Source organism: Enterobacter sp. ECC-219 (assembly GCF_043966805.1).
Classification (GTDB): domain Bacteria; phylum Pseudomonadota; class Gammaproteobacteria; order Enterobacterales; family Enterobacteriaceae; genus Enterobacter; species Enterobacter cloacae_N.
Genome location: NZ_CP143680.1, coordinates 2,632,045 through 2,687,980, shown reverse-complemented (window position 1 = coordinate 2,687,980; position 55,936 = coordinate 2,632,045). Strand labels below are relative to the sequence as shown.

The window sequence follows — 55,936 nt, the reverse complement described above, 5'->3', positions numbered from 1 at the left end:
GCAACGCGGTATACGCGTGAACGCGCACCGTAGTAGCCTTTAGCTTGTTTCAAAATTTTCTTGTGACGTGCACGTGCAATTACACCACGTTTTACGCGAGCCATATGTGCTCTCCTGTATCTATATTCTTAGTAAAAAATTAAACGTTAACGGCTTATGCGTACGGCAGGCACGCGATAACCAGACCCAGATCGCCTTTAGAAACAAGGCCTTTTGGACGCAGGTGACGTTTACGCTTAGTAGATTTTTTGGTCAGAATATGACGCAGGTTTGCGTGCTTACGCTTAAATCCACCACCACCGGTTTTTTTGAAGCGCTTAGCAGCACCGCGTACGGTCTTAATTTTTGGCATCTTAATAACTTCCACTTCGCATTGTTAAATAAACGAAACATAGGCGAACAAAACCTATGAAACCCGAAGGCTCCACAGATTTTGCTGCTTGAAGGCCTTACTGTTTCTTCTTAGGAGCGAGCACCATGATCATCTGGCGGCCTTCGATCTTCGTAGGGAAGGATTCGACTACTGCCAGTTCACTCAGATCGTCACGGACGCGGTTAAGCACTTCCATACCAATCTGTTGGTGGGCCATCTCACGACCGCGGAAACGCAGCGTGATCTTGGCCTTATCGCCATCTTCCAGAAAGCGAATCAGGCTGCGGAGTTTTACCTGATAATCGCCATCGTCGGTACCAGGACGGAATTTGATTTCCTTAACCTGGATAACTTTTTGCTTCTTCTTCTGTTCCTTAGAAGACTTACTCTTTTCATAAAGGAACTTGCCGTAGTCCATGATACGACAAACTGGCGGTTCGGCGTTAGGGCTGATTTCAACTAAATCTACTCCAGCTTCTTCAGCCTTTTCGATCGCTTCTCTCAGACTCACAATCCCCAGCTGCTCGCCTTCCAGACCTGTTAAGCGAACTTCCTGGGCGCGAATCTCGCCATTGATACGATTCGGACGTGCCGTTTGAACTCGTTTTCCGCCTTTAATACCTTATTCCTCCAGTTGTTGAAGACTGCGGCTGCGAATCTCTTGTTGCAGCTTCTCAATCACTTCACTTACGTCCAGGCTGCCCAGGTCTTTACCACGGCGGGTGCGAACGGCAACTTTGCCTGCTTCCACCTCTTTATCACCACAGACCAACATATACGGGACACGACGTAAAGTGTGCTCGCGGATTTTAAAGCCAATCTTCTCATTTCTCAAGTCTGCTTTTACGCGAATGCCCGCATTTTGTAGTTTCTGCGTCAATTCTTTAACGTAATCTGCCTGAGAATCGGTAATGTTCATCACCACGACCTGCACTGGCGCAAGCCAGGTTGGGAAGAAGCCCGCGAACTCTTCGGTCAGGATGCCAATGAAGCGCTCCAGAGAACCGAGAATGGCACGGTGAATCATGACCGGCACCTGACGCTCGTTGTCTTCGCCAACATAAGAGGCGCTTAAACGCTGCGGCAGGGAGAAGTCCAGCTGTACCGTTCCGCACTGCCATGCGCGATCGAGGCAGTCATACAGGGTAAATTCAATTTTCGGACCGTAGAACGCGCCCTCGCCAAGCTGGTATTCGAACGGAATGCCGTTCTCTTCCAGCGCTACGGCGAGATCCGCTTCTGCGCGATCCCAGGTCTCATCGCTACCGATACGTTTTTCCGGACGCGTTGAGAGTTTGACCACGATCTTCTCGAAGCCAAAGGTGCTGTACATATCGTAGACCATACGAATACAGGCGTTAACTTCATCACGGACCTGATCTTCAGTACAGAAAATATGCGCATCATCCTGCGTAAAGCCACGAACGCGCATCAGACCGTGCAGCGCGCCTGATGGCTCGTTACGGTGGCAGCTACCGAACTCCGCCATACGCAGCGGCAGGTCGCGGTAGGATTTCAGACCCTGGTTGAAGATCTGTACGTGACCCGGGCAGTTCATTGGCTTGATGCAGTATTCACGGTTCTCAGACGAGGTGGTGAACATCGCATCTTTGTAGTTGTCCCAGTGGCCGGTTTTTTCCCACAGCACACGGTCCATCATGAACGGGCCTTTCACTTCCTGATACTGATACTCTTTCAGCTTGGAGCGTACGAACGTTTCCAGTTCACGGAAGATAGTCCAGCCATCGTTATGCCAGAACACCATGCCCGGCGCTTCTTCCTGCATATGGTACAGGTCGAGCTGCTTACCGATTTTACGGTGGTCACGCTTCGCGGCCTCTTCCAGGCGCTGCAGATACGCGTTCAGGGCTTTCTTATCAGCCCACGCGGTACCATAGATACGCTGCAACATCTTGTTGTTGCTGTCGCCACGCCAGTAGGCGCCGGCGATCTTCATCAGCTTGAAATGATGACAGAAGCGCATGTTCGGCACGTGCGGTCCACGGCACATGTCGACGTATTCTTCGTGATGGTACAAGCCAGGCTTGTCATCATGAGCGATGTTTTCATCGAGAATAGAGACTTTGTAGCTCTCGCCACGCTTGACGAAGGTTTCACGCGCTTCGTGCCAGCTGACTTTCTTCTTGATGACGTCATAGTTGGTTTCGGCGAGCTCGTGCATACGTTTTTCGAGCGCGTCGATATCTTCCTGGGTCAGGGTGTGGTCAAGATCAACGTCATAGTAGAAACCGTTGTCGATAACCGGACCGATCGCCATTTTGGTGTTTGGCCACAGCTGCTTGATAGCATGACCCAACAGGTGCGCGCAGGAGTGACGAATGATCTCAAGACCTTCTTCGTCTTTCGCGGTGATGATTGCAAGCGTCGCATCGTTTTCAATCAGATCGGACGCATCAACCAGCTCACCGTTCACACGGCCGGCGATGGTCGCTTTCGCGAGGCCAGGACCGATGTCCAGGGCAACATCCATAGGGCTAACAGCGTGGTCGAAATGGCGTTGGCTGCCATCAGGAAGAGTAATTACAGGCATTTTATATCCTTATTTGCAGTGATGCCCCACACATAAGAGCATATACAAAGAAAATAATCGTGATTTGACAATAGATTACGACACCATCTGACCAACAATCGTCAAATTGGTTCGTCATCATGCACCTGCCGAATTCAGATTAATGCGGATTTACGGCAAGCGACGTAATGTTAACACTATCAGCAAGGAGATTGCACCCTCTGCAGCCAGATTGATAGGCTGGCATTTCGCGCGAATTTGCAGGCTGCATCTCTCCGGCGCTCGCATTTCAGACATGCTGGGCTACTCTTGAACATGCCTTTAAATCAACAGGTGCATACCATGAATGTATCCAGTAGAACGGTTGTGATTTTGAACGTCATTTCCGCAACAGGTTTATTGTTGATCCTCGCCGAACGATTCCACTGGTTCTGAGCCGAACCCTCGTTGGCATAACCCGATCGCTCCCGGGAAGGCGCATCTTTTAGCCCCGTTTGATAGACTATGCGTATCAACGAACAAGGATTAGGTTATGCCAACAAAACGATTTGCCGTAAAACACTGGAAAATGGTGCTGGTGCTGGTTGCCATCTGCGGCGCAATGCTGTTATTTCGGTGGGCGGCAATGATTTGGGGCTAAATACAACTTTAGCTGTCCAAATAAAATAAATGCCGTTGCGCGTGAAGAGAATTTATTGGCGCGGGTTAACCATAATAATGAAAACGGGCCGACACCATCATCGGCCCGCTATGATTACATTTTATAGCCCAGAGAAATCGTGGTTCTGCGATCGGTATGATCCGGTGCCGTTTCTGGCGGCGAAGAGTTCCAGGTCACGTTGTAGGCCAATTTCAAACCAAAGTGTTCATTGATAGCCACGTTCAAAGCACTTTCGGAGTTCAGCGTCGTATCCTCGGCACCAAACACAGAAACACCCTGCGTAAATTTGGTGTTGTCGGTCATCTGCCAGGCATACGTGCCAGAAGCATAGCCCAGCGGCTGGGTTTCATTCTCGCCATTGGTGTACTCGTCATAGCGGACACCAGGACCGAATTCGAAACGGAGGCTGTGTACCGGTCCATTCAGGAACTGACGACCATAACCGGCGGTGAATACATCGCGCTGGCGATAGCCGTTGAAGCGGTCGGTTAACCAACTAGCCTGACCAAAGATGTAGTCATAGTCGGTCATGTTGTAACGGCTACGTCCACCTACCGCATATTTCTCGGATGAGCGTTCATCGTTAGCGGACGTGTTGCTGGCATTTCCCCACAGCGACCATGCAGTGGTATTGCCGTACCAGGTCAGGGTGCTGTCCGCCGTCAGAGAAGAGCTTTTCGTATTACCCGATTGGGCGAGATACCCGGCGTTCAGGTTACCTTCAAACGGTTTTTTGGCAGTGGAGGGATCGTCCATGACAGTAAAAACGGTGTCATCGGCGGCTGCATTCAGTGATGCAAAAACGCCACCCGCCAGCATCAGTGCTGCGGGTACTGTCTTCAAAAGCTTCATTTTATTTAAGGAGTCCGTACAACAAAAAAAGAGACCACCACGGTCTCGGAAACTTTCTTGAGGATCAATGACAAGGCGTCCAGAGAAAGGTAACAAATTATAAAAAGGCGCAAATAACATAGCAATATTTTCTTATTTCATTTTTTGAATAAGAACGATCTCAAAACGCGTTTTATTTTATATATCCCTCATCGCATTTATGTCAGCATTCATTTTTAAAATCATACTGTTATTTACATTGCCTTCCTGTCGATCGGTGCCAGGCTTAAAAGAACCCATGCTAAAAGGAGGTTATGATGGCTTCAATTTATACGCTGACGCTCTCCCCTTCCCTCGACTCCGCGACCATAACGCCGCAAATTTACCCGGAAGGTAAACTACGCTGTAGCGCACCCGTACTTGAGCCGGGCGGTGGCGGGATTAACGTGGCGCGCGCGATTACTCACCTCGGCGGTAAAGCAACGGCCATATTCCCGGCCGGTGGCGCCACGGGGGAGCATCTTGTTACCTTGCTGGCCGATGAACAGGTTGCTGTGGATACCGTCGACGCCAAAGACTGGACCCGGCAGAACCTGCATGTCCACGTTGAGTCCAGCGGTGAACAGTATCGCTTCGTTATGCCGGGCGCCAGGCTGAGCGATGATGAGTTTCGTCAACTGGAAGAGAAGGTGTTGACTATTGAAAGCGGCTCGCTGCTGGTCATCAGCGGTAGCCTGCCGCCGGGCGTCAGAACAGAAAAGCTGACAGCGCTGGTTGAGGCCGTACTTCAGCGCGGCATCCGCTGCATTGTCGACAGCTCAGGCGAAGCCCTGCAGGCAGCATTGGAACCCGGACAGCTTGAGCTCGTTAAGCCTAACCAGAAAGAGCTCAGTGCGCTTGTTAATCGCGAACTTAGCCAGCCGGATGACGTGCGTACTGCCGCAGAAGAGCTGGTTCGCAGCGGCAAAGCGCACCGCGTTGTCGTCTCTCTCGGTCCTCAGGGTGCGCTGGCCGTCGACAAGACGGGATTTGTGCAGGTTGTGCCGCCCCCAATGAAGAGCCAGAGCACCGTCGGCGCAGGTGACAGTATGGTGGGCGCGATGGCGCTGAAGCTGGCACAGGGCGCGTCACTTCTGGAGATGACCCGTTATGGCGTCGCAGCGGGGAGCGCCGCCACCATCAATCAGGGAACGCGCCTGTGTTCGCTTGCCGATACGCAGAAAATCGTCGATTACCTGTCACGAAGCTGACCGCTATTCCCCTTCCTGACGGAGGGGGACACACGTCGAAGTCGCCAAATATAGCGTATCGACTATGCTAAAAAAACTTTCAGGATAACAACGAGGTGAATTATGAGCAGTGGTGATATCACCCGCTACGTCGTGACCATCAGCCTTCATGAAGCATCGCTGACCGAGCTTAATGAGCTCAACAACGCCTTTACACGGGCGAATTTCCTGCTCACGCTGACGGATGACGAAGGTCATATTCATGATTTAGGCACCCTGGCGTTTGGACTGATCGCTGCCCTGAGTGAAGAAGAGGTGCATGCGCTGGCCGTCAGTCTGGTGGAAAGTGTGACCGACAAGCCTGCCGACATTACCGTGGAAACGTGGGAGCGCTGGCAGAAAAAAGAACAATAAGTGCCCTGCATGAAATTAAACCGCTCAGGTGTGCGTTAGTTCGTATTTTTTTACCGCAATTATGCGCTAACTTTATGATCTGGCAGACAACATGGGAGAGTCAACATGTGGCAGGCTATCAGTCATCTTTTACATGAGCAATTGGGTGAAGGTGAAATTGAACTGCGTAACGAGCTGCCGGGCGGTGAAATTCACGCCGCGTGGCATTTACGCTACGCAGGACGCGATCTGTTCGTTAAATGCGACGAGCGAGAGCTGCTCCCGATCTTTACCGCTGAAGCCGATCAGCTTGAACTGTTGTCCCGCAGTAAAACGGTGACGGTACCTGAGGTACTGGCCGTGGGTAGCGACCGGGACTACAGCTTTCTGGTGATGGACTATCTCCCTGCCCGTCCGTTGGATGCCCATAATGCCTTTATTCTCGGGCAACAGTTAGCGCGTCTGCACCAGTGGAGCGACCAGCCCCAGTTTGGCCTCGACTTTGACAACGACCTTTCCACCACGCCGCAGCCCAATGCCTGGCAGCGCCGCTGGGCAACATTCTTTGCCGAGCAGCGCATCGGATGGCAGCTTGAGCTGGCCGCTGAGAAAGGGCTGGAATTTGGCAACATTGATGCCATCGTCGAGCATGTGCAACAGCGCCTGGCCTCCCACCAGCCTCAGGCTTCTCTGCTGCACGGCGATCTATGGTCCGATAACTGCGCGCTGGGCCCCAACGGCCCGTATATCTTTGACCCGGCCTGCTACTGGGGCGACAGAGAGTGCGATCTGGCCATGTTGCCCCTGCATCCCGAACAGCCTCCGCAAATATACGATGGCTATCAGTCTGTCTCCCCCCTGCCGCCGGACTTCCTTGAGCGCCAGCCCGTGTACCAGCTCTATACGCTGATGAACCGAGCCATTCTTTTTGGCGGGCAACATCTGGTCAACGCCCAGCGTGCGCTTGAACGCGTGCTTGCGGTATAAAGACAAAACGGGTGGCCTTGCCGCCACCCTTATCTGTTATAGAAAACCGAGCAGTGAGAAGAAGAAGTATCCCGCCACGATGATAATAACCGGCAGGATATAGAGCGGGAAAATTTGCAGGAAAATGGTGTGACGAGGTACCACAATGCGGGATTCAATCTGCTCCCGGCTCATTCCTTCAGGGCCTTTCGCCTTCTCAAGGATAAGCTGATCTTCCACCCCTTCGCGTAAAAAACGGGTCTGGCGGCTCATTCGTGCACCTGATGCCTGTAGCGCCATGGCAATAAAAATCAGCGCATAGATAATCCAGAAACCAACATTCAGCTGCTGGTGAAAGTCCGGCGTTGGTGAGTTGAACCAGAAGACGTTCAGGAACGGGGTGTTAAACCGCACCATCTCAATCATGACATGTGCAAAATCAAGCATTACCGCATTAATGCCCGGCTGTTTTTCGCTGTGATCGTACATAAACTTCAGCACGGAGATCAGCGTAGAAATGACGGCGGGAATAAAAATCACCCAGCCTGCAATACGTTTTAAGACAGCAATGCGTCCAGCTTGTTGATACGTCATCAGTTCCTCTTCATAAAGACGCGTTATGTGTGCCTAAGTCTACCTGCTGGACATCAATTTCGCCCGCTCTTTGAAAGCAATATGCTAAATTGCAGACTGTGCTTAGCACTTATCGTCTGTCGAACACCCTGGATAAGGAGACGTTGTGATGTCGACACCGCGCCAGATACTTGCCGCTATTTTTGACATGGATGGATTACTGATTGATTCCGAGCCGTTGTGGGATCGCGCCGAGCTGGACGTGATGGCCAGCCTGGGCGTTGATATCAGCCGCCGTAATGAACTTCCCGACACGCTGGGCCTGCGTATTGATATGGTCGTTGACCTGTGGTACGCCCAACAGCCGTGGGTTGGGCCCAATCGCGACGAAGTCACCGCACGCATTATCAGCCGCGCCATCGCGCTGGTGGAGGAGACCAAGCCGCTCTTGCCCGGCGTACGTGACGCTGTCGCGCTGTGCAAGTCTCAGGGGCTGAAGGTTGGCCTGGCTTCTGCTTCACCGCTGCATATGCTGGAAAAAGTGCTGATCATGTTTGAGCTGCGCGACAGTTTTGACGCCCTGGCGTCTGCGGAAAAACTGCCCTACAGCAAGCCGCATCCGCAGGTCTATATGGACTGCGCCGCGAAGCTGGGTCTTGATCCGCTTACCTGCGTCGCGCTGGAAGATTCCGTTAACGGCATGGTGGCCTCCAAAGCCGCGCGTATGCGCTCCATTGTGGTACCTGCTGAAGAAAACCGCCACGATCCCCGGTTTGCTCTTGCCGACGTTAAACTCAATTCGCTGGCTGAACTGACGGTGCAACACCTGCGCGGCGAGTAACGCCCCCCTTCAGGCAGCATCATGCTGCCTGAAAAAACAAAACACCGTTTCATTTTATTTGCTTTTCTCATTCCTGCCTCCTATCTTTAACGTCAGAACGACGATAACCAGCTTCTGAGGCGCGTATGATACTGGACACCTTTACTCTTTCAGGCAAAGTGGCCCTCATCACCGGGTGCGATACCGGGCTGGGACAAGGCATGGCCATTGCGCTGGCGCAGGCAGGCTGCGATATCGTTGGGGTAAATCGCAAAGATCCAGAGAAAACGGACAGCTCCGTCACCGCCCTGGGAAGACGTTTTTTGGCTATTCGGGCCGATCTGAGCCAGCAGGAAAGCCTTCAGCACGTCGTGGATACCGCCGTGGCGGAGATGGGGCGGGTCGATATTCTGGTGAACAATGCCGGGACGATTCGCCGGGAGGATGCTCTGGCGTTCAGTGAAAAGGACTGGGATGACGTGATGAATCTGAATCTCAAATCGCTCTTTTTCCTCTCGCAGGCGGTCGCTAAACAGTTTATCGCCCAGGGCCAGGGCGGCAAAATTATCAATATCGCCTCTATGCTCTCGTTCCAGGGCGGCATTCGCGTACCGTCGTATACCGCCTCGAAAAGCGGCGCACTGGGGATAACGCGCCTGCTGGCGAATGAGTGGGCGGTACATGGCATCAACGTGAATGCCATCGCGCCGGGCTACATGGCGACGAACAACACGCAGCAGCTGCGCGCGGACGAACAACGCAATGCCGAGATCCTTGCGCGCATTCCGGCGGGTCGCTGGGGAACACCGGACGACCTTCAGGGACCGGTCGTCTTTTTAGCCTCTTCCGCCTCGGATTACGTAAATGGCCACACCTTAGCCGTCGACGGCGGCTGGCTGGCGCGCTGACGCGCGTTTTGTGACAAACAGTTACACCGTCACCTCTTTCGCCCACTGTATAAAAACCCTATACTGTATAAATTGACAGTTTCGTGGGTTTTATCATGACGGCGGAAGGCCACCTGCTTTTTTCAATTGCGTGCGCAGTATTTGCCAAAAACGCAGAGCTCACTCCCGTGCTTGCACAGGGAGACTGGTGGCATATTGTCCCTTCCGCCGTATTAACCTGCCTGCTGCCCGATATTGACCACCCGAAATCCTTCCTTGGGCAGCGGCTGAAGTGGGTGTCTAAGCCCATCGCCCGCGCGTTCGGTCACCGCGGGTTTACCCACAGTCTGCTGGCCGTGTTTGGCCTGCTAACGCTTTTCTATTTAAAAGTCCCAGAAAGCTGGATAGTGCCGGGCGATGCCATCCAGGGGATGGTGCTGGGTTATTTAAGCCATATCCTCGCCGATATGCTGACGCCTGCGGGCGTGCCGCTGCTGTGGCCCTGCCGCTGGCGTTTTCGTTTTCCGATCCTTGCGCCGCAGAAAGGGAACCAGCTTGAACGCGTGCTGTGCATGGCGCTGTTCGCGTACGCCGTCTGGATGCCGCAAACCTTGCCCGAAAACAGTGCAGTGCGCTGGTCTTCCCAGATGATCAATTCGCTGCAATTTCAGTTCAATCGTTTTATTCATCATCAGATTGAACAGTAAACCAACAAAATCATTCCATTTGTCATAAACCATTCCATTTGGATATAAGCGCCACATCACACTTCTGCTAACCTTCCGCCAACAGGATCGGGAAAAACCGATCCCACATAATAAATCAGGAGAACGGGGATGAATTTTCCACTCATCGCGAACATAGTCGTGTTCGTCGTATTACTATTGCTTCTCGCGCAGGCGCGCCACAAACAGTGGAGCCTGGCGAAAAAAGTGCTGGTGGGCCTGGTCATGGGTGTGGCATTTGGTCTGGCCTTACACGCCGTCTACGGCCCCGATAGCCCGGTACTGAAAGAGTCCATCCAGTGGTTCAACATTGTCGGTAACGGCTACGTCCAGCTGCTGCAGATGATCGTTATGCCGCTGGTGTTCGCCTCTATTCTGAGCGCCGTTGCCCGCCTGCACAACGCGACCCAGCTGGGTAAAATCAGCTTTCTGACGATTGGTACGCTGCTCTTTACCACGCTGATTGCCGCGCTGGTGGGGGTGCTGGTTACCAACCTGTTTGGCCTGACCGCCGAAGGTCTGGTTCAGGGTACCGCTGAAACGGCGCGTCTGACCGCCATTCAAACCAACTACGTGGGTAAAGTGGCTGACCTGACGGTTCCGCAGATGGTGCTCTCCTTCATTCCGAAGAACCCGTTTGCTGACCTGACCGGTGCAAGCCCAACCTCTATTATCAGCGTGGTGATCTTCGCGGCTTTCCTGGGCGTGGCGGCGCTTAAGCTGCTGAAAGACGATGCGCCGAAAGGCGAACGCGTGCTGACCGCTATTGATACCCTGCAAAGCTGGGTGATGAAGCTGGTCCGTCTGGTCATGCAGCTGACGCCATACGGCGTTCTGGCGCTGATGACCAAAGTGGTAGCCGGCTCTAACCTGCAGGACATCATTAAACTGGGCAGCTTCGTTGTCGCCTCTTATCTGGGTCTGGGCATTATGTTCGTGGTGCACGGTATCCTGCTCGGCGTAAACGGCGTCAGCCCGCTGAAATACTTCCGCAAAGTCTGGCCAGTACTGACCTTCGCCTTCACCAGCCGTTCCAGCGCCGCGTCTATTCCGCTGAACGTTGAAGCGCAGACCCGTCGTCTGGGCGTGCCGGAATCCATCGCCAGCTTCTCTGCCTCCTTTGGTGCCACAATTGGTCAAAACGGCTGTGCGGGGCTCTACCCGGCGATGCTGGCAGTGATGGTTGCCCCGACCGTGGGTATCAACCCGCTTGATCCGGTCTGGATCGCCACGCTGGTCGGGATTGTTACCATCAGCTCCGCAGGCGTTGCAGGTGTTGGCGGTGGCGCAACCTTCGCCGCGCTGATTGTGCTGCCCGCGCTGGGCCTGCCCGTGACGCTGGTCGCCCTGCTGATCTCCGTTGAACCGCTGATCGACATGGGCCGTACCGCGCTGAACGTGAGCGGTTCCATGACTGCCGGTACGCTGACCAGCCAGTGGCTGAAGCAGACCGACAAAGCCATTCTGGAAAGTGAAGACGACGCCGAGCTGGCGCACCGTTAATCACGGTAGAAATAAAAAAACCGCCTGATGGCGGTTTTTTTATGGCTGTTATTCTTCAACCTCTTCATCCTGGCGGATTTGCGTCGCCCATCGCTGGGCTGACTCCGGCACGGAAAACGCCGGCGACCGGCGGAAATGTTCACCCATCAGGACAAAAGCCACATATTTACCGCGAAGCAGCCAGACATCACGAAAACCATCCACTTTCAGGGCATGGTCAGGCGGCGCGGGCTCAACGCGGGGCACATAGCTAATAACCTGGCGGTTTTGTTGACGAAGAGGTTTCATAAGCGATGGATTCACTAAAGCAAATTCTTGGAGCAGGAAAATTCTATGATAGCCGATCCTGCTACCTTACGTCGCGCTCCGAGTGGGTGAGATGGCTCCTTTCGTTAATGGCGTGATGTGAAAACTCTTAGTTCGCGAGCCATTTCACGACATTGTTCTATCCTTAATAGGGTTTTTAGCAATGGATAAAGGAGAAGCGTGCAATGTCGAACAAAGATAAAACACATCAATCACCGATTCATGGCACTGAAGAATCTCAACCGGGTATGGACTCTCTCGCCCCTGCTGACGGCTCTCACCGCCCCTCGCCTGGCCCTTCAGCCCCTGGCGAACAGCCAACCGCGCCGGGAAGCATGAAATCGCCGGATACTGGAAACGAGAAGCTGAAATCACTTGAGCCGCACCGCAAAGGCAGCGAAGGTTTTGCGCTCACCACCAATCAGGGCGTGCGGATTGCTGACGATCAAAACTCCCTTCGCGCAGGCGCGCGCGGGCCGACCCTGCTGGAAGATTTCATCCTGCGGGAAAAAATTACCCATTTTGACCACGAGCGCATTCCAGAACGCATCGTTCACGCGCGCGGCTCGGCTGCACACGGCTACTTCCAGCCCTATAAGAGCCTGAAAGCGATCACCAAAGCGGATTTCCTTTCCGACCCGGATAAAATCACCCCGGTATTTGTGCGTTTCTCCACAGTGCAGGGCGGCGCAGGTTCGGCAGACACGGTCCGTGATATCCGCGGCTTTGCCACTAAGTTTTATACCGAAGAGGGTATTTTCGATCTGGTGGGCAACAATACTCCGGTGTTTTTCATTCAGGATGCGCATAAATTTCCTGACTTTGTCCATGCGGTAAAACCGGAGCCCCACTGGGCCATACCCCAGGGCCAAAGCGCGCACGATACCTTCTGGGACTATGTCTCCCTGCAGCCTGAAACCTTACACAACGTGATGTGGGCGATGTCCGACCGGGGCATTCCGCGCAGCTATCGCACGATGGAAGGGTTCGGTATTCATACTTTCCGCATGATCAATGCGGAAGGTAAAGCCACGTTTGTACGCTTCCACTGGAAGCCGGTAGCGGGCAAAGCCTCGCTGGTGTGGGATGAAGCGCAGAAGCTCACCGGGCGCGATCCGGACTTCCATCGTCGCGAGCTGTGGGAATCGATTGAAGCCGGCGACTTCCCGGAGTACGAACTGGGCCTGCAGCTTATTCCGGAAGAGGACGAGTTTAAGTTCGATTTCGACCTGCTTGACCCGACCAAACTCATTCCTGAGGAGCTGGTGCCGGTACAGCTGGTGGGGAAAATGGTGCTCAACCGCAACCCGGATAATTTCTTTGCCGAAAACGAGCAGGCCGCGTTCCACCCGGGCCATATCGTACCGGGGCTGGATTTCACCAACGATCCGCTGTTACAGGGCCGTCTGTTCTCTTATACCGATACGCAGATTAGCCGTCTTGGCGGGCCGAACTTCCACGAGATCCCGATTAACCGCCCAACCTGCCCGTACCATAACTTCCAGCGCGACGGGATGCACCGTCAGGATATTGATACCAACCCGGCGAACTATGAGCCGAACTCCATCAACGATAACTGGCCGCGAGAAACCCCGCCGGGGCCGAAACGCGGCGGATTCGAATCTTATCAGGAACGTATCGACGGCAACAAAATTCGCGAGCGTAGCCCTTCGTTCGGCGAGTATTACGCCCACCCTCGCCTGTTCTGGAACAGCCAGACGCCGATTGAGCAACAGCACATCATCGGCGGCTTTAGCTTCGAACTGAGCAAAGTGGTGCGCACCTATATCCGCGAGCGGGTGGTCGATCAGCTGGCACATATTGATATTCAGCTTGCCCAGAGCGTGGCGGATAACCTGGGCATTACGCTAACGGACGAGCAGCGCAACCTTGCTCCGCCGAAAGAGGTTAACGGCGTGAAGAAAGATCCGTCGTTGAGCCTGTATGCGGTGCCTGGAGGCTCGATTAAAGGCCGCGTGGTCGCCATCCTGCTGAACGATAAAACCCGCGCCAGCGACGTGCTGGGGATCATGCAGGCGCTGAAAACCCAGGGCGTGCATGCGAAACTGCTTTATTCCCGCATGGGGGAAGTGACCGCCGATGACGGCTCCGTGCTGCCGGTGGCGGCGACCTTTGCCGGGGCACCATCGCTGACCGTCGATGCAGTGATTGTGCCGTGCGGGGATATTGACAGTCTGCTGAACAACGGTGACGCCGTGTATTATCTGCTGGAAGCCTATAAGCACCTGAAACCGATCGCGCTGTCCGGTTACGCGCGACAGTTTAAGGCGCAGCTGAAGGTTGCCGATCAAGGTGAGGATGGCATTGTCGAGGGCGATAACGTGGACGATGCCTTTATGACGAAGCTGTTTGACCTGCTCGCCGCGCACCGCGTCTGGTCGCGCAGCAGTAAGATTGACCAGATACCGGCGTAAAAACCATTCCCGGTTGTGCGGCCTGATGCCCTCACCCCGCCCCTCTCCCACGGGAGAGGGAGAAAACAATAAAAACGGTAACCCAGGTTACCGTTTTGCTTTTACCTCGCCGCCGGGCTTTATCTCACAGATCCCCAAACGTCCCCAGACGATACCCACGCTCGGCAATCGCATACTTCAGCGACGCCGACGTTAGCACGTCCAGCTCAGCGAGGCGCGGCCAGCAGTAGGCGCTTTTCCGCACTGTGTTATCGACAAAAGCAGGATGCGCCATAACTTCCAGCGACCGTTCCCCCCTGGCGGCGGAATCTTCCAGCACCTTCAGGAACAGCCCTTCGTCGATCTCGTCGCCGTAAAAGGCACTGCTGAACCCCTCTGTGGTTGCCACGGCACAGTCCGGCACGCCCTGCACCTCACGATCCACGCGCATCGCCACGCCTTTGCGTTGGGCAAACGCCGCAACGATCGGGAAAATCGCCGGGATCATGTGCACATGATGGTGGCTGTCAATATGCGTCGGCGCCTTGCCAAACAGATCAACAAAGCGGTTGTACTGGCAGTCCAGCTCACGGGCAACCTCTTCGAGCGGCAGAGCGTCCTGCTCCGCCAACTCCCAAATCCATTTGCCCAGCAGGCCGTCGCGCGTCAGGCCCGGCATTGGCGAAAGCGGCATCCCGAGCGTCAGCACAAAATGCATGCCGACGCCCAACTCCGGCACCTCGCGGCTCAGCTGCGCCGCGTGTTCAACCGCCTCACCATTCACCAGTGCCGTGGTAGAGGTTACAACCCCCCGACGACAGGCTTCAATAATGCCGTAGTTCTGACCTTTAGAGAGGCCAAAGTCATCAGCATTAACGATCAGCAGGTTTTCCATTGTGCGTCCTCTCAGTGATGTTTGAACTTCAGCTTCTCGATCGTGGCGGCAAAGTTCGGCAACCATTTTTCATGCGCCAGGATCATCTCGCTGGCCAGCTGCTCCGCATCGCGGTCGGAATGCACCAGCGGGCTAAGGTTCAGCGCCAGAAGCACGTCATTGAGCTCGCCGCTCAGCGCCGCATTGCTTGCCGCCACTTCAAAGCCTTTGATGGTGTGGATCAGGCCCATGACCTTATCATCGAAGTGGGTGATGCGTGGATGCGGTTTAGCGCCATCGCGTCCCAGGATGCAGGTCATCTCAACCGCCCAGTCAGCCGGGATATTGTCGATATGACCGTGATGCGGCACGTTGACATAGTGCTCCGCCTGCTTGTCGTTGTAGATGGCGTTGATCACTTCACACGCCGCATCAGAGTAATAGGCCCCGCCCCGCTGCTCCAGCGCTTTCGGTTTAACGTTCAGGTTCGGATCTTTATACAAATCGAACAGCTGCTTCTCAACTTTCTGAACGATCTGCGCGCGCGCGCCGCCCTTATAGTACTCGCCCATTTCGATGGCCAGCATCTCTTTCTGCTTGAAGTAGTAAAGCAGGTACGAGCACGGCAGCAGATTCAGCGAGCGGATAAGCCCTTCGCTGAACGGCAGGTCAAAGATGTTCTTCACGGAGGCCGCGGTCAGGCGACCGGAAGCCACGCCGTCGAGCAGCTCGGCAAAGCGCGATTTTCCGTTCACGATGACGTCCTTAATGAACACCAAGTGGTTCAGGCCGAACAGGTCGATAGAGAGATCGTCACTGTCGGTCAGCTCCAGCACGTCGCGGATAAACATCTTCATGCCGATCGGGATATTGCAGACACCGATAAAGCGTTTGAAACTGGTATGACGATAAACCGCCTCGGTCACCATTCCGGCCGGGTTAGTGAAGTTAATCACCCACGCGTTCGGGCAGACCTCTTGCACATCTTTTACGATGTCGAAAATCACCGGAATGGTACGCAGGCCTTTGAACAGGCCGCCCGCGCCGTTGGTCTCCTGCCCCAGGTAGCCGTGGCTCAGCGGAATACGCTCGTCCAGCTCGCGCGCTTTCAGCTGGCCGACGCGCAGCTGGGTAGTGACGAAATCCGCATCCTTCAGCGCCAGGCGACGATCGACGGATTTATGCACGGTCATAGGCACGCCCGCTTTCTCAACCATGCGCTTGCACAGGTCGAAAATAATATCCAGCTTCTCCTGACCTTCCTCAACATCCACCAGCCATAATTCGCTGACCGGTAATTCGTGATAGCGTTTTAAAAAGCCTTCAAGTAATTCCGGGGTATAGCTGCTGCCGCCGCCAATGGTTACGACTTTTAATTTCTTTTGCATAATATCTCCCTTAGCGTATCAGGTTAATCGCCTGCAAGGTATAGCGTACTCTTCCCGCTATTTGGGCAAGCCATTAAAGCAATATTTGTGGCGGGTAACCCGCCGAAAGTTAATTAATTACCGTTAAATTCTTCCGGTAGCTGTTCGGTGTGAATGACGTCAATTTCTTAAAAGTTTTAATAAACAGACTGGGACTGCTGTATCCTGACTCATACGCAATATCGGTGACAGAATAGTTGGTAATTTCCAGCTGTTTTTTGGCAAAGTTAATGCGGATTTCATTAATAATTTGCACCGGCGTTTTACGATAATAACGCTGCGTCGCGCGGGTCAGATATTCCTGGGATTTCCCCGAGAGGGATACCATATTTTCCAGCGCATTTTCGCTGAACTGGCCTTTATCGTGCATCAGTTCCACGGTGCTGCGCAGCCACTGTGGAACATCATCCGTCACCTGCTGCTCTTCACGGTGATGCCGCAACCGGTTCATCACGTAGAAGGTCACCGTTTCAATAAACTCATCAAATTCATTGTCGCGGAAGTTAAGCGAGGCGATGACCGTTTCAATCCAGGTCATGAACTCGTTTTTCACACGGTATACCTGGGACGCCACAAAGCAGAACGGCACCAGCGGCAGATAGTGCTTCTCAAAGAAGCGTCTGCTGACGCCCACGTTCAGAATGCGGGTCGCGCCAAATTCGTAAAAGCTCTGGTGATAGGAACCCATCGGCAGGAAGACAAAATCCCCTCGCTCAAGCAGGACACGCTTACCGTTGATCTCCTGGTAGTAGCGGCCGGTCAGAACAATCGTGAACTCATAGTAGTCATGCTGGTGCAGACCGCTGGCGCTCTCCGTCTTGTTGTAGATAACCACGTGAAAATTTTTGCCATTAAACAGTTGCTGTTCAAATGCGGTTTTGATTTCCATCGTGCTGACCTCCTGCTGCTCAATCCGACTTAGTGCATTTTCTCGTGAAGCTCAATCAACTCCGCCACCAACTCGCGCGCCAGCATGGACGTCATCAGGTGATCCTGAGCGTGTACCAGCACCAGACTGACCTTCATCTTCCCTTCGCCCTGGTCGCTTTCAATCAGCTTTGTCTGCACCAGGTGCGCTTCGTTCAGCGCCGTGCGGGACTGCTCCATCATGGTTTTCGCGACGGCGAAATCGCCCTGCTTGGCCTGCTTCAGTGCGGCATACGCCAGGCTGCGCGCCTGACCGGAGTTGATGATGAGGCCCATCACCACTTCTTCGAGATCGTTCTCTGCGGCTTCGTCTGCGACGATACTATCCAAATCTAACATGTTTAAGCTCCTTGTGGCTGGCGCGGGCTTCCCCGCGCCGGTCAATCTTAGAATTTCAGTGAGAGGGCAATTTCCTCTTCGCTCTCTTCTTCATCAATGATGGTGGCGGCTTTGTTCGCAATCGCCACGAATGGCATGTACAGCAGGGTGGCAATCCCGAGGTTGAATATCGCCAGCAGGAAGGCCGCGACGCTACCGTTGGTGTTAAAGAACGCGCCCAGACCTGCCGGCATGGTCCACGGTGCAATGTTGGTGATCGGTGGAATAATACCCATGTAATAGGCCGTCAGGGTGATCGCTGCCAGCAGCGGCTGCACCAGAATGAACGGGATAAACATTACCGGGTTCATGATGATTGGCAGACCGAACAGAATCGGCTCGTTAATTTGGAAGATGCCCGATGGCAGCGCCAGTTTCGCCACCTGACGATAATCAGCGCGACGAGAGACAATAAAGACCGCGATGATCAGACCCAGGGTCGCCCCGGTACCACCCAGGAAGATATAGGAGTCAAGCATCGGCTTCGCCCACACATGGAAGGTTTTACCTGCCGCCAGCGCCGCATCAACGGAGCCGTACTGCTGGTAAAGCGCAACGTTTTCCAGTGCCCATGGGGTCATAATTCCGCTGTCCAGCGCGGCCAGTGCCAGTGAACCATGCACGCCGAAGAACCACAGCAGAGAGGTGAAAATCACATACGCCCAACCGACCACGCCACCCATCGACGCCAGCGGCGTAGAGATAGAGTCCATGATGATCTGGTGGAAGTTCGTGCCCCAGTGAGAGAGCGCCCAGGCGATAATCCCCATGATGGAGAGAATAATGAAGCCTGGGATCAACGCGGAAAATGAACGAGAAACGGAGGCCGGTACGCTATCCGGCAGACGGATGACCCAGTTGCGACGGATAATAAAGGTGAACATTTCTGCCACCACCAGGCCGATAACAATACCGGAGATAATGTTGGCACCACCCAGCCAGTTCGCGCCGACGGCATACGCCTCCCCCACGCTGTATGGCGTGACGGTCATAAACGCGGCAACGGATAATAACCCGGCGGCCAGCGGATCCACTTTCCGCTCTTCAGCCAGCGCCATCCCGATAAAGAAAGGCGCCATCAGCGACATAATACCCAACGTACCGTTATAGACGTTGCCGCCGATGGCTTTAAAACCATTAAGGGTTTCAATAGTGGAAGCGTCTAACCGAATTCCTAATGAATAAAAGAAGGAACCTTCACCAAAGCTAAGAAAAACGTTGTTAATTAAAACGAACATGGCCCCGGCCAGCGTCAACGGCATTAATTTAATAAAACCGTTTTTGATGGCATTAACGTGAGGCTGCTTTCCTATTTTAACAGCAAAAGGAAGGAGTACCTTTTCAAGTGAAGCGATGACTTTACTCATAGGAAAATACCCTTAAATGCCGTAACGCATGTTACGGCGTAATTGTGTGTGAAATAACTCTTTGACGGGAAAAATAAAAATTAATTAGCAGCTTTTTTAATGGCTGCCACAGCAGCTTTTAGTACACCTAAACCATCAATCTTGCCGTACAGCCCCGAGTCGATCACCTCGACCGGTTTATTCGGTAACAGTCGTTGAATTTCGGGCAGCATGTAGGCAATTTGCGGCCCCAGTAAAACAACATCGGCTTTCTGGCCTTTTTCGCCCGCCAGCGTCTCTGGAAACGCTTCAATCACCACAGGGACTTCATACTTTTCAGCCTGCGCGCGCATCTTTGACACCAGAAGCGAGGTTGACATGCCGGCTGAGCAGAACAGGTAGATATGTTTCTTTTCCATCGTAATTTCCCTCTTGTAGGACTACCTGCCGTCGCGCTATCACTCGACTCGCTGTCCCGGCAGACAGGTAGCTTGCATACTGTTGTTTATCGTTGGAGTGAGTATACGCAATGGTACAGACAGGGGATAATTCTGGATAGGCTCAAATTGTCTCTCATTGACCTGGCTTGTTGACTCCCTTCACATTTCAGGCAAATAATTCGCGCAAAGAAATAAGATTTACGTATGCATAAAAAAACCGGCCCATGGGCCGGCTTATTAACATCGTCAGGCAAGCAGGGTTACTGCGCCTTAGGTGCCTGCGGATCGGTGTCGTATTCAGCACAGGTCTGATAGCCGGAGTTAATCACATGTCCGGTATCATCCAGCGCGACGAAGTAGGTCTCTGCCTTACCATCACGTTGACCCAGGATATAGGTCTGACACGTACCGCGCGCGTGAATCATGGTGACTTCAGAAGAAGGCTTGCCGGCGATTGCAGCCACCTGCGAACGGGTCATCCCTTTTTTAACGTCTTTAACCACGGGCTGGGTAAACTGATCCTTGGTGCGATCGTAAGCTGTACACCCTGCCAGCATCGTCAGTACCGCCGCTGCGCTAAGAATTCCTGCTACGTTCTTGTTCATATTCCGTCCTCTTGTTTATCAGCGTGTTATCTAAGCATGGAATAAAAAGTACTATTGTTCAACTTTGTGATTTATGCCAGACGAATTTCGGAAAATTCTAATAAAACAACGATAACCTGCTAAATCGCCGCAAATTAACGCACTCGAAACTGTGATCCTTGTCGTTTTCCGCCCAAAGGTTTAGTTTTAACAGTTAACACATTCTGTTTATGTTCTGCATATGGAGGGCATGATGGCTCTGCAACAAGAGATTATTCAGGCGCTGGGCGCAAAGCCTGCGATAGATGCACATGAAGAGATCCGCCGCAGCGTGGATTTTTTAAAGTCGTACTTAAAAAAGAACGCTTTCCTGAAATCCCTGGTGCTGGGCATCAGCGGCGGGCAGGACTCAACCCTGACCGGTAAACTCTGTCAAATGGCGATTTCAGAGCTTCGCGAAGAGACGGGCGATGACGCGCTGCAGTTTATCGCCGTGCGTTTGCCTTATGGCGTACAGGCGGACGAACAGGACTGCCAGGATGCCATCGCCTTCATCCAGCCTGACCGCGTGCTCACTGTCAATATTAAAGGCTCGGTGCTGGCAAGCGAGCAGGCGCTTCGCGAAGCGGGTATTGAGTTGAGCGATTTTGTGCGCGGCAACGAGAAAGCGCGCGAGCGCATGAAAGCGCAGTACAGCATCGCCGGGATGACCAAAGGCGTTGTGGTAGGCACCGACCATGCGGCAGAAGCGATCACCGGTTTCTTCACCAAATACGGCGATGGCGGCACCGACATAAACCCGATTTTCCGTCTCAACAAGCGACAGGGCAAGCAGCTGCTCGCCGCGCTGGGCTGCCCTGAGCACCTGTACAAGAAAGCACCGACAGCGGATCTGGAAGACGATCGCCCTTCCCTGCCGGATGAAGCTGCCCTTGGCGTCACCTATGACAACATTGATGACTATCTGGAAGGCAAAACGCTGGATGAAGGTACCGCGAAAATTATCGAAGGCTGGTATCTGAAAACCGAGCACAAGCGCCACACGCCAATTACGGTGTTTGACGACTTCTGGAAAAAATAAAGCAAAGCGGTAACCAGGTTACCGCTTTTAATGTTTGCGCCCTCTCCCGTGGGAGAGGGTTGGGGTGAGGGCATCAGGCCGCACGTCCTGGCCGGGTAAGGCGTAGCCGCCACCCGGCTCTTTTTTAACCACAGCACACCTGCTACACTGTATACCTGAACAGTATATGGAGCAGTATGTGAGCAGGCGTCAATCCGCCCCGCGTCTTGAGTTTGAAGCGGCGGCTATCTATGAATATCCCGAACATCTCCGCCCCTGGCTTGAGGCGTTGCCCAAACAGCCGGGCGTGTACATCTTTCACGGTGAAAGCGAGACCCTGCCGCTCTACATCGGCAAAAGCGTTAACATTCGCAGCCGGGTGTTATCCCACCTGCGCACCCCGGACGAGGCCGCCATGCTGCGCCAGTCGCGCCGCATTACCTGGTTCCAGACGGCGGGAGAAATGGGCGCGCTGTTGCTGGAAGCCCGGCTGATAAAAGAGCAGCAGCCGCTCTTTAATAAGCGCCTGCGACGCAACCGCCAGCTCTGCTCCCTGCAGATCGCCGACGGCAAGCCGCAGGTGGTGTACGCCCGCGAAGTCGATTTTTCACATGCCCCTAATCTCTTTGGATTATTCGCAAACAAGCGTGCGGCCCTGCAGTCTCTCCAGGCGCTCGCCGACGAGCTGCAGCTATGCTACAGCCTTTTAGGGTTAGAGGGCACCACGCGGGGCCGCGCCTGTTTTCGCTCCGCGCTGAAGCGCTGCGCAGGCGCCTGCTGCGGGAAAGAGAGCCTTGAGGCGCATCACGCCCGCCTACTCGCAGGCCTGGCGGGGATCAGCGTCAACTGCTGGCCGTGGGACGGCGCCGTTGCGCTAAAAGAGGTGGGTGAAACCATGACGCAGTATCACATCGTCAATAACTGGCTCTGGCTGGGGGCTGTCGATGATTTAAGCGACGCGGCAACCCTGTTGCGCACCCCCGCCGGATTCGACCACGACGGCTACAAAATCCTCTGCAAGCCCGTCTTAGCGGGCAAGTTCGAGGTCATCGCGCTCAGTGACCCGGCAGCCAGTTAATTTCACTGAACAGCAGGGTACCCTGTGACTCCAGCAGACGCAGAGTATGGGTCCCCTCCTGCCAGCTGGCGCCCTGATCGGCCGTCAGCAATTTATCACCCAGCTGCCACGCCCCGCTTAATACAAACACCACGCCTCCGCGCGAGCCAAAGGTGGTAAAGGTACGATCGGCAACCCGTACCTTCGCCTGACAGCAGTCGCGCCGGGTCATGATGTTGAAGTCCATCGCCATCCTGCCATCGGAAAGCAGCGCCTTCACCGGCAAATCGCCGGCAAAACTGTAAGGCTGATGCTGTTTAAGGGTATGGCAGAACGCCTGACCGGCATCCAGCGTCACCTCCCCGCCTTCCAGCAGCGTAATTACCCGGTCGACACCGGGAAACGAGGAGAATTCGCCGTTGCTGGCGATGGTCGCGATACTGGCACGCCAGAAAAAATCGCGCGTCGCGGGAGGAATACAGCAAATTTCTCGCGTTTCGCCGGCACCATTGCGCCAGAGGCTGACCGGCATCTTACGAATATCAAAGAACTCCATCACCACTCCTGAATGGCACAACCCGTGCCAGGGCAAGGATATCGCTACCCTTGCAGTCTTGTTTGTTATCGTTAGAGATTCACAGACACAGTATCGGCAGCAGAGCGGGCAGGCCTTAGAGGAGCGTTAGTAAAAAAAGCTAACGCCATGACTCTACAAACATTCTCTGAAGCGACTACAGGAGAATACCGCACTGGCGGCGGCAGACAAGAGGGCAGAATAGAAAAACCGCCGGTCCTGTCCACAGCGATTGCGCTTTTGTGGACAGGATCCCGGCGGTCTTAAGAGAGTGAACCGATTATTCGGTTGGTGCTGGCATTTTACCTTCCATCGCCGGACGTTCTGTCAGACGCTTCTCAAAATTGGCATTAAACTGTTTTTTCTGTTCCGGGGTCAGAATGTTGTAGATCTTGTTCTGGGTTTCCATGTGAGCCAGCATGCGGGCTTTATGCTGCTCGGCCATTTTGTCGATCTGCGCTTCAGCTTTCGCCTTATCGAAGCTGTCGCTGGCAATGATGTCATGCATTGCGCGGCGCTCTTCCAGCGGAGGACGCTTCATCTGGTCGCGCTGGCTTTTCATGATCTCGCGGATCTGCTGCTTCTGCGCGTCCGTCAGGTTCAGATCTTTAAACATCATCATTTCATGGTGCATACCCGGCTTGCCTTGATGATGCATCATCATTTTGCCCTCAGCCGGCGCGGCAGCGGTGGTTGCGGTATCTGCGGCGAACGCCATGCTGGTAGCGCCCAGAGCCAGGGTAGAAGCAACAAACAGTGCAGTAAACTTACGCATAATTTATTTCCTTTCTTTCAGTTATTCTTCGGCGCTATGCCGTGTTGACGAGATTAACTTTACGGGGTTTATCGTCAATTAGTCAGAGCAACGGTAAAACAATGAAAGTGTAAAAAACAATTTTTCGCCAAATGTGGAGGAAATAAGGATAAAGCATGGAGAGTTGCAACAAAAAATATTCAACGCGATGATTTTAAAGATATTTAGCAGAAGTATAACGGAGTGAAGGTGAATAATAAAGCAATTCGCCAGGAATATTCCGTAAAACAAGTCAGAGCGCTTTAATCGCTAAGAAAACATTTTTACTTCCCCTCCCGGATGACGAGAGGGGAAAGGTCAGGAGAGTTTTTCCAGCATCAGACCGGCTCGCAGGCCAAACGCCACTGTGGGGTTAGGGAACAGCACATATTCGGTTGTTTTCTGCACCTCATAACGATCTTCGCCATCTTCCGCAAGCAGCGCCCCTTTGCGAAACGGCGTGAAGTTCAGGGTATGCGCGGCCATATGAAGCTGGAAAGCATTGCTACGGCGGGTGATCTGCTGTACGACCCGATACCGCTCAACGGGCTGATGTGCGTGCTCGGGAGCTGTCCCACCGAGCAGCGCCCGAAGCGCGAGACGCGTTGGCGCAAAGCGCGTAAGATCGTTCTGTCCGAACGGTAGTGCTTTTCCCAGCTCCAGCGTACAGGACAGCGCACCGAAGTTTTCACAGGTAAAGTGCGTAAACGTTCCGCCCGGCGACTGATGGAACACCAGCGCCTCCAGCCCGGCATCCCCGAGCCAGCTCAAAAAGCCCTCATCCCACGGCTGATTGCGCTGCGGCAGAACGCCGAAGCGCACATGGTAAGAGGCGCGGATCGCCGTATGCAGATCGAGATGCCAGCGCGCTGGCCCCGCCGCGGCAAAAAACGTCGTCACGACGTTCTCCAGCCACTGAGCGCGCGCTGTTTCGTCGCTCTGCGGGAACTGCGACCAGCGACCGCCAAACATGCGGTTAATATCACTCACCAGGTACCGTTTGTTTTGCGCCAGCGCAGGCGGGTTGCCAAGCACCACCAGCACGCGGCACGCAAGGGTGATTTCTCCGCGATAAAGCGCGCGCAGCAGCCCATCGACAATCTCAACGGGTGCGGTTTCATTCCCGTGAATCCCAGTGGAAAGCAGCAGCGAGAGATCGCTTTTTGCGCTCGGCGTCAGCTCAAGCACCCCGCGCCCCTGCCACCGCCAGCGGAATGAGGGGCCTTCCCCCTCGCTCCGCTCCGGCGTTTCATCCGCTAGGGTCAGCGCCAGTAAATTTTCCATACCCACTCCTCTAGCGCTGGAACGGATAAACCGATCCCAGCTGCAGGATTGTCGATAACGCGTCCAGCGCCTCGCGCCCTTCGCGCAGCAGCTGCGGGTCGACCAGATCGGCCTGCGTTAACCGGTCGCGATAGTAGCGATCTACCCAGTCGTTCAGGGTGTTGAACAGCGCCTCATTCATCATCACAGCCGGGTTAACGGCCTGCATTTCATTCGACGTTAACACGACCCGCAGGCGCAGACAGGCGGGACCACCGCCGTTGGCCATGCTTTCGCGCAGGTCAAAGACGCGAAGCTCGTCAATCGGGTTATCGGCCTTCACCAGTTCAGTGAGATAGCGCCACACGCCCTGATGATCCCGGGACTCCTGCGGCAGCACCAGCATCATGCTACCGTCATCACGGCTCAGCAGTTGGCTGTTGAACAGATAGGTTTCGACCGCGTCCTGCACGCTGACCGCCTGCGTTGGCACCTGAATCGGCATAAAGCCGGGCACGCGTTCGCGCAGCGTGGCAAGCAGCTTCTCCTGATGGGCAAAGGCCTGCTCATGACAGAACAGCACCTGGCGGTTGGATACAGCAATCACGTCGTTATGAAACACCCCCTGATCGATCACCTGCGGGTTCTGCTGGGCAAAAATAACCTGTGAGGGATTGACCTGGTTCAGGCGGGCCACCGCCTGGCTGGCCGCCAGCGTCTGACGCGCTGGATAACGGACCGGGGCGGAATGCCCGCCCTCCTCGCGCCCGTAGATGAACAGCTGCACGGCGGGATCGCCGTAATCGCCCCCCAGACGGTTATGGTTGGCCGCACCTTCGTCGCCAAACATCGCCACCTGCGGCAGGGCCTGATGGACCTCAAAATGGGCGTCATGCTTGAAAATGGCGCGCAGCACGCGCTCGGTGGTGTCCGCTTCAGTGGCGCGGTGGAATTTGTTGTTCAGGTTCGCCACCGTCAGGTGGACTTTGCCATCCAGCGTATCGGCTGACGGGGCGACGGTCGCCGCGTTGGCCACCCACATTGAGGAGGCGGAGCTCGCGGCAGAGAGCAGGTGCGGCGTCTGCGTGCCCGCTTTTTCGACCACCTGCTCATCGCTGCCGGTGAAACCGAGCTGGCGCAGCACGGCCACGTTCGGGCGTTCCTGCGGCGGGATCACCGCCTGCGGGAAACCGGCATCCGCCAGCGCCTTCATTTTTAGCAGCCCCTGCTTCGCCGCCAGTTTCGGGTTGGAGACCTGAAAGCGGTGCTTCGTCGAGGCTTCGTTACCAAAAGAGAGACCGGCATAGTGGTGCGTAAGCCCCACCAGCCCGTCAAAGTTAACTTCACGCGCTTTCATGTCGAGCCCCTTCGCTAAAGTCCAGCCCCGGGTTGAGCGTCTCCGGCAGCGTCAGCGCCGGGGTTTCCAGGCTCGCCATCGGCCACGCACAGTAATCGGCGGCATACCACGCGCTGGCGCGATGGTTACCGGATGCCCCTACGCCGCCGAACGGCGCGGTGCTCGCCGCCCCGGTCAGCGGTTTATTCCAGTTCACGATCCCGGCGCGCGCTTCCAGCAGCAGGCGATCAAACTTCTCGCGATGCGGTGAAATCAGCCCGCTCGACAGGCCGTAGCGGGTGTTATTGGCCATCGCAATGGCCGCGTCAAAATCGTCGTAACGCCAGACGCACAGCAGCGGGCCAAACACCTCTTCATCCGGCACGTTGCTCGCGCCACTCATCTCAACGATGCCCGGCGTCAGCAGCGAGGTACCCGGCTGAACCTGCTTCGGCTCCAGCAGGCTTTTCGCGCCGCGCGCGACGTGGTCCTGCCAGGCCTTCAGCACGTTCAGCGCGGCCTGTTCGGAAATCAGCCCGCCGATAAACGGTTGCGGGTCGGCATCCCACGCGGCAGGCACCAGACGCGCGCTCACCTCTACCAGACGTTTCAGGAAGGCATCCCCCTGCGCGCCGCGCTTGACCAGCAGGCGGCGAGCGCAGGTACAGCGCTGTCCGGCGGTAATAAAGGCGGACTGGATCGTCAGGTGCACCGCGGCGTCGATATCGTCAGGGTCTTCCACAATCAGCGGGTTGTTGCCCCCCATCTCCAGCGCCAGGATTTTTTCCGGCTGGCCCGCCAGCTGGCGGTGCAGCTGATAGCCCGTTCCGGCGCTGCCGGTAAACAGCAGGCCGTCAATATCGCTCAGCGCACTGAGCGCCTGGCCGGTTTCCCGTCCGCCCTGCACGAGGTTCAGTACGCCCGGCGGCAGGCCAGCCTGTTCCCACAGCTTCACCACCGCCTCGCCGGTTAACGGCGTGAGCTCGCTCGGTTTGAAGATAACGGTATTGCCCGCCAGCAGCGCGGGCACAATGTGGCCATTCGGCAGATGCCCCGGGAAGTTATACGGGCCAAACACCGCCAGCACGCCGTGCGGACGGTGGCGCAGCGTGGCCGCGCCGTCCGGCATCTCGGTATGCTGTTCGCCGGTGCGGGTGTGGTACGCCTTGACCGAAATGGCGATCTTATTAATCATCGCCGTCACTTCGGTTGCCGCTTCCCAGCGCGGTTTACTGGTTTCAGACGCGATGATGCGCGTCAGTTCGGCTTTGTTCGCCTCCAGCAGACCGGCAAACTTTTCAACAATCCCCTGGCGCTCGGTGAAAGGCTGTTTTGCCCACGCGGGAAATGCGCGGCGCGCGGCACGGCAGGCCTGCTCGACCTGCGCGGCGCTGGCGTCATTCCCCCTCCAGAGAACTTCTTTTCCAACCGGATTGGTCTTTGTGCGCTGTTCGCCTTCGCCCGTGACCCAGTCACCGTTAATCCATAATGTCATGCTGTTTTCTCCTCAGGGCAGAGACGCACCAGGCGAACCGTATCGCCGGCGTTACATTTCAGGGCATCCAGCTCAGCAGCCGTCAGCACCAGACGTTCACATTTCGGGTTGGCCCGCACCAGCATGGCACGGAAGTTGGCGTAATTTTCGTTCGCCACCAGGCAAGCCGGCCAGTCACCCGGCGCAGGCTGGCCTTCAGATACCTCAACCAGGCGGCTTTTGCGGATCGCGCGCACGCGGTCAATATCACACTCAAGCGTCGGTCCGCCGTCAAAGATGTCGACGTAGTTACGGTAGCGGAAGCCCTCTTTCTCCAGCACCGCACGGGCAGGCGCGGTTTGCGGATGCACTTCACCGATCACCGCCTGCGCTTCCGGCGTTAAGAAATGGGTATAGATAGGATGTTTAGGCATCAGCTCGGCAATAAAGGCTTTCTGGCCCGTGCCGCAGAGATAGTCCGCCCGGCTGAACTCCATCGAGAAGAAGCGCTCGCCCAGGCTTTCCCAGAAGGGAGAGTAGCCTTTGTCGTCGATCACGCCGCGCATCTCTGCCACCACTTTTTCATTAAAGCGATCGCGGAAGGCGGCCATAAACATAAAGCGAGATTTGGAGAGCAGATAGCCGTTGCCCTCTTTGCGCCACGCCGGGTCGAGGAACAGCGTGCAGAGCTCGCTGGCGCCCGTGTGGTCATTACAGAGAAACAGCGTGGGCAGCGCGTTATAGACGTTCAGCTCTTTCGAGGCATGAACCATGGTGCCGACGCGGTAGTTGTACCACGGGTCGTTAAGCCCGACGGCCACTTCGATGGCGCAAATCCCGGCCACGCTCCCCGTGTCGGTGTCTTCCAGCACGAACACGTAACCCTGTTCGCTTTTTGGCAACGTCCCCTGCCAGGTTTGCAGGGCGCGCTCAATGCGCGCCGACAGCGTTTTTTCATCGGCAGGAAGCGAGGTCAGCCCGCCTCCCGTCTTACCGGCAAGCTGCATGAGCCCGGCGATATCGTCGCGCTCAACGGGACGGATGACCATCATGATGACACCCCGGATTTCACCTTTTCACACGCCAGCGCAAAACGGTCCAGACCGGTTTGCACCTCTTCCTCGCTGACGATCAGCGCAGGCGCAAAACGCACCACGTTGGCACCGGCAATCAGCACCATCACGCCCACTTTTGCCGCTTCCTGTGAAATAAGTTTAGCTTTTCCGGCAAACTCAGCGGTGAGCTCGCAGCCGATTAACAGCCCCAGACCGCGAATTTCTTTAAACAGGCCAAGCTTGCCGTTGATGGCGTTCAGGCGCTCAACGAACCACTCGTGACGCTGTTTAACGCCCTTCAGCACCTCAGGTGTGTTAATGATGTCAAGAACCTGTCCGGCGACGGCGGTCGCCAGCGGGTTGCCGCCGTAGGTCGTGCCGTGCGTGCCCACGGTCATCACGCTGGCGAATTTATCGGTAGTCAGCGTCGCGCCAATCGGGAAGCCGCCGCCCAGCGCTTTGGCGGTAGAGAGCACGTCCGGCGTCACGCCGTAGTGCATATAGGCATACAGCTCGCCGGTGCGGCCCACGCCGGTCTGCACTTCGTCGAAGATCAGGACCGCGTTGTGACGGTCGCACAGCTCGCGCAGCCCCTGAAGGAATGCCTTTTGCGCCGGAAGCACGCCGCCCTCGCCCTGCATCGGCTCGACGATCACCGCGCAGGTGGTGTCGTTAATCAGCTCGCTGGCGGACTGCAGGTCGTTATAGATGCCGTGGCGAATATCCGGCGGCAGCGGGGCAAAATCCTGTGAATAAGAAGGCTGGCCGCCCGCGCTCACGGTAAAGAGCGTGCGTCCATGGAAGGCATTTTTAAACGCCACAATCCCACTTTTGTGCGTACCAAACTTATCGTGGGCATATTTGCGCGCCAGCTTCAGCGCCGCTTCATTGGCTTCCGCCCCGGAGTTACAGAAAAAGACTTTTTCGGCAAATGTCGCGTCAATCAGCTTTTTCGCCAGGCGCAGTGCGGGTTCGTTGGTAAAGCCATTGCCGGTATGCCAGAACTTCGCCGCCTGGTCATTCAGCGCCTGACGCAGCGCAGGGTGCGCATGACCCAGCGCATTGACCGCAATCCCACCTGCAAAGTCGATATACTCTTTACCCTGCTGATCCCACAGGCGTGAGCCTTCCCCGCGAACCGGAATAAAAGCCGCCGGAGCGTAAACCGGCATCATCCATTCATCGAAATTTTCACGCGTAATTGACAGAGACATAGCGACCTCATCCGGTAAATAAAAAGTTATTTGAATGTTAAATAATTGAGTGTTTGCACTGTGAATGTAGATTGCAGCCTTCGTGCCAGCCAGCGATAAAATTGCATAAACGGGTTGAGGTAACAGAATATCAACAAGTTACAACATGGAGTTATTCACTGTTAGTGCATAAAAAGTGAATATTTTTACGACAAGCGGCGCTTTGCCGCATGAAAATCAGAAAGAGTATGCAGAGGCCAAATATAATTCTGGAATTGTGATCGCTCGCGAAATTTATCGGCCATTTACGCCCTCTTTGGGGGCGAAGCGCGTCAGAATGGTGCAAATATTGCACCACCGGCATGATCTGTCGCAGTTATTGGTCGAACCCGGTAACAGTTGACGCAAATTCTGCTACCATCCATGCACTATTCACCTTGCACTGGCAGCGACTATGAAATTTGTCTCTTTTAATATCAACGGCCTGCGCGCCCGCCCCTATCAGCTTGAAGCCATTGTTGAGCAACATCAGCCAGATGTGATCGGCCTGCAGGAGACCAAGGTTCACGACGACATGTTCCCCCTCGAAGAGGTGGCGAAACTTGGCTATAACGTCTTTTACCACGGTCAGAAAGGTCACTATGGCGTCGCGCTGCTCACCAAAGATACGCCGGTTTCCGTGCGCCGCGGCTTCCCCGGCGACGGAGAAGAAGCGCAGCGCCGCATCATCATGGCGGAAGTGCCTTCCGCGCTCGGGAACATCACGGTCATTAACGGCTATTTCCCGCAGGGCGAGAGCCGCGATCACGAGACAAAATTCCCGGCCAAAGCGAAGTTTTATCAGGATCTACAGAATTACCTGACGACCGAACTGAAAAAAGAGAATCCGGTGCTGATCATGGGCGACATGAACATCAGCCCGACGGATCTCGATATCGGCATCGGCGAAGAGAACCGCAAGCGCTGGCTGCGCACCGGCAAATGTTCTTTCCTGCCGGAAGAGCGTGAGTGGATGGAGCGCCTGCTGGGCTGGGGCCTGGTGGATACCTTCCGCAGTGCCAACCCGGAAACGCAGGATCGCTTCTCGTGGTTTGACTACCGCTCAAAGGGCTTTGACGACAACCGCGGCCTGCGTATCGATCTGCTGCTGGCCAGCACGCCGCTGGCAGAGCGCTGCATCGAAACCGGAATCGACTACGACATCCGCAGCATGGAAAAACCGTCGGACCACGCGCCGGTATGGGCTAAATTCAAGCTGTAATCGCGCGTGAACATGCGAAAAACACTTTTCCTGTGCGCCCTTCTGGGCGCATTTCTTATGACATTTGTCTTTCTGCCGCCTGACACGCTCTCTCTGGCAGGAATTAAAACGCATCAGCAGACGTTACTCTCCCATGTCGACCGCGCGCCGCTGCATAGCGCGCTGATCTTCTTTGCGCTTTATGTTGCGGTTTCCGCCCTGTCGATACCCGGCGCAGCAGTTCTGACCCTGCTGGGCGGGGCGTTATTCACGCTGTGGGAAGGCACCGTGCTGGTTTCGTTTGCCTCCACGCTCGGGGCCACGCTGGCGATGCTCGCCAGCCGTTACCTGCTGCGCGACTGGGTGCAACGGCAGTTTGCCCGTCAGATGACAACGGTGAATGCCGGCATGGCGCGCGACGGCACGGGGTATCTTTTTGCCCTGCGCCTGATGCCGCTGTTCCCGTTTTTTCTGGTGAATTTGCTCATGGGGCTGACACGCATCACGGTGCGGCGCTACTGGTGGGTCAGCCAGGTCGCCATGCTGCCCGCGACGGTTGTCTTTCTGAACGCCGGGCGGGAGCTGGGAAAAGTGGCATCGCTTCGCGATATTTTGTCGCCGGGCATGGTATTCGCCTTTACACTACTGGGGTTATTACCGCTGGCCACGCGCCGGCTCTTATCCCGCTATCTCCCTTCTGCTAAAAAGTGAGGCATTATGCGCCGTGTGCGTTTTTGCACGTTTCTGACCGGTCTGCTGTTGGCAGCCCCCCTCTATGCCGCCGAAGGCTGGCAAACTGTTCAACAGCAGGCCAAAGGCCAGACCGTCTGGTTTAACGCCTGGGGCGGCGATCCGGCGGTCAACCGCTACCTTGAGTGGGTTAGCGGTGAGATGCAAACGCACTATGCCATTACGCTAAAAATCGTCCCGCTGGCGGATGCCGCCGATGCGGTCAAACGTATCCAGACCGAAGCCACTTCAGGGCGAAAGACCAACGGCTCGGTCGACCTGCTGTGGGTCAACGGCGAAAACTTCCGCACCCTGAAAGAGGCTAACCTGCTGCAAACCGGGTGGGCGCAGAGGTTGCCTAACTGGCGCTATGTCGATACCCGCAAACCCGTCACGGAAGATTTTGCCATTCCCACAGACGGCGCGGAGTCGCCGTGGGGTGGCGCGCAGCTGACCTTTATCGCCCGCCGGGTCAGCATGCCGACGCCGCCAGAAGATCCTCAGGCGCTGCTGGCGTACGCGCAGCAGCACCCGGGCAAAGTCAGCTATCCTCGCCCGCCCGATTTTACCGGCACGGCCTTTCTGGAGCAGCTGCTGCTGACGCTTGCGGCGCATCCCGAGGCGTTACAAAAAGCGCCTGACGCTACGTTTGCTCAGGTTACGGCGCCGCTCTGGGCCTACCTCGATAAGCTGCACCCGCTGCTGTGGCGTGAAGGAAAAGATTTCCCTCCCTCTCCCGCCCGGATGGATGCCCTGCTTGCCAGCGGCAGTCTGAATCTGTCGCTGACCTTTAACCCGGCGCACGCGCAGCAAAAAGTGGCGAGCGGCGAGCTGCCTGCCGACAGCTACAGCTTTGGTTTTCACGACGGGATGCTCGGCAACGTGCATTTTGTGGCTGTTCCGGCCAATGCCAGCGCGAGTGCGGGGGCGAAAGTGGTCGCCAATTTCCTGCTGTCGCCGCAGGCGCAGATCCGCAAGGCCGACCCGGCAGTCTGGGGAGATCCGAGCGTGCTGGATGCGAAAACGCTGCCCGAAGGTGAAGCGAAACAGCTGATGGTCCATACGCCTCAGGGATTGCCGAAGATGCTCGCGGAGCCGCAGTCCGCCTGGGTGAACGCGCTGGAGCAGGAATGGCTGCGTCGTTACGGCACCCGTTAAGCTGGCTTGTCTGGCTGGCGATGGCGGTGATTTATCTGCCGATCCTGCCCGCTGGCGCCATGCTGTTCGCACCGGCCTTTTCCGTAACGAACTGGCAGCGGCTGCTGAACGATCCGCAGCTGCCGCAGGCAGCCGTAGCCACGCTGGTCTCAACGCTTATCGCCACGCTGGGGGCCTTGTTTATCGCCCTTTCTCTCGTGGCCCTTTTCTGGCCCGGCAACCGCTGGCGGCGCCTCAGCACGCGCCTGCCGTGGCTGCTGGCGATCCCCCACGTAGCCTTCGCCACCAGCGCGCTACTGCTGTTTGCCGAGGGCGGTCTGTTGTATCAGGTTTGTACCGTCTGTTCGCCGCCGTTTGACCGCTACGGCGCCGGGCTGGGCCTGACGCTCGCGGTCAAAGAGAGCGCGTTTGTGCTGTGGGCGATTTACGCCGTGCTGCCGGAAAAAGGGCTCGCGCAGCAGAAGATCGTCCTGCAGACCTTCGGCTACGGGCGTTTTCAGACGCTCAGTTGGCTGATCCTTCCGGCGATCGCGCCCGTTCTCGGGGCGGTGATGCTGGCGGTGCTGGCGTGGTCGCTGTCGGTCGTGGACGTGGCGATCGTTCTCGGGCCCGGCAACCCGCCCACGCTGGCCGTGCTGGCCTGGCAGTGGCTGAGCCAGGGCGACGCGCAGCAGCAGGCAAAAGGGACGCTGCTGTGCCTGCTGCTCCTTTGCCTGCTGGCCGCGCTTGCCGCGCTGGGGTACGGCCTGTGGAAGGCCTGGCGTCGCGCGATTCCGGACCAGACAGGTACGCGCCGCAGGTCGCATATCGTGCTGCCTGAACGCGCATTCAGCGGGTTTCTGCCCGCCTGCGGCATCCTGTGCGCCGCCGTGCTGTTGATGCTGGCGCAACGGGACGACGTGGGTCCCGTGGGCATCAGCCTTTCCTTCGGTCTGCTTTCGAGCCTTATCGCCCTTATCGTCATTTTTCTCTGGCTGGAATGGGGGCCACAGCGAGGCGCGGCGTGGGTGTGGTTACCGCTCGCCCTTCCGGCCCTGCCTCTCGTCACCGGGCAATACGCGGTTGCTTTGCATCTGGGGCTCGATGGACGCTTTGCCGCCGTCCTCTGGGGCCATCTGCTGTGGGTGCTACCGTGGATGCTGCTGGTGCTGCAACCGGCCTGGCGGCGGATCGATCCCCGGCTTATCCTTACCGCCAGAACGCTCGGCTGGCGGCAGGAAAAAATATTCTTACTGCTGAAATGCCCCATGCTGCTGCGCCCTGCGCTGCTGGCCTTTGCCACCGGCTTTTCCGTCAGCATGGCGCAATATATGCCGACGCTCTGGCTGGGCGCGGGGCGTTTCGCCACGCTGACCACTGAGACCGTCGCGCTCAGCAGCGGGGGCAGTATCCCGGTTCTCGCGAACCGTGCCCTGGGATTATTGCTCGTCACGGGCGTCGTATTCGGCCTTGCCGCGCTGTTATCCCGGCTCGCGGGCCGCTACCGTCAAGGATTACGTTAATGCTGAAGGTAAGCAATCTCACCATCGAACCGCTTTTCCGCGGGGTCAATTTTTGCGTACCCCGCGGGGAGATTGTCACCCTGATGGGGCCGTCCGGCAGCGGCAAATCGACCCTTTTTGCCTGGATGGCCGGCGCGCTGTCAGACGAGTTTCAGGCGCGGGGCGAAATGTGGCTCGACGAACGCCGCTGCGACGGTTTGCCCGTCGAATCCCGCGGTCTGGGCATTCTTTTTCAGGACGCGCTGCTGTTTGACCCGTTCAGCGTCGGGCAAAATTTGATGCTGGCGCTGCCCGAGCGGATCGTCGGACGCGCGCGTCGGGAATCGGTCGAGCAGGCGCTGGCTTCCGCCGGGCTGAGCGGTCATTACGCCAGCGATCCGGCCACGCTTTCCGGCGGCGAGCGTGCCCGGGTTAGCCTGCTGCGCGCCCTGCTCGCAGAGCCGCAGGCGCTGCTGCTGGACGAACCGTTCAGCCGCCTTGATAAAGCGTTACGCACGACGTTCCGGGCATGGGTGTTTGACACCGTCCGCGCGCGCAATATTCCGGTGGTGCTGGTCACCCATGACGAGGACGATATTCCGCCCGGCGGCGAGGTGATGGAGATTTCTCGCTGGCAATAATGTGCTAACGCAATGTTTTCCGTTTCGGGAGAGACGACAATGCCCCCCTCTTTTACTGACGTCAGGTTATTCGATGAAACGTGTTTCTCAACTGACCGCGCTGGCCCTGATCTGCGGCCTCGCCTCTTTTTCCTCTCTGGCAGCTGATATGGCCAATACGATGACGCTGTCTCAGCTTCAGGCACAGCACGGCGCGGCAATCGACACCCGCCCCAGCGCCTTCTATAACGGCTGGCCGCAGACCCTCAGCGGCCCATCCGGGCATGAACCCGCAGCGCTCAACCTGGCTGCCGCCTGGCTTGATGCAATGAGCGACGAGCAGATTGCGCTTTGGGCCAGGCAGCATCAGCTGACGCCGGGGACGGCCATCGCGCTATACGGCGACAGTGGCGCCAGCCTGGCGGTGAAAGCCCGCCTGGAGAAAGTCGGATACCGCCACGTTTCGCTTCTCAGCGATGCCCTGCAGGTGCCCGACCGCCTTCAGCGTCTGGCGCACTTTGAACAGCTCGTCTACCCGCAGTGGATCCACCAGCTCCAGCAGGGTAAACCGGTGACCGCCGCGCCGGCGGGCGAATGGAAAGTAATTGAAGCTGCCTGGGGCGCGCCGAAGTTTTACCTGCTGAACCACATTCCCGGCGCGGGCTACATCGACACTAACGAGGTGGAAAGCGAGCCGCTGTGGAATAAAGTCTCCGACGAAAGGCTGAAAGCGATGCTGGCAAAGCACGGGATCCGTCACGATACCACCGTCATTCTGTATGGCCGTGACGTTTACGCCGCCGCGCGCGTGGCACAGATTATGCTGTACGCGGGCGTGAAGGATGTGCGCATTCTCGATGGCGGCTGGAAGGCGTGGTCAGATGCCGGTCTGCCAGTTGAGCGCGGCATGCCCGCTAAAGTAGCTCCGGCCGCTGATTTTGGCGCGCCGATCCCCGGCCAGCCGCAGCTGATGGTGGATATGGAACAGGCGCGCGGCATGCTGCACCGCCAGGATGCCTCCCTGGTCAGCATTCGTTCGTGGCCGGAGTTTATCGGCGAAACCAGTGGCTACAGCTACATCAAGCCAAAAGGTGAAATTGCCGGCGCCCGCTGGGGCCATGCGGGCAGCGATGCCACCCATATGGAAGACTTCCATAACCCGGATGGCACCATGCGCAGCGCGGACGATATCGCCGCCCAGTGGAAAAGCTGGAACATCCTGCCGGAACAGCAGGTCGCGTTTTACTGCGGCACCGGCTGGCGAGCGTCAGAAACCTTTATGTACGCCCGGGCGATGGGCTGGAAGCACGTCTCCGTCTATGACGGCGGCTGGTATGAATGGAGCAGCCACCCGCAGAACCCGGTCACTACCGGCGAGCGCGGGCCGGAAAGCACTCTCTAAGGGGCGAGTGACTTCAGCGTCACGTAGCCGCTCCAGATGCGCGTTGTGGTGGTCAGCCAGCACAGCGCGCCGAATATCCACGCGAACAGCGTAAAGTGGGCCGGAAACAGGCAGCACAGCACGAACAGCGCGATGGTTTCCGTCCCTTCCGTTAATCCGCCGATATAGTAAAACGACTTGTGCGCATAGCCGGGGTTGTCGATGTTATGCTTCGCGGCCAGCGCGGCAAAGGCCAGAAAACTGCTGCCGGTACCGATAAACGCAAACAGCAGCCAGGCGGCGGCCAGCGTATTCTCTGCGGGTGCAGCCAGCGCAAAGCCAAACGGCACCAGCGCGTAGAACAGAAAATCGAGGGCGATATCCAGAAACCCTCCCGCATCCGTCAGCCCTCTCCGACGCGCCAGCGCGCCGTCCAGACCATCCAGCAGGCGGTTCAGAACGATGGCAACCAGCGCCGCCAGATACCAGCCGAGGGCCAGAAACGGCAGCGCCAGCAGGCCGATGGCAAACCCGGCAAGCGTTAGCCCGTCGGGCGTAATGCCCGGCTTATCCAGCATGGAAACCAGACGGTTCAGAGCGGGCTTTACCCGCGGGTGCAGGTGACGGTCAAGCATCTGGCTTCCCTTTAAACGTGGCGCAAAGCCCCTGAGCCGGAATATCCAGCGCGGCATTAAACCGGGCCGAGAGATTCTGAAAAGCAATGAGTGCCGTCATTTCAGTGATGGCATCATCCGTAAAGTGGCGTTTCATCGCCGTTTTGACGGCCTCATCCACCCGGGGTGGCGTGGCGGTCACCGCCTCCGCATAGGCCAGTGCCGCGCGCTCCTGTTCACTGAACAAGTCAGAATCAGTCCAGCCGCTCACGGCCTGGACTTTATCCAGCGCGCCGCAGCGCTCGGCCAGGCGCAGGCTGTTGGCATCAATGCAGAACGCACAATGGCACAGCTGCGATACGCGCGTCATGAGCAGCGAGCGCAGCACTGGCGTCAGGCGCGCTTTTCTGCGCTCCAGAAAGGCCACGAACAAGGCGACCAGCCAGAACAGACGCGGCATGCGTCCCCACCAGCGCGTGGGGTTCAGCACGGCGCCGAAGTGTTTTCGCTGCGCGGCGGCAATGGGTTTTACGCTCGCCGGAAGGGTTGGGATGGGCTCTACCCAGGTGGACGTCTCTTTCACCTGATTCTCCTGATGGCTGGACTCTTTTAAAGGGCACGATAATATGGCGTTTTTCGCTATCAAGTATTGACGACCATGCTAAAAACAGTCGATGTCGTTGCGGCCATCATCGAAAAAGACGACAAAATTTTACTGGCGCAGCGCCCTGCTCACGCCGACCAGCCGGGTATGTGGGAGTTCGCTGGCGGCAAAGTGGAGGCCGGAGAAACCCATCCCGAGGCGCTTATCCGCGAGCTGCGTGAAGAGCTGGGTATTGAGGCACAGCCTGAGCAGTACGTGGCAAGCCATCAGCGCGAGGTATCACAGCGGTTAATTAACCTGCATGCCTGGCACGTGCCCACCTTCAGCGGAGAGTTAACGGCGCACTACCACAGCGCGCTGGTGTGGTGTACGCCGGAAGAGGCGCTTTGCTACAGCCTGGCCCCTGCGGATATCCCGCTGCTGGAGGCGTTTATTCTTTTACGCGCCGCCAGACCAGCGGATTCGTGCTGATGGTACGTTCATCGCGCTGGCACTGGAGCAGCACGCCATCGGCCTTCACGACGGCCCCTTCAGAATAGTTTTGATCCTGGTAGATGCAGCACTGGTTACACGGCTGCGCGCGCTGGCCGCTGGAGCTAAACACCTCCGGCGGCACATTCACTTCTACATCCGGGCGAATGCGGTCAGCCTGCGCGCCTGCGGTCAACATCAATGATAACGCGGCCATCACGTAACGGTTCATAGACTTCTCTTCCTGTTGTCTCCTGTTAATGACTATAACGGTAAATCGGGCAGAATCTTTAATTTAGCGCATCATCGCTTTTTGTTATGACGCAGCCCGGGTCATTAATTTCCCTTTCGGCATACATTTCCGCTTGCTTCACAAAGCGGTACGGGTGGTATAGTCAAAAAAACAACACAAATCGCATAAGCAACAGACATAAATTACTATAAGAGGTTCTTATATCTATGGATCAGACACGCTCTCTGGAAAGTTTCCTTGCCCATGTTCAGCAGCGCGACCCGCACCAAAGTGAGTTTGCTCAGGCCGTTCGTGAAGTAATGACTACCCTCTGGCCGTTCCTTGAAGAAAACCCGCGCTATCGTCAACTGTCGCTGCTGGAACGTCTGGTTGAGCCAGAACGTGTGATCCAGTTCCGCGTGACCTGGGTGGATGACCGCAACCAGGTGCAGGTCAACCGCGCCTGGCGCGTGCAGTTTAACTCCGCCATCGGTCCGTTTAAGGGCGGCATGCGCTTCCACCCTTCCGTGAACCTGTCGATTCTGAAATTCCTCGGCTTTGAGCAGACGTTTAAAAATGCGCTCACCACCCTGCCAATGGGCGGCGGTAAAGGCGGGAGTGATTTCGATCCCAAAGGCAAAAGCGAAGGCGAAGTGATGCGTTTCTGTCAGGCGCTGATGACCGAACTCTACCGCCACCTCGGCCCGGACACCGACGTACCGGCGGGGGATATCGGCGTGGGGGCCCGCGAAGTGGGCTTTATGGCCGGGATGATGAAAAAACTCTCCAATAACAGCGCCTGCGTCTTTACCGGCAAAGGACTATCGTTTGGCGGCAGTCTGATTCGCCCGGAGGCGACCGGCTACGGCCTGGTTTACTTCACCGAGGCAATGCTCAAGCGTCACGGCTTAGGTTTTGAAGGGATGCGCGTGGCGGTTTCCGGCTCCGGTAACGTGGCGCAGTACGCTATCGAAAAAGCGATGCAGTTTGGCGCCCGCGTGGTGACGGCCTCCGACTCTAAGGGCACGGTAGTGGATGAAGCGGGCTTTACGGCTGAGAAGCTGGCGCGCCTGTGCGAAATCAAAGCCAGCCGCGATGGCAGACTAGCCGATTATGCCGCGGAGTTTGGCCTGACGTATCTGGAAGGTAAACAGCCGTGGGGCGTGCCGGTGGATATCGCCCTGCCGTGCGCCACGCAAAACGAGCTGGACGCGGACGCCGCGCGCACGCTGATTACCAACGGCGTGAAGGCGGTAGCCGAAGGGGCGAATATGCCGACCACTATCGAGGCGACGGATCTGTTCCTGGAAGCGGGCGTGCTGTTTGCGCCGGGCAAGGCCGCTAACGCGGGCGGCGTGGCAACGTCCGGTCTGGAGATGGCGCAAAACGCCGCGCGTCTCGGCTGGAAGGCGGAGAAAGTGGATGCACGCCTGCACCACATCATGCTCGATATTCACCACGCCTGCGTGGAGTACGGCGGTGAAGCGTCACAGACCAACTACGTGCGTGGCGCGAATATCGCCGGGTTCGTGAAGGTAGCGGATGCGATGATTGGGCAGGGTGTGATTTAAGGTTTATATCGTACGGCCGGGTACCCTCACCCCGGCCCTCTCCCACAGGGAGAGGGAGAAAACCGGGCGTATCAGGCCGCGCTCTTTTTCTTTTTAAACGGTTTCTTCGCGCCGCTACCGGGTGCAACCATCCCTCTGAACGTTTTCACCGGCGTGCTACGCGCCTGATCGATCAGCTGGTAAAGCGTCCCGACCAGCGGCTGCATAAAGTCCTGGTAACGACACTGCTTCTCGCTGATCTGCGTCAGCACCGATTCCCAGTGTGCGGTCATGTCCGGCCGGGCGGCCAGCTCCGGCAGAGAGTGAATTAGCGCCCGGCCCGGTTCCGTTGAGTGAATATAGCGTCCCTTTTTCTCCAGGAAACCACGCTTAAAGAGCAGTTCGATGATCCCCGCGCGGGTCGCTTCCGTACCCAGACCGTCGGTGGCGCGCAGGATCTTCTTCAGATCTTTATCCTGCACAAAGCGGGCGATCCCGGTCATGGCGGAAAGTAGCGTCGCATCGGTGAAGTGGCGCGGCGGCTGAGTCTGTCGTTCAACCACTTCGCCTTTTTCACACAGCAGTTCGTCATCTTTCGCCACCACCGGCAGCGGCGTGCCGTCGTTCTCCTCGTCGCGCTCTTTGTTGCCGAGCAGCGTGCGCCAGCCTGCTTCCGCAAGGAAACGCGCCTTGGCGATAAACTTGCCTTTGGCAATCTCAAGCTCAATCACGCACTTACGGAATACCGCGTCCGGGCAGAACTGCATCAGGTACTGACGGGCGATCAGGTTATACACCTTCGCTTCGTTATCGGTCAGGTTGACGCTGCTGGCACGCGCCGTCGGGATAATCGCGTGGTGGGCATCCACCTTTTTGTCATCCCAGCAGCGGTTATGGGTATCCGGGTTAACGACGGGCTGCGGGAGCAGATCCGGCGCGTGGACGCCGATGGCGTTCATCACCGAGTGGCGTCCGGCAAAGTGCTCTTCCGGCAGATAGCGGCTGTCCGAACGCGGATAGGTGATCAGCTTGTGGGTTTCGTAAAGCTTCTGACAGATGTCCAGCACGTTCTGCGCGCTGAGACCAAAGCGCTTCGCGGCCTCAATCTGCAGAGCAGAAAGGGAGAATGGCAGCGGCGCGGGTTCTGATTCCCGTTTATCGTTATAGCTGGTGACGATAGCGGGCTGGCCGGTAATACGGTTGACCACGTGCTCCGCCAGCGGACGATGCAGCAGCCGCCCCTCTTCGTCCTGATACGACTCGCAGGCATCGCTCGGCTGCCAGACGGCGGTAAAGCGTTCGTCTTTTGGCGTGACGATGTGGGCTTTCACTTCAAAGAAATCTTTGGCGACGAAGTTCTCAATCTCTTCATCGCGACGCACCACCAGCCCCAGCACCGGCGTCTGCACGCGGCCCACGGAGAGCACGCCCTGATAGCCCGCGTTGCGACCGAGGATAGTGTAGGCGCGGGTCATGTTGATCCCGTACAGCCAGTCGGCGCGTGCACGCGCCAGCGCGGAGACGCACAGCGGGATAAATTCGCTGTTGGCGCGCAGACGCGATATGGCACGCTCAACCGCCTGCGGGTTGAGGTCGTTGATCAGGCAGCGCTGCACCTGCTGGCGCTTTTCCGGCGCCAGCTCAAGATAGTCCAGCACTTCGTCCACCAGCAGCTGCCCCTCTCTGTCCGGGTCACCCGCGTGGACCACTTCCGTCGCCTCGTGCAGAAAACGTTTAATAACGTTGAGCTGTTTGGTAACGGACGGGCGAGGCTGAAGGCGCCACTTTTCCGGCACAATCGGCAGATCGTTGAGGTTCCAGCGGGCGTAGCGGCTGTCGTAGACGTCCGGTTGCGCCTGCTCAAGCAGGTGGCCGATACACCAGGTCACCACCTGTCCGTTACCGCATTCGATAAAGCCGTCGCCTTTGCGATGCGGCTTAGGCAGCACGTCGGCAATGGCTCGGGCCAGGCTCGGCTTTTCGGCAATAAACAACCGCATCGAATTAACGGATCTCAATCATCGGTCGGCCACCGCGTGCGGTCACCAGCTCGCCGATCGCCGTCAGGGTGATGCCAAACTCGGCCGCGGTTGCCTGTACCTCGGCTTCGGATTCCGGCGTGACCGCCAGCAGCAGGCCGCCGGAGGTTTGCGGATCGCACAGCAGGTTGCGCCACTCCTCTGGCATTTCACCCATCAGGTGACCGTAGCTGGCGAAATTGCGCTGGGTACCGCCCGGGACCGCGCCCTGGGCAATGTACCCTTCCACGCCCGGCAGCTTCGGTACGTCCTGATACCAGACCTGCGCCTGCACGCCTGCGCCCTGACAGACCTCAGAGAGGTGCCCCAGCAGGCCAAAACCGGTGACGTCGGTCATCGCCTTTACGCCGTCGATATTGGCGAACGCCGCACCGGCGAGGTTCATCTGGCACATCACTTCCGTTGCCAGGCCTTTGTGCTCCGGTTTCAGCAGGGATTTTTTCTCGGCGGTGGTAAGCACGCCAATGCCCAGCGGCTTGGTGAGGAAGAGCCTGCAGCCCGCCTGCGCGGTACTGTTGCGCTTCACGCGCTCGGTCGGCACCACGCCCGTCACGGCCAGGCCGAAGATCGGCTCCGGCGCATCAATCGAGTGGCCGCCGGCCAGGGCAATTCCCGCCTGCTGGCAGGCGAAACGCCCACCATCAATCACCTCGCGGGCGATTTCTGGTGGAATAGTGTTGATCGGCCAGCCCAGAATGGCGATCGCCATGATCGGCTTACCGCCCATAGCGAAGATATCGCTGATGGCGTTGGTGGCCGCGATGCGCCCGAAGTCGAACGGGTTGTCGACAATCGGCATAAAGAAGTCAGTGGTGCTGATAATGCTGGTGCCGTTACCTAAGTCATAAACCGCCGCATCGTCACGCGTTTCATTGCCGACAAGCAGGTTCGGGTCGACAAACTTCGCCTGTTCGCTGTGCAGAATGGTCTCCAGCACTTTCGGGGAAATTTTACAACCGCAACCGGCTCCGTGGCTGTACTGCGTTAAACGAATGGTTTGCTCGCTCATGGACGTCTCCTGTCATCTCAATCGCGCTATGGTAGCGCTCATTCCATAAAGAGGTAAGTATGACTGTCTGAATTCTGCGGCAGATGCTCAGAATCCAGACAGTTTAGCGCGCGTTATCAGAAACGGCTGACGAAAGGCGTGGTGTCCGGCACGCTAATGGTGCTGGAGGCTTTAAGCTGTGGGGTACCGAGATAGAGGAAGCCGACAATTTTGTCGTGCTCACCGCAGGAGAATCCTGCCCGCACGGCAGCGCTCTCGGTCAGCGGACCGGTGCGCCAGATACCGTTAAACCCCTGTGCAACGGCGGCCATTTGCATCGCCATCACCGCACAGCCGGCAGACATTTCCTGCTCCCAGACCGGCACCTTATGGTCAGCCTGGCATTTGGCCACGACGGTAACGATCATCGGGGCGCGGAACGGCGCGTTGCGGGCTTTATCAATCCCCTTCTCATCCTGCCCAGCGGCAATCGCCCCCTGCTCCAGCAGCTGACTGAAACGTTCGCGGCCTTCACCCTCAATCACAAAGAAGTGCCATGGCTGCAGCGTGCCGTGATCCGGGGCACGCATGCCGGCACGCAGAATGTTTTCCAGCTGCTCGCCCACAGGGGCAGGTTCGGCCAGACGTGACGCGCTACGACGGTTAACAAGCAGTTCGAGTGCATCCATTGGTTAACTCCTTTCTTGAAATTTACTCACAAAATTAACACGACGGCAGATTTTGTTACAGCCTGGCAGGCGATTCCTGCTGACAAGTGGCGGTTGGGTCATTACGATAACCCAACATTACCGTCCAGTGGCGACGGAAACAGTCATTTTCTGGTTAGGGAGAATACATGCGAACCCTTTGGCGAATCTTTGCCGGTTTCTTTAAATGGACGTGGCGACTGCTCAACTTCGTCCGCAACCTGGTGATGAATATCTTCTTCATCCTGCTGGTTCTGGTTTGCGCGGGCATCTGGATGCATATCAGCAACGCGAATCAGGCTCAGCATTCGACTCGCTGGGCCCTGTTACTCGATATCACCGGCGTGATCGTTGATAAACCGTCCACCAGCAACCGTCTGGGGGTTATCAGCCGACAGCTGTTTGGCGCGACGTCAGACCGCCTGCAGGAGAACTCCCTGTTCGATATCGTCGATACCATCCGACAGGCCAAAGACGACCGTAACATCACCGGGATCGTGCTGGATCTGAAAGATTTTGCCGGCGGCGACCAGCCTTCCATGCAGTACATCGGGAAAGCGCTGCGCGAATTCCGCGACAGCGGCAAGCCGGTGATTGCCGTGGGCGACAGCTACAGCCAGGGGCAATATTATCTGGCGAGTTTCGCCAATAAGATCTGGCTTTCTCCGCAGGGGACGGTCGATCTGCACGGCTTTGCCACCAACGGCCTGTACTACAAATCGCTGCTCGACAAGCTGAAGGTCACCACCCACGTCTTCCGCGTCGGCACCTATAAATCTGCCGTGGAGCCGTTTATCCGCGACGATATGTCTCCTGCCGCCCGTGAAGCGGACAGCCGCTGGATTGGCGAGCTGTGGCAGAACTATCTCGGCACCGTTGCCGCTAACCGTCAAATTACCGCTGAGCAGGTGTTCCCTGGCGCTCGTGGCGTGCTGGACGGGCTGCGTAAGGTCGACGGCGATACTGCGAAATACGCGCTCGACAATAAGCTGGTTGACGCGCTGGGCACCAGTGCGGATATCGAAAAGGCCCTGACCAAACAGTTTGGCTGGAGCAAAGAGGACAAAAACTACAGCGCCATCAGCATGTATGACTATGCTGCGAAAAAACCGGACGATAGCGGTGACAGCGTAGCCGTGGTCTTTGCTAACGGCGCCATTATGGACGGTCAGGAAACGCCGGGCAACGTCGGCGGTGACACCACCGCGTCGCAAATCCGCGACGCACGCCTTGACCCGAAAGTGAAAGCGATTGTTCTGCGCGTCAACAGCCCTGGCGGCAGCGTCAGCGCCTCCGAGGTGATCCGCGCTGAACTGGCCGCGGCGCGTGCCGCCGGCAAGCCTGTCGTCGTATCCATGGGTGGTATGGCCGCGTCTGGCGGATACTGGATCTCCACGCCTGCCAACTACATTGTGGCGAACCCAAGCACGCTGACCGGCTCGATCGGCATCTTCGGGGTGATTAATACCGTGGAAAACAGTCTGGATTATCTGGGCGTGCATACCGATGGCGTTTCCACGTCGCCGCTGGCGGATGTGTCGATGACCAAATCCCTGCCGCCGGAAGTTTCAGAGATGATGCAGCTGAGCATTGAGAACGGCTATAAGCGCTTTATCACGCTGGTTGCCGACTCGCGTAAGAAGACGCCTGAGCAGATCGACCAGATTGCTCAGGGCCACGTCTGGACCGGGCAGGATGCGAAGAGTAACGGTCTGGTCGACAGCCTGGGCGACTTCGACGACGCGGTGAAGAAAGCCGCCGAACTGGCGAAGCTCAAGCAGTGGCATATTGAGTATTACCAGGACGAGCCGTCGTTCTTCGATATGGTGATGGACAGCATGTCCGTTTCCGTTCGCGCCATGCTGCCGGAGGCGCTGCAGGCGTACCTGCCTGCCCCGGTGGCCACGGCTGCGAAAGCAATGAAGGCGGAAAGCGATAAGCTCGCGGCCTTTAACGATCCACAAAGTCGTTACGCGTTTTGCCTGACCTGCGCGAACGTCCGTTAAAAACCGTCCCCTCTTCCCGTGAAGAGGGGATTTTTTCTTTTGAAGAACAAGAACTCACTACCATGCAGAAGAAATCGATTTATGTCGCCTACACTGGCGGTACCATCGGGATGCAGCGCTCTGAAAACGGCTATATTCCGGTCTCCGGCCACCTGCAGCGTCAGCTTGCGCTGATGCCTGAATTCCACCGTCCGGAAATGCCTGACTTTACCATCCATGAATACGAGCCGCTGATGGACTCCTCCGACATGACGCCGGAAGACTGGCAGCACATTGCGGATGACATTAAAGCCCATTACGACCAGTACGACGGCTTCGTGATCCTGCACGGCACCGACACCATGGCGTTCACCGCTTCGGCACTCTCCTTCATGCTGGAGAACCTGAGCAAGCCGGTGATCGTCACCGGGTCGCAAATTCCGCTGGCCGAGCTGCGCTCTGACGGGCAGATCAACCTGCTGAACTCCCTGTACGTGGCGGCCAATTACCCGATCAACGAAGTGTCGCTGTTCTTCAACAACCGTCTGTATCGCGGCAACCGCACCACCAAAGCCCATGCCGACGGTTTTGACGCCTTCGCCTCCCCTAACCTGCAGCCGCTGCTGGAAGCCGGGATTCATATCCGTCGTCTGGGAACGCCTCCGGCACCGAACACCGCTGGCGAGCTGATCGTGCATCCGATTACCCCGCAGCCGATTGGCGTGGTCACCATCTATCCGGGGATCTCCGCAGACGTGGTGCGCAACTTCCTGCGCCAGCCGGTGAAAGCGCTGATCCTGCGCTCCTATGGCGTGGGCAATGCTCCGCAGAACGGCGAGTTCCTGAAAGAGCTTCAGGAAGCCAGCGAGCGCGGAATTGTGGTCGTGAACCTGACCCAGTGCATGTCCGGCAAAGTGAATATGGGGGGCTATGCCACCGGCAACGCGCTGGCGCACGCGGGGGTGATCAGCGGCTTCGATATGACCGTTGAGGCGACGCTGACTAAACTTCACTATTTACTGAGTCAGGATCTGGACATTCAGTCCATTCGCCGCGCCATGATGCAAAACCTGCGCGGCGAACTGACCCCGGACGAATAAGGAGGTCTCATGAAGCAACGCGCCCTGCTACTGGTCGATTTGCAAAATGATTTCTGCGCGGGCGGTGCGCTTGCCGTCGCCGAAGGTGACAGCACCGTTGACGTGGCCAACGCGCTGATTGACTGGTGCAAAGCACGCAGTGAAGCGGTTGTCGCCAGCCAGGACTGGCACCCGGCGAATCACGGCAGCTTTGCCAGCCAGCACAACGTCGAGCCGTTCACCCAGGGTGAACTCGACGGGCTGGCGCAAACTTTCTGGCCGGATCACTGCGTACAGCAGACGGAAGGCGCGGAGCTGCATCCGCTCCTGAATCAGAAAGCCATCGACGCGGTGTTCCATAAAGGCGAAAACCCGGCTATCGACAGCTATAGCGCGTTTTTCGATAACGGGCATCGTCAGAAGACGGCGCTGGACGCGTGGTTACGTCACCATGAAATCACGGAGCTGATCGTACTGGGTCTGGCGACGGATTACTGCGTGAAGTTTACCGTGCTGGACGCGCTCCAGTTAGGCTATACCGTCAGCGTCATCACCGACGGCTGTCGTGGGGTGAACATTCACCCACAGGACAGCGCTCAGGCGTTTATGGATATGGCCGCTGAAGGTGCTACGCTGTATACGCTGGCAGACTGGCTGGAAACGCAGGCGTAGTCTTTTAAGCCGGGTGGCACTGACGCTTACCCGGCCTACCTTTCCCCATAGGCCGGGTAAGGCGCAGCCGCCACCCGGCATTTCTTCCCCAATCCCCATAAAGTGAACTCCCTCGCATCACAAGCGAAACGGCAATGCTATTCTCATCAGGCTGTTTTTTCGCCACGCCTTTTCTGTGGCGTGGTTATTTTTATTAAGTCAAAGAGGAACTTGTATGAAACGTTTGCCCCTGCTGGCAGCATTACCCTTGCTTTGCGCGTCACTTGCTTCCGCCGCGCCGCTGATGTCCGTCGGCTACTTTAACGGGGGTGGCGATGTCACCGCCGGACCGGGTGGCGATATTAATAAGCTGGACGTTCGCCAGATCACCCATCTGAACTACTCGTTTGGACTTGTTTATAACGACGAGAAAGACGAGACCAACGCCGCGCTGAAAGATCCGACGAAACTGCATCAAATCTGGCTGTCGCCAAAAGTGGCGTCCGATCTGGCCCTCATACCGGCCCTGCGTAAACAAAACCCGAACCTGAAAGTCCTGCTCTCTGTTGGCGGCTGGGGCGCGCGTGGTTTCTCTGGCGCAGCGGCAACCAAAGAGAGTCGCGCGGTGTTTATCCGCTCTGCGCAGGAAATTGTCGACAAATACGGCCTGGATGGGATCGATCTCGACTGGGAGTATCCGGTTAACGGCGCGTGGGGGCTGGTTGCAAGCCAGCCAGCCGATCGGGATAACTTCACCGCCTTGTTGAAAGAGATGCGCGCGGCGTTTGGGCAGAAAAAGCTGGTGACCATTGCGGTGGGCGCGAATGCGGAAAGTCCGAAAAGCTGGGTAGATGTCAAAGCCATCGCGCCCCTGCTCGACTATATCAACCTGATGACCTACGACATGGCGTACGGTACCCAGTATTTCAACGCGAACCTGTATGACTCCAGCGCCTGGCCAACGGTGGCTGCCGCCGATAAATACAGCGTCGATTTTGTGGTGAGCAACTATCTGGCCGCCGGACTTAAGCCGAAGCAGATGAACCTCGGGATCGGTTTTTACGGTCGCGTACCGAAACGTGCGGTTGAACCGGGCATTGACTGGAGCAAGCCGGACGCGCAAAAAAATCCGGTCACCCAGCCCTACTTCGGGCCGCAGGAGATCGGCCTGTTTAAATCGCTCGGCTATGACCTGACCAAAGATACCTACGTGAAGTACAACGATATCGTGAAGAAGCTGCTGAACGATCCGCAGAAGCGTTTTACCGAGCACTGGGACGACCAGGCGAAGGTGCCGTGGCTCTCGGTAAAGGGTTCTGATGGCAACGCGCTGTTTGCGATTTCGTATGAGAACCCGCGTTCCGTCGCGATCAAGGCAGACTACATCAAAGAGAAAGGCCTCGCCGGGGCGATGTTCTGGGAGTACGGGGCTGATGATAACAATCAGTTAGCGAAACAGCTGGCGGAATCACTCGGAATTAAGCACTAAGGTGTATGTGCCGGGTGGCGCTAGCGCTTACCCGGCACACACGGAGAGCGTTATTTGAAAGTCGCAATCGGCTTCGGCGTGATGCCAAAATCTTCCTTAAGCTCGCGCTTGCTCTTCATCACCATCTGACCGTTGGTATCGATAGTCATGTGCTGTGCATCGGTGTTGTTGCGCGCCTGCCACAGCATCACCAACTGCAAACTGTTCTCTTTTTGCTCAGGCGTCAGGGCCACACCGTCGGGCCATTTACCCAGCTCAACGGCGGTCACCAGACGCTGATAAACTTCCGGGGTCATCCCGTTAATCATGTCCTCAATATTCACGATCTCTCCCTTTCAAAGGAATAATTTGCTGAATCGTTTTTTCAACCCTTAATCTGGTCGCCGTTTTCATCGTCGCTGAAGCTCAGAGAAGCTGAGTTTACGCAGAAACGCTCGCCCGTTGGCTGAGGGCCATCCGGGAAAACATGCCCCAGGTGCGCGTCGCAGTTGCCGCAGCGAATTTCCGTGCGCACCATACCGTGCGACGAGTCGGTCAGATAGCGGATTGCCTCATCGCTCACCGGCTCGTAAAAGCTCGGCCAGCCGCAGCCAGAGTCGTATTTCGTTTGTGAATTAAACAGCGGGGCATCGCAGACCAGACAGTGGTAAACGCCGTCTCGCTTGTTATGCAGTAAACGCCCGGTAAATGGCGGCTCCGTTCCGTGATTCTGCGTCACGTAAAACTGCATTTCTGTGAGGTTTTTTTTCAAATCGTCAGGGTTACGTTGGTTCGACATATGCTTACATCTCGCTGTAGAAACAGACATCTTTTAACCCCGATTCTAACAAAACATTAACACCCTTGCGTGCACTTTTGTTCTAAACTTATGTGTCGCGAAAAGGCGGTCAGGCAATTGTGATCATGTTCACATTTTTATCCTGCGAGGACTTTAAAATTCCGGGCGCAGCCCCCATGTGGTTGCAAGCTCAAAGGGAAAGTGAGGCGAGTCAGTCGCACAAACGTTAGTCACAGGATTGATTTGTCGCAATGATTGACACGATTCCGCTTGACGCTGCGTAAGGTTTTTGTAATTTTACAGGCAACCTTTTATTCACTAACAAATAGCTGGTGGAATATATGACTATCAAAGTAGGTATCAACGGTTTTGGCCGTATCGGCCGTATTGTTTTCCGTGCTGCTCAGAAACGTTCTGACATCGAAATCGTTGGTATCAACGATCTCCTGGACGCTGAATACATGGCGTACATGCTGAAGTACGACTCAACTCACGGTCGTTTCGACGGCACCGTTGAAGTGAAAGACGGCCACCTGGTTGTTAACGGTAAAACCATCCGCGTTACTGCTGAGAAAGACCCAGCTAACCTGAAATGGAACGAAATCGGTGTTGACGTTGTTGCTGAAGCAACCGGTATCTTCCTGACCGACGAAACTGCACGTAAACACATCACTGCGGGTGCGAAGAAAGTTGTTCTGACCGGTCCTTCCAAAGACAACACCCCAATGTTCGTTCGTGGTGCAAACTTCGAAACTTACGCTGGCCAGGACATCGTTTCTAACGCATCCTGCACCACCAACTGCCTGGCACCGCTGGCTAAAGTTATCAACGACAACTTCGGCATCATCGAAGGTCTGATGACTACCGTTCACGCTACCACCGCTACTCAGAAAACCGTTGATGGCCCGTCTCACAAAGACTGGCGCGGCGGCCGTGGCGCGGCTCAGAACATCATCCCATCCTCTACCGGTGCTGCTAAAGCTGTAGGTAAAGTACTGCCAGAACTGAATGGCAAACTGACTGGTATGGCGTTCCGCGTTCCAACTCCTAACGTATCCGTTGTTGACCTGACTGTTCGTCTGGAAAAAGCTGCTTCTTATGAAGAAATTAAGAAAGCAATCAAAGCTGCTTCCGAAGGCGCAATGAAAGGCGTTCTGGGCTACACCGAAGACGACGTTGTATCTACCGATTTCAACGGCGAAGTGTGCACTTCCGTGTTCGATGCTAAAGCAGGTATCGCACTGAACGACAACTTCGTGAAACTGGTTTCATGGTACGACAACGAAACTGGCTACTCTAACAAAGTACTGGACCTGATCGCTCACATCTCCAAATAAGTTGAGATGAGTGCTTGATCCAAAAAGGCGACTTCGGTCGCCTTTTTTATTGTTTTTTAGACAGAGGATTGCTTAATGATTAATAAAATTTTTGCACTTCCGGTAGTCGAACAACTTACCCCTGTGCTCTCCCGCCGTCAGATTGACGGTGCCGACGTTATCGTCGTTGACCATCCCCGCGTTAAAGCGTCCGTGGCTCTGAACGGCGCTCACCTGCTCTCCTGGAAACCGGAAGGCGAAGCCGAAGGTTTGTGGCTGAGCGATGCGACCTCCTTCAAAAAAGGGGCGGCTATTCGCGGTGGCGTACCGATCTGCTGGCCGTGGTTTGGCCCGTCTGCACAGCCGGGTTTGCCTTCTCACGGTTTTGCCCGCAACCAGCAGTGGACGCTGAAAGCGCATAACGAAGACGATAACGGCGCCGTGCTGACCTTTGAGCTGCAGGCAAATGACGAGACCCGCGCCCTGTGGCCGCACGAGTTCACCCTGTATGCCCGCTTCAAGCTGGGTAAAACCTGCGAAATTGAGCTGGAAGCCCACGGCGAGTTCGACACCACCTCGGCCCTGCATACCTACTTCAACGTGGGTGATATCAGCGCAGTGAAGGTAAGCGGCCTTGGCGATACCTTTATCGATAAAGTGGATAACGCCAAAGAAGGCAAACTGAGCGACGGCGTTCAGGCGTTCCCTGACCGTACCGACCGCGTCTATCTGCATCCGGAAGCATGCAGCGTGATCCACGACGGTGCCCTGAACCGCAGCATTGAGGTGGTCCATCACCATCACAGCAACGTGGTGGGCTGGAACCCGGGTCCTGCTCTGTCTGTAAGCATGGCCGACGTGCCTGACGACGGTTATAAAACGTTCGTCTGCGTGGAAACGGCCTGCGTGACCACCCCGCAGAAAGCGAGTGAAGAAAAGCCGTCTCGTTTAGGACAGACGATTAAGATTGTTAAGCATTAAGACAGTCCCCCCTAAACCTAGCCCTCTCCATATTACTAGGCCGGGGACATAATGAACGCTTTTTAACATCTTTTACTATTGGTGATCGGCTGTTTCTCCAAGTCGATCATCCCCACTTTCGTGCTGTACCGCCACATTTCATAACAGCCAACATTCTGCATCTCCTTCAGCCCGACCCGTTTTCCCCCGTACATATTTCCTGCCTTCGGGCTGAGTGCTTTCATCCTCAGCTTACCGCTGATATCGACTTTCCTAACCATCCTCCCTTCATCGTATTCAGATGGAGCTGTAGTGCCATTATATTGCCGGATAGAAGGTGATACACCGCAAGGATGCTGCCATTTTCAGCGCCTCGCGCGGGCGCACAATGTTGTAGACCGTCCGTCAGCGGTCGAAGGCGCGGCGCAGTTTACCACCCTCCACAAACCACTAGCCTGCAGCAAGGCTGCGGTGAAAACGCTCCAGTTTGTCCTGCGTCTACGGATGATAAGGCCGGGAGTGGCCCCACGGACAACGTGGAGCATCAGCCAAAGCTCCAGTGCTGCTCTGGTAACGGTGGTGCCTCCCCTGCATCGTTGTCCATCGTCATCCGGTCCGGCTAGGCCGTAGCATTCAAACACGCTGACCTACGGCACGGCCCCACGGGGTTCATCGTTACAGTGCCTCGGGCACAGGGAAAAACGGGAGTTGTCATCCAGCAGGGTAAGCGAATAGCAGCGGCCAACAATGGCCCTTAAAATACATCTGCCAGAAACGCTTTGGCGCATCGTGTTCGTAGCAGCCCGTACCGGGAATGCCAGGCGAAACGTCCGGCAGCAAGCCATCATATTATGGGCGGTACTAAAAGCCTGAAGGGTCTTTTTGAGCCCATGACGGAAACCACTTCTAGCCGCTGGCAGGTGAAATACCGTAGTGACGGCAGAGGGAACGGATGTTCGTCCCGTCCTGCGAGGCGAACAAAACAAACTCGGTACGTAATGACATGGTATCTCTCGCATCCCAGGGCATAAGTGACTCCATAAACGGGTTCTTATGTCTCAGTTGTAAGTGTCTACCATGTCCCCGAACAAGTGTTCACTATGTCCCCGGACCGTACACCCTATTGGCGAGATGGGATAATCTGTGCTTACTTAAACAACACCAAACTGAATTTTCTCTGCAGGAGGCGGGAACGTAGTATCTAATTGGCCTAACTTGCCACAAGCAAGCGTGATTTTTAACGCTGCCACATAAGCTTCAACATGTTCACTGAATGCCGCTTTAGGAATCGCTCAATGCCCTAATGGTTAATCACCCACGCCAGTAGGATTTGCGGGGCAGTTGCATAAGGGATCAAAATTCTTCGCTTAGGTAAACCAGGCCTAAGATGAGTTTGCCAATATCGAAGGAATCACCGCCTAGGATATCTTTAAAGCTCACCGGTTCCTGCAGGGCTGGCAGAAATCATCTCAATCAATGGCGCAGTAATGGGTAATCTGAGACAATCCAATAAGATAGCAAAAAGACGAAGTGATCCCGTGACAATGTAAATTAATTACTGAAATGAACAAAGGACCGAAAATCTCATCGCATTTTTATCTTAATTTTAATTTGTAAATTCCGATAATTACCACTAATTAAGATGAAATTTGTATATGATTCTTTTAAAATAAATTCCATAGTTAGCAACAAAGTCCAGAATGGTTAAGTTTTAAGGTTAATGTTCTCAATGCTGCTACCGAGCCATAATTCTTAAAACTTACAGGAAAAATTAATGCTTCCTACTCTGTATTCTTCTTAATCAAAATATAATTTTTTGTCTTTAGCGTTTCATTCGTTCACATACTTAGCCCGTTGACTTAGTCGTAACAAAATGTTAATTTACCGATACAAGCCAGACGAGCGTCACTTTGGTCTGAATCATCTTAATTTGTCCCCCCATGCAAATAACTCGCAGGGGGAAGCTAGAAATCTCTCATCTATTTTTATTTATTTTATCAAGAATGATCTTCCCAGTTCTTGTTTGCATAAATAAGTCAGCAATTACGCTTTCTAGGTCCTCTTTATTTTTGCAATAAAATTTTCCTGCACTGCTAGCGATGGAACAAGGATATCCATTTTCATGCTGAGTCCACTTTGCGATCTCCACACCGTTCCTACCATCACCATCAAAAACCGCTAATCCTTGATAGGTTTTCAAGCCGGCATGAAGATGGCGAAGTGGATTATCATCCTTTTCATAAAAGGAAGACACGCCTAACTTTACTTTACCCTTAGTTAAGTGCATAAGTTCCATTGACATTTTCTTAATTACAGAGTTAATTTCTTCAATATTATTGGATGCTTTTTTTGCTGAATTTAATCCAGTCAAAAATGCTTTTTCGAAGTCAACCATATCAGATTCTCTCTATGACAGAAATTATTGGCAAGTGATCAAACTTAGATGCAGAGGAATATATATATTCAATAAAGTTTTTATTACTAAATACTTCTGTTTTAGACTCATTAAGATACCAACCTTCCCCTCTAACGAAATCTGATGAAAAAATTATCTGATCGAAAGTTTTCCATTGATTTGCTTGATCCCCTTTATAAAAATAAGTGCCACAACCTTCACTTTCAAAATTATTCTCTGGATGTAACCTACTATGGACCATATGACGCCAGAATGGGTTATAAAGTAAATCGGGTTCTTTTTTAACCAACGATATATCCCGAGAAGCGAATAAAGCTTGCGTAAGACTCTTGTTAAATGGCTCTTCATTGAAATCGCCTAATATTATCACATGTTTGATTTCTCTCGTATCACGACAATCAACTACTGCATCTCTTAGTAGAGAGCCAAGCAAAATCTTACTTGGTGAGTCTTCATAATCATAAAGTCGACTTGACCAATGAACTAAATATAGCGTTAGTGGTTCGTTTGTGTCAGTTATGACAAAATTAACTTCTTGACCAGCATGTATATTTTTCTTTATTTGTTTTTTACTGATGATGTCTGAGCTTAAAAAAGTCAATACATCAGCACGATATATAATGCACAAATCAAATTTTTTTCGACCATTTTTAACATTACCATTATATATTGCGTACCCAGAAGAAACTAAATTCAAGTTATCACTGATAAAGTCAATATCTTTAGTTGTAACTTCGCATAAGCAAAGTACATCAATATCTTTGAAAATTAGCAAATGAACTAATGTAGCCAAAACGAATGCTTTATGTTCGTCATTTGCAGTGTTTTCTTTTGAATGTGGTGAAAGACTTGTATTCCACCAAGCAAATGATATTTTTTTATTATTTTTATCTTCTTGCATATTCATAAACACCAAGCCATTTTCTAACATCATAAGTAGTCGACAATCTAAAAGTCAAATATAATGGCTAAAGGCAATGTAGTTGGCGACCGAATGATTCATCAGTCCTAGGTGAAGTCACCTAGCTAGCACAAGCAGACAGAAGGGTATCACCAGCATATGTTGTTTCTGGCACTAGGGTAGAATACCCTACTCAAAACCGCACCATGCATGATGGTACAGCATCTCCTTGGTCACAAAGGCAAAACCGTTCTCTTCGCGCCACGACTCCTGCACGTCGTCGTAGTTAATATTCGACATACCCCAGCTACAAATTTTGCCTGCTATTAAATATTGTTCATCATCTCAAGGGTTTCCTTGAGGGCAAAATCCCTCCAAAGCAAATCTAGGTGAATATTTTAGGCTCATATCGCCCTCCTATTTTGCCGCACCACATTAAAGCAAACGGGGCGCAAGCGCCCCGTTTTGATGCAAAGATTGCACTAAAATAATGCACAATCAGAACTTGTAGGTCACACCCACAGAGAAGATGCCAGCCCAGGACTTATCGACCAT

58 protein-coding genes and 1 pseudogene (2 of these 59 running past the window's edge) are annotated in these 55,936 nt (G+C 55.5%); 26 read left to right on the top strand and 33 right to left on the bottom strand.

What is annotated here, in order from left to right; translation table 11 throughout:
• The 4 genes from rplT to thrS all read right to left on the bottom strand — a co-directional run.
• A protein-coding gene (rplT, locus tag V1603_RS12760) for a 50S ribosomal protein L20 (RefSeq protein WP_000124850.1) crosses the window boundary here: on the bottom strand, positions 1–104 show its 5' end (the start). Its footprint begins 253 nt before the window's first position; 104 of the gene's 357 nt are visible here — the first part of the coding sequence; its start codon is at positions 102–104; its stop codon lies beyond the left edge, outside the window.
• Positions 105–154: 50 nt separating this feature from the next.
• On the bottom strand, positions 155–352 hold the full coding sequence (gene rpmI / locus V1603_RS12755; RefSeq protein ID WP_003030583.1) for a 50S ribosomal protein L35: 198 nt from the start codon (positions 350–352) through the stop codon (positions 155–157).
• 97 nt (positions 353–449) lie between these two features.
• Positions 450–992, bottom strand: coding sequence for a translation initiation factor IF-3 (gene infC, locus V1603_RS12750; RefSeq protein WP_023616141.1), 543 nt, complete (start codon positions 990–992; stop codon positions 450–452).
• Positions 993–995: 3 nt separating this feature from the next.
• The gene (thrS, locus tag V1603_RS12745) at positions 996–2,924 is read right to left on the bottom strand and encodes a threonine--tRNA ligase (protein WP_028012814.1); all 1,929 of its coding nucleotides are present in this window, start codon (positions 2,922–2,924) and stop codon (positions 996–998) included.
• 294 nt (positions 2,925–3,218) lie between these two features.
• Here thrS and yncL point away from each other — a divergent pair, with 294 nt between their 5' ends.
• Together yncL and yniD are read left to right on the top strand one after the other, a co-directional pair.
• A complete protein-coding gene (gene yncL / locus V1603_RS12740; RefSeq protein ID WP_306464026.1) occupies positions 3,219–3,338 on the top strand; it encodes a stress response membrane protein YncL in 120 nt (39 codons plus the stop codon).
• A gap of 97 nt (positions 3,339–3,435) precedes the next feature.
• The gene (gene yniD / locus V1603_RS12735; RefSeq protein WP_088205299.1) at positions 3,436–3,543 is read left to right on the top strand and encodes a small membrane protein YniD; all 108 of its coding nucleotides are present in this window, start codon (positions 3,436–3,438) and stop codon (positions 3,541–3,543) included.
• 114 nt (positions 3,544–3,657) lie between these two features.
• Here yniD and V1603_RS12730 read toward each other — a convergent pair whose 3' ends face one another.
• Entirely contained in the window at positions 3,658–4,416 is a 759-nt protein-coding gene (locus V1603_RS12730; protein ID WP_028012813.1) for a YdiY family protein, read from the bottom strand.
• A gap of 296 nt (positions 4,417–4,712) precedes the next feature.
• Between V1603_RS12730 and pfkB the strand changes: the two genes are divergently transcribed.
• From pfkB to V1603_RS12715, 3 genes are all read left to right on the top strand, one after another.
• Positions 4,713–5,645 carry a 6-phosphofructokinase II gene (pfkB, locus tag V1603_RS12725; RefSeq protein WP_395313981.1) on the top strand — a complete coding sequence of 311 codons (933 nt, stop codon included), beginning with the start codon at positions 4,713–4,715 and terminating at the stop codon, positions 5,643–5,645.
• Between the two features lie 102 nt (positions 5,646–5,747).
• A complete protein-coding gene (gene ghoS / locus V1603_RS12720) occupies positions 5,748–6,038 on the top strand; it encodes a type V toxin-antitoxin system endoribonuclease antitoxin GhoS (RefSeq protein ID WP_395312715.1) in 291 nt (96 codons plus the stop codon).
• A gap of 105 nt (positions 6,039–6,143) precedes the next feature.
• Positions 6,144–7,004: a fructosamine kinase family protein gene (locus tag V1603_RS12715; protein WP_116340514.1), complete on the top strand. Its 861-nt coding sequence runs from the start codon at positions 6,144–6,146 to the stop codon at positions 7,002–7,004.
• Between the two features lie 36 nt (positions 7,005–7,040).
• Here V1603_RS12715 and V1603_RS12710 read toward each other — a convergent pair whose 3' ends face one another.
• Positions 7,041–7,577: a YniB family protein gene (locus tag V1603_RS12710; RefSeq protein ID WP_045261585.1), complete on the bottom strand. Its 537-nt coding sequence runs from the start codon at positions 7,575–7,577 to the stop codon at positions 7,041–7,043.
• 148 nt (positions 7,578–7,725) lie between these two features.
• Between V1603_RS12710 and hxpB the strand changes: the two genes are divergently transcribed.
• From hxpB to V1603_RS12690, 4 genes are all read left to right on the top strand, one after another.
• The gene (gene hxpB, locus V1603_RS12705) at positions 7,726–8,397 is read left to right on the top strand and encodes a hexitol phosphatase HxpB (protein WP_116340516.1); all 672 of its coding nucleotides are present in this window, start codon (positions 7,726–7,728) and stop codon (positions 8,395–8,397) included.
• A gap of 125 nt (positions 8,398–8,522) precedes the next feature.
• A complete protein-coding gene (gene kduD, locus V1603_RS12700) occupies positions 8,523–9,284 on the top strand; it encodes a 2-dehydro-3-deoxy-D-gluconate 5-dehydrogenase KduD (RefSeq protein ID WP_395312714.1) in 762 nt (253 codons plus the stop codon).
• Between the two features lie 95 nt (positions 9,285–9,379).
• Positions 9,380–9,970: a metal-dependent hydrolase gene (locus tag V1603_RS12695; RefSeq protein WP_032644865.1), complete on the top strand. Its 591-nt coding sequence runs from the start codon at positions 9,380–9,382 to the stop codon at positions 9,968–9,970.
• A gap of 129 nt (positions 9,971–10,099) precedes the next feature.
• Positions 10,100–11,491 carry an L-cystine transporter gene (locus V1603_RS12690; RefSeq protein ID WP_395312713.1) on the top strand — a complete coding sequence of 464 codons (1,392 nt, stop codon included), beginning with the start codon at positions 10,100–10,102 and terminating at the stop codon, positions 11,489–11,491.
• Positions 11,492–11,539: 48 nt separating this feature from the next.
• Here the strand turns inward: V1603_RS12690 and cedA are convergent, their stop codons facing one another.
• On the bottom strand, positions 11,540–11,815 hold the full coding sequence (gene cedA / locus V1603_RS12685; RefSeq protein ID WP_223239595.1) for a cell division activator CedA: 276 nt from the start codon (positions 11,813–11,815) through the stop codon (positions 11,540–11,542).
• 167 nt (positions 11,816–11,982) lie between these two features.
• Here cedA and katE point away from each other — a divergent pair, with 167 nt between their 5' ends.
• On the top strand, positions 11,983–14,232 hold the full coding sequence (gene katE, locus V1603_RS12680; protein WP_395312712.1) for a catalase HPII: 2,250 nt from the start codon (positions 11,983–11,985) through the stop codon (positions 14,230–14,232).
• A gap of 124 nt (positions 14,233–14,356) precedes the next feature.
• Here the strand turns inward: katE and chbG are convergent, their stop codons facing one another.
• The 7 genes from chbG to osmE all read right to left on the bottom strand — a co-directional run bounded on the left by chbG (position 14,357) and on the right by osmE (position 20,208).
• Complete coding sequence (gene chbG, locus V1603_RS12675; RefSeq protein ID WP_163328928.1) at positions 14,357–15,106, bottom strand: chitin disaccharide deacetylase; 750 nt, start codon at positions 15,104–15,106, stop codon at positions 14,357–14,359.
• An 11-nt stretch (positions 15,107–15,117) separates the two neighbouring features.
• On the bottom strand, positions 15,118–16,473 hold the full coding sequence (locus tag V1603_RS12670) for a 6-phospho-beta-glucosidase (protein WP_163328926.1): 1,356 nt from the start codon (positions 16,471–16,473) through the stop codon (positions 15,118–15,120).
• Positions 16,474–16,582: 109 nt separating this feature from the next.
• The gene (chbR, locus tag V1603_RS12665; RefSeq protein WP_028012801.1) at positions 16,583–17,425 is read right to left on the bottom strand and encodes a transcriptional regulator ChbR; all 843 of its coding nucleotides are present in this window, start codon (positions 17,423–17,425) and stop codon (positions 16,583–16,585) included.
• Between the two features lie 5 nt (positions 17,426–17,430).
• Positions 17,431–17,778, bottom strand: a complete 348-nt coding sequence (gene chbA / locus V1603_RS12660) for a PTS N,N'-diacetylchitobiose transporter subunit IIA (RefSeq protein ID WP_116340525.1) — start codon at positions 17,776–17,778, stop codon at positions 17,431–17,433.
• Positions 17,779–17,825: 47 nt separating this feature from the next.
• Positions 17,826–19,184 (bottom strand): PTS N,N'-diacetylchitobiose transporter subunit IIC, encoded by a 1,359-nt coding sequence (gene chbC / locus V1603_RS12655; protein ID WP_028012799.1) that lies wholly within the window; start codon positions 19,182–19,184, stop codon positions 17,826–17,828.
• 80 nt (positions 19,185–19,264) lie between these two features.
• Positions 19,265–19,582 carry a PTS N,N'-diacetylchitobiose transporter subunit IIB gene (chbB, locus tag V1603_RS12650; RefSeq protein WP_014883474.1) on the bottom strand — a complete coding sequence of 106 codons (318 nt, stop codon included), beginning with the start codon at positions 19,580–19,582 and terminating at the stop codon, positions 19,265–19,267.
• Positions 19,583–19,863: 281 nt separating this feature from the next.
• Complete coding sequence (gene osmE / locus V1603_RS12645; RefSeq protein ID WP_003857836.1) at positions 19,864–20,208, bottom strand: osmotically-inducible lipoprotein OsmE; 345 nt, start codon at positions 20,206–20,208, stop codon at positions 19,864–19,866.
• Between the two features lie 232 nt (positions 20,209–20,440).
• On the opposite strand from osmE, the gene nadE reads away from it, so the two are divergent.
• On the top strand, positions 20,441–21,268 hold the full coding sequence (gene nadE, locus V1603_RS12640; protein ID WP_116340527.1) for an ammonia-dependent NAD(+) synthetase: 828 nt from the start codon (positions 20,441–20,443) through the stop codon (positions 21,266–21,268).
• 178 nt (positions 21,269–21,446) lie between these two features.
• A complete protein-coding gene (gene cho / locus V1603_RS12635; protein ID WP_116341156.1) occupies positions 21,447–22,325 on the top strand; it encodes an excinuclease Cho in 879 nt (292 codons plus the stop codon).
• Here cho and ves read toward each other — a convergent pair.
• The 7 genes from ves to V1603_RS12600 all read right to left on the bottom strand — a co-directional run bounded on the left by ves (position 22,303) and on the right by V1603_RS12600 (position 30,013).
• Entirely contained in the window at positions 22,303–22,860 is a 558-nt protein-coding gene (gene ves, locus V1603_RS12630) for an environmental stress-induced protein Ves (protein WP_045261590.1), read from the bottom strand. The two genes, cho and ves, sit on opposite strands and share 23 nt — an antisense overlap.
• A 298-nt stretch (positions 22,861–23,158) precedes the next feature.
• Positions 23,159–23,653 (bottom strand): ATP-independent periplasmic protein-refolding chaperone Spy, encoded by a 495-nt coding sequence (gene spy / locus V1603_RS12625; RefSeq protein ID WP_116340531.1) that lies wholly within the window; start codon positions 23,651–23,653, stop codon positions 23,159–23,161.
• Between the two features lie 336 nt (positions 23,654–23,989).
• Positions 23,990–24,955, bottom strand: a complete 966-nt coding sequence (gene astE / locus V1603_RS12620) for a succinylglutamate desuccinylase (RefSeq protein WP_395312711.1) — start codon at positions 24,953–24,955, stop codon at positions 23,990–23,992.
• Positions 24,956–24,965: 10 nt separating this feature from the next.
• Positions 24,966–26,291 (bottom strand): N-succinylarginine dihydrolase, encoded by a 1,326-nt coding sequence (gene astB, locus V1603_RS12615; protein WP_395312710.1) that lies wholly within the window; start codon positions 26,289–26,291, stop codon positions 24,966–24,968.
• Positions 26,278–27,765 (bottom strand): succinylglutamate-semialdehyde dehydrogenase, encoded by a 1,488-nt coding sequence (astD, locus tag V1603_RS12610; protein ID WP_395312709.1) that lies wholly within the window; start codon positions 27,763–27,765, stop codon positions 26,278–26,280. Before astD ends, astB begins: the two co-directional genes overlap by 14 nt.
• Positions 27,762–28,796, bottom strand: a complete 1,035-nt coding sequence (gene astA / locus V1603_RS12605; RefSeq protein WP_116340539.1) for an arginine N-succinyltransferase — start codon at positions 28,794–28,796, stop codon at positions 27,762–27,764. Before astA ends, astD begins: the two co-directional genes overlap by 4 nt.
• Positions 28,793–30,013: an aspartate aminotransferase family protein gene (locus V1603_RS12600; RefSeq protein WP_116340541.1), complete on the bottom strand. Its 1,221-nt coding sequence runs from the start codon at positions 30,011–30,013 to the stop codon at positions 28,793–28,795. Before V1603_RS12600 ends, astA begins: the two co-directional genes overlap by 4 nt.
• Before the next feature lie 433 nt (positions 30,014–30,446).
• On the opposite strand from V1603_RS12600, the gene xthA reads away from it, so the two are divergent.
• The 6 genes from xthA to V1603_RS12570 all read left to right on the top strand — a co-directional run bounded on the left by xthA (position 30,447) and on the right by V1603_RS12570 (position 36,622).
• The gene (gene xthA, locus V1603_RS12595) at positions 30,447–31,253 is read left to right on the top strand and encodes an exodeoxyribonuclease III (RefSeq protein ID WP_395312708.1); all 807 of its coding nucleotides are present in this window, start codon (positions 30,447–30,449) and stop codon (positions 31,251–31,253) included.
• Positions 31,254–31,310: 57 nt separating this feature from the next.
• Positions 31,311–31,943, top strand: a complete 633-nt coding sequence (locus V1603_RS12590) for a TVP38/TMEM64 family protein (protein ID WP_395312707.1) — start codon at positions 31,311–31,313, stop codon at positions 31,941–31,943.
• A gap of 15 nt (positions 31,944–31,958) precedes the next feature.
• A complete protein-coding gene (locus V1603_RS12585) occupies positions 31,959–33,119 on the top strand; it encodes an ABC transporter substrate-binding protein (RefSeq protein WP_395313980.1) in 1,161 nt (386 codons plus the stop codon).
• Positions 33,092–34,621, top strand: a complete 1,530-nt coding sequence (locus tag V1603_RS12580) for a thiamine ABC transporter permease (RefSeq protein WP_163328906.1) — start codon at positions 33,092–33,094, stop codon at positions 34,619–34,621. Before V1603_RS12585 ends, V1603_RS12580 begins: the two co-directional genes overlap by 28 nt.
• On the top strand, positions 34,621–35,241 hold the full coding sequence (locus tag V1603_RS12575; protein WP_395312706.1) for an ATP-binding cassette domain-containing protein: 621 nt from the start codon (positions 34,621–34,623) through the stop codon (positions 35,239–35,241). The genes V1603_RS12580 and V1603_RS12575 overlap by 1 nt, the downstream gene beginning before the upstream one ends.
• Positions 35,242–35,314: 73 nt before the next feature.
• Entirely contained in the window at positions 35,315–36,622 is a 1,308-nt protein-coding gene (locus V1603_RS12570; RefSeq protein ID WP_395312705.1) for a sulfurtransferase, read from the top strand.
• On the opposite strand, the gene V1603_RS12565 is transcribed toward V1603_RS12570, so the two are convergent.
• Positions 36,619–37,236 carry a CDP-alcohol phosphatidyltransferase family protein gene (locus V1603_RS12565; protein WP_163328900.1) on the bottom strand — a complete coding sequence of 206 codons (618 nt, stop codon included), beginning with the start codon at positions 37,234–37,236 and terminating at the stop codon, positions 36,619–36,621. The two genes, V1603_RS12570 and V1603_RS12565, sit on opposite strands and share 4 nt — an antisense overlap.
• A complete protein-coding gene (locus tag V1603_RS12560) occupies positions 37,229–37,798 on the bottom strand; it encodes a carboxymuconolactone decarboxylase family protein (protein WP_163328898.1) in 570 nt (189 codons plus the stop codon). Before V1603_RS12560 ends, V1603_RS12565 begins: the two co-directional genes overlap by 8 nt.
• 75 nt (positions 37,799–37,873) lie before the next feature.
• Between V1603_RS12560 and V1603_RS12555 the strand changes: the two genes are divergently transcribed.
• Entirely contained in the window at positions 37,874–38,290 is a 417-nt protein-coding gene (locus V1603_RS12555; protein WP_116340559.1) for a pyrimidine (deoxy)nucleoside triphosphate diphosphatase, read from the top strand.
• On the opposite strand, the gene V1603_RS12550 is transcribed toward V1603_RS12555, so the two are convergent.
• Positions 38,250–38,522 (bottom strand): YnjH family protein, encoded by a 273-nt coding sequence (locus V1603_RS12550; RefSeq protein WP_028012780.1) that lies wholly within the window; start codon positions 38,520–38,522, stop codon positions 38,250–38,252. The genes V1603_RS12555 and V1603_RS12550 overlap by 41 nt on opposite strands.
• A gap of 227 nt (positions 38,523–38,749) precedes the next feature.
• On the opposite strand from V1603_RS12550, the gene gdhA reads away from it, so the two are divergent.
• Positions 38,750–40,093, top strand: a complete 1,344-nt coding sequence (gene gdhA, locus V1603_RS12545) for an NADP-specific glutamate dehydrogenase (RefSeq protein ID WP_061098517.1) — start codon at positions 38,750–38,752, stop codon at positions 40,091–40,093.
• Positions 40,094–40,164: 71 nt separating this feature from the next.
• Here the strand turns inward: gdhA and V1603_RS12540 are convergent, their stop codons facing one another.
• The 3 genes from V1603_RS12540 to V1603_RS12530 form a co-directional block, all read right to left on the bottom strand.
• Positions 40,165–42,072 carry a DNA topoisomerase III gene (locus V1603_RS12540; RefSeq protein WP_116340563.1) on the bottom strand — a complete coding sequence of 636 codons (1,908 nt, stop codon included), beginning with the start codon at positions 42,070–42,072 and terminating at the stop codon, positions 40,165–40,167.
• A 4-nt stretch (positions 42,073–42,076) separates the two neighbouring features.
• The gene (gene selD / locus V1603_RS12535; protein WP_116340565.1) at positions 42,077–43,120 is read right to left on the bottom strand and encodes a selenide, water dikinase SelD; all 1,044 of its coding nucleotides are present in this window, start codon (positions 43,118–43,120) and stop codon (positions 42,077–42,079) included.
• 116 nt (positions 43,121–43,236) lie between these two features.
• Positions 43,237–43,788, bottom strand: a complete 552-nt coding sequence (locus tag V1603_RS12530; RefSeq protein WP_116340567.1) for an NAD(P)H nitroreductase — start codon at positions 43,786–43,788, stop codon at positions 43,237–43,239.
• Between the two features lie 167 nt (positions 43,789–43,955).
• Here V1603_RS12530 and sppA point away from each other — a divergent pair, with 167 nt between their 5' ends.
• From sppA to V1603_RS12510, 4 genes are all read left to right on the top strand, one after another.
• Positions 43,956–45,812, top strand: a complete 1,857-nt coding sequence (gene sppA, locus V1603_RS12525) for a signal peptide peptidase SppA (protein ID WP_395312704.1) — start codon at positions 43,956–43,958, stop codon at positions 45,810–45,812.
• Between the two features lie 62 nt (positions 45,813–45,874).
• Positions 45,875–46,891, top strand: coding sequence for an asparaginase (gene ansA, locus V1603_RS12520; RefSeq protein WP_028012774.1), 1,017 nt, complete (start codon positions 45,875–45,877; stop codon positions 46,889–46,891).
• Positions 46,892–46,900: 9 nt separating this feature from the next.
• Complete coding sequence (gene pncA, locus V1603_RS12515) at positions 46,901–47,542, top strand: bifunctional nicotinamidase/pyrazinamidase (protein WP_163328892.1); 642 nt, start codon at positions 46,901–46,903, stop codon at positions 47,540–47,542.
• A gap of 214 nt (positions 47,543–47,756) precedes the next feature.
• Entirely contained in the window at positions 47,757–49,010 is a 1,254-nt protein-coding gene (locus V1603_RS12510; protein WP_116340573.1) for a glycoside hydrolase family 18 protein, read from the top strand.
• 50 nt (positions 49,011–49,060) lie between these two features.
• On the opposite strand, the gene V1603_RS12505 is transcribed toward V1603_RS12510, so the two are convergent.
• Together V1603_RS12505 and msrB are read right to left on the bottom strand one after the other, a co-directional pair.
• The gene (locus V1603_RS12505) at positions 49,061–49,333 is read right to left on the bottom strand and encodes a YeaC family protein (RefSeq protein ID WP_045261608.1); all 273 of its coding nucleotides are present in this window, start codon (positions 49,331–49,333) and stop codon (positions 49,061–49,063) included.
• A gap of 41 nt (positions 49,334–49,374) precedes the next feature.
• Positions 49,375–49,788: a peptide-methionine (R)-S-oxide reductase MsrB gene (gene msrB, locus V1603_RS12500; protein ID WP_025759332.1), complete on the bottom strand. Its 414-nt coding sequence runs from the start codon at positions 49,786–49,788 to the stop codon at positions 49,375–49,377.
• 341 nt (positions 49,789–50,129) lie between these two features.
• Here msrB and gapA point away from each other — a divergent pair, with 341 nt between their 5' ends.
• On the top strand, positions 50,130–51,125 hold the full coding sequence (gene gapA / locus V1603_RS12495) for a glyceraldehyde-3-phosphate dehydrogenase (RefSeq protein ID WP_014831506.1): 996 nt from the start codon (positions 50,130–50,132) through the stop codon (positions 51,123–51,125).
• A gap of 75 nt (positions 51,126–51,200) precedes the next feature.
• Positions 51,201–52,085, top strand: coding sequence for a D-hexose-6-phosphate mutarotase (locus tag V1603_RS12490; protein WP_395312703.1), 885 nt, complete (start codon positions 51,201–51,203; stop codon positions 52,083–52,085).
• 62 nt (positions 52,086–52,147) lie between these two features.
• On the opposite strand, the pseudogene V1603_RS12485 reads toward V1603_RS12490, so the two are convergent.
• The 4 genes and pseudogenes from V1603_RS12485 to V1603_RS12470 all read right to left on the bottom strand — a co-directional run.
• Positions 52,148–53,105: pseudogene (locus V1603_RS12485) on the bottom strand (IS481 family transposase).
• A gap of 934 nt (positions 53,106–54,039) precedes the next feature.
• Positions 54,040–54,459 carry a hypothetical protein gene (locus tag V1603_RS12480; protein ID WP_395312702.1) on the bottom strand — a complete coding sequence of 140 codons (420 nt, stop codon included), beginning with the start codon at positions 54,457–54,459 and terminating at the stop codon, positions 54,040–54,042.
• Between the two features lies 1 nt (position 54,460).
• Positions 54,461–55,387 carry an endonuclease/exonuclease/phosphatase family protein gene (locus V1603_RS12475; protein WP_395312701.1) on the bottom strand — a complete coding sequence of 309 codons (927 nt, stop codon included), beginning with the start codon at positions 55,385–55,387 and terminating at the stop codon, positions 54,461–54,463.
• A gap of 492 nt (positions 55,388–55,879) precedes the next feature.
• Positions 55,880–55,936: the final stretch of a MipA/OmpV family protein gene (locus tag V1603_RS12470; RefSeq protein ID WP_041910477.1), read on the bottom strand. 690 nt of this gene lie beyond the right edge of the window; 57 of the gene's 747 nt are visible here — the last part of the coding sequence; its start codon lies beyond the right edge, outside the window; its stop codon occupies positions 55,880–55,882.

What these genes read in the sequence shown, in the direction of transcription:
- astA (WP_116340539.1), bottom strand. Translation starts at nt 28,796, where the DNA reads ATGATGGTCATCCGTCCCGTTGAGCGCGACGATATCGCCGGGCTCATG.
- yncL (WP_306464026.1), top strand. Translation starts at nt 3,219, where the DNA reads ATGCCTTTAAATCAACAGGTGCATACCATGAATGTATCCAGTAGAACG.
- V1603_RS12565 (WP_163328900.1), bottom strand. Translation starts at nt 37,236, where the DNA reads ATGCTTGACCGTCACCTGCACCCGCGGGTAAAGCCCGCTCTGAACCGT.
- msrB (WP_025759332.1), bottom strand. Translation starts at nt 49,788, where the DNA reads ATGTCGAACCAACGTAACCCTGACGATTTGAAAAAAAACCTCACAGAA.
- rpmI (WP_003030583.1), bottom strand. Translation starts at nt 352, where the DNA reads ATGCCAAAAATTAAGACCGTACGCGGTGCTGCTAAGCGCTTCAAAAAA.
- gapA (WP_014831506.1), top strand. Translation starts at nt 50,130, where the DNA reads ATGACTATCAAAGTAGGTATCAACGGTTTTGGCCGTATCGGCCGTATT.
- V1603_RS12715 (WP_116340514.1), top strand. Translation starts at nt 6,144, where the DNA reads ATGTGGCAGGCTATCAGTCATCTTTTACATGAGCAATTGGGTGAAGGT.
- V1603_RS12670 (WP_163328926.1), bottom strand. Translation starts at nt 16,473, where the DNA reads ATGCAAAAGAAATTAAAAGTCGTAACCATTGGCGGCGGCAGCAGCTAT.
- chbG (WP_163328928.1), bottom strand. Translation starts at nt 15,106, where the DNA reads ATGGAAAACCTGCTGATCGTTAATGCTGATGACTTTGGCCTCTCTAAA.
- ves (WP_045261590.1), bottom strand. Translation starts at nt 22,860, where the DNA reads ATGGAGTTCTTTGATATTCGTAAGATGCCGGTCAGCCTCTGGCGCAAT.
- chbB (WP_014883474.1), bottom strand. Translation starts at nt 19,582, where the DNA reads ATGGAAAAGAAACATATCTACCTGTTCTGCTCAGCCGGCATGTCAACC.
- ghoS (WP_395312715.1), top strand. Translation starts at nt 5,748, where the DNA reads ATGAGCAGTGGTGATATCACCCGCTACGTCGTGACCATCAGCCTTCAT.
- nadE (WP_116340527.1), top strand. Translation starts at nt 20,441, where the DNA reads ATGGCTCTGCAACAAGAGATTATTCAGGCGCTGGGCGCAAAGCCTGCG.
- V1603_RS12730 (WP_028012813.1), bottom strand. Translation starts at nt 4,416, where the DNA reads ATGAAGCTTTTGAAGACAGTACCCGCAGCACTGATGCTGGCGGGTGGC.
- spy (WP_116340531.1), bottom strand. Translation starts at nt 23,653, where the DNA reads ATGCGTAAGTTTACTGCACTGTTTGTTGCTTCTACCCTGGCTCTGGGC.
- astB (WP_395312710.1), bottom strand. Translation starts at nt 26,291, where the DNA reads ATGAAAGCGCGTGAAGTTAACTTTGACGGGCTGGTGGGGCTTACGCAC.
- pncA (WP_163328892.1), top strand. Translation starts at nt 46,901, where the DNA reads ATGAAGCAACGCGCCCTGCTACTGGTCGATTTGCAAAATGATTTCTGC.
- V1603_RS12550 (WP_028012780.1), bottom strand. Translation starts at nt 38,522, where the DNA reads ATGAACCGTTACGTGATGGCCGCGTTATCATTGATGTTGACCGCAGGC.
- yniD (WP_088205299.1), top strand. Translation starts at nt 3,436, where the DNA reads ATGCCAACAAAACGATTTGCCGTAAAACACTGGAAAATGGTGCTGGTG.
- chbA (WP_116340525.1), bottom strand. Translation starts at nt 17,778, where the DNA reads ATGTTAGATTTGGATAGTATCGTCGCAGACGAAGCCGCAGAGAACGAT.
- astE (WP_395312711.1), bottom strand. Translation starts at nt 24,955, where the DNA reads ATGGAAAATTTACTGGCGCTGACCCTAGCGGATGAAACGCCGGAGCGG.
- xthA (WP_395312708.1), top strand. Translation starts at nt 30,447, where the DNA reads ATGAAATTTGTCTCTTTTAATATCAACGGCCTGCGCGCCCGCCCCTAT.
- selD (WP_116340565.1), bottom strand. Translation starts at nt 43,120, where the DNA reads ATGAGCGAGCAAACCATTCGTTTAACGCAGTACAGCCACGGAGCCGGT.
- V1603_RS12540 (WP_116340563.1), bottom strand. Translation starts at nt 42,072, where the DNA reads ATGCGGTTGTTTATTGCCGAAAAGCCGAGCCTGGCCCGAGCCATTGCC.
- V1603_RS12695 (WP_032644865.1), top strand. Translation starts at nt 9,380, where the DNA reads ATGACGGCGGAAGGCCACCTGCTTTTTTCAATTGCGTGCGCAGTATTT.
- ansA (WP_028012774.1), top strand. Translation starts at nt 45,875, where the DNA reads ATGCAGAAGAAATCGATTTATGTCGCCTACACTGGCGGTACCATCGGG.
- katE (WP_395312712.1), top strand. Translation starts at nt 11,983, where the DNA reads ATGTCGAACAAAGATAAAACACATCAATCACCGATTCATGGCACTGAA.
- V1603_RS12600 (WP_116340541.1), bottom strand. Translation starts at nt 30,013, where the DNA reads ATGTCTCTGTCAATTACGCGTGAAAATTTCGATGAATGGATGATGCCG.
- osmE (WP_003857836.1), bottom strand. Translation starts at nt 20,208, where the DNA reads ATGAACAAGAACGTAGCAGGAATTCTTAGCGCAGCGGCGGTACTGACG.
- V1603_RS12710 (WP_045261585.1), bottom strand. Translation starts at nt 7,577, where the DNA reads ATGACGTATCAACAAGCTGGACGCATTGCTGTCTTAAAACGTATTGCA.
- sppA (WP_395312704.1), top strand. Translation starts at nt 43,956, where the DNA reads ATGCGAACCCTTTGGCGAATCTTTGCCGGTTTCTTTAAATGGACGTGG.
- V1603_RS12475 (WP_395312701.1), bottom strand. Translation starts at nt 55,387, where the DNA reads ATGAATATGCAAGAAGATAAAAATAATAAAAAAATATCATTTGCTTGG.
- V1603_RS12490 (WP_395312703.1), top strand. Translation starts at nt 51,201, where the DNA reads ATGATTAATAAAATTTTTGCACTTCCGGTAGTCGAACAACTTACCCCT.
- thrS (WP_028012814.1), bottom strand. Translation starts at nt 2,924, where the DNA reads ATGCCTGTAATTACTCTTCCTGATGGCAGCCAACGCCATTTCGACCAC.
- V1603_RS12590 (WP_395312707.1), top strand. Translation starts at nt 31,311, where the DNA reads ATGACATTTGTCTTTCTGCCGCCTGACACGCTCTCTCTGGCAGGAATT.
- gdhA (WP_061098517.1), top strand. Translation starts at nt 38,750, where the DNA reads ATGGATCAGACACGCTCTCTGGAAAGTTTCCTTGCCCATGTTCAGCAG.
- V1603_RS12510 (WP_116340573.1), top strand. Translation starts at nt 47,757, where the DNA reads ATGAAACGTTTGCCCCTGCTGGCAGCATTACCCTTGCTTTGCGCGTCA.
- hxpB (WP_116340516.1), top strand. Translation starts at nt 7,726, where the DNA reads ATGTCGACACCGCGCCAGATACTTGCCGCTATTTTTGACATGGATGGA.
- V1603_RS12530 (WP_116340567.1), bottom strand. Translation starts at nt 43,788, where the DNA reads ATGGATGCACTCGAACTGCTTGTTAACCGTCGTAGCGCGTCACGTCTG.
- chbC (WP_028012799.1), bottom strand. Translation starts at nt 19,184, where the DNA reads ATGAGTAAAGTCATCGCTTCACTTGAAAAGGTACTCCTTCCTTTTGCT.
- V1603_RS12570 (WP_395312705.1), top strand. Translation starts at nt 35,315, where the DNA reads ATGAAACGTGTTTCTCAACTGACCGCGCTGGCCCTGATCTGCGGCCTC.
- astD (WP_395312709.1), bottom strand. Translation starts at nt 27,765, where the DNA reads ATGACATTATGGATTAACGGTGACTGGGTCACGGGCGAAGGCGAACAG.
- V1603_RS12690 (WP_395312713.1), top strand. Translation starts at nt 10,100, where the DNA reads ATGAATTTTCCACTCATCGCGAACATAGTCGTGTTCGTCGTATTACTA.
- V1603_RS12480 (WP_395312702.1), bottom strand. Translation starts at nt 54,459, where the DNA reads ATGGTTGACTTCGAAAAAGCATTTTTGACTGGATTAAATTCAGCAAAA.
- V1603_RS12580 (WP_163328906.1), top strand. Translation starts at nt 33,092, where the DNA reads ATGGCTGCGTCGTTACGGCACCCGTTAAGCTGGCTTGTCTGGCTGGCG.
- kduD (WP_395312714.1), top strand. Translation starts at nt 8,523, where the DNA reads ATGATACTGGACACCTTTACTCTTTCAGGCAAAGTGGCCCTCATCACC.
- V1603_RS12575 (WP_395312706.1), top strand. Translation starts at nt 34,621, where the DNA reads ATGCTGAAGGTAAGCAATCTCACCATCGAACCGCTTTTCCGCGGGGTC.
- pfkB (WP_395313981.1), top strand. Translation starts at nt 4,713, where the DNA reads ATGGCTTCAATTTATACGCTGACGCTCTCCCCTTCCCTCGACTCCGCG.
- V1603_RS12555 (WP_116340559.1), top strand. Translation starts at nt 37,874, where the DNA reads ATGCTAAAAACAGTCGATGTCGTTGCGGCCATCATCGAAAAAGACGAC.